The 57,671-nt window shown below is 32.4% G+C and carries 52 protein-coding genes (1 of these 52 running past the window's edge); 43 read left to right on the top strand and 9 right to left on the bottom strand.

The window, feature by feature from the left end; translation table 11 throughout:
- The 5 genes from ACXJH6_RS01615 to ACXJH6_RS01595 all read right to left on the bottom strand — a co-directional run.
- A protein-coding gene (locus ACXJH6_RS01615; RefSeq protein ID WP_456470022.1) for a ParB/RepB/Spo0J family partition protein crosses the window boundary here: on the bottom strand, nt 1-125 show its beginning. 928 nt of this gene lie to the left of the window's left edge; the window shows 125 of its 1,053 coding nt (coding positions 1-125); the start codon lies at nt 123-125; its stop codon lies beyond the left edge, outside the window.
- A 67-nt stretch (nt 126-192) separates the two neighbouring features.
- A complete protein-coding gene (locus ACXJH6_RS01610; RefSeq protein WP_456470021.1) occupies nt 193-336 on the bottom strand; it encodes a hypothetical protein in 144 nt (47 codons plus the stop codon).
- Nucleotides 337-339: 3 nt separating this feature from the next.
- Nucleotides 340-582, bottom strand: a complete 243-nt coding sequence (locus ACXJH6_RS01605) for a helix-turn-helix domain-containing protein (protein WP_456470020.1) — start codon at nt 580-582, stop codon at nt 340-342.
- A 1-nt stretch (nt 583) separates the two neighbouring features.
- Nucleotides 584-1,582 carry a P-loop NTPase family protein gene (locus ACXJH6_RS01600; RefSeq protein ID WP_456470019.1) on the bottom strand — a complete coding sequence of 333 codons (999 nt, stop codon included), beginning with the start codon at nt 1,580-1,582 and terminating at the stop codon, nt 584-586.
- An 87-nt stretch (nt 1,583-1,669) separates the two neighbouring features.
- Nucleotides 1,670-1,927 (bottom strand): hypothetical protein, encoded by a 258-nt coding sequence (locus ACXJH6_RS01595; RefSeq protein WP_456470018.1) that lies wholly within the window; start codon nt 1,925-1,927, stop codon nt 1,670-1,672.
- A gap of 117 nt (nt 1,928-2,044) precedes the next feature.
- Between ACXJH6_RS01595 and ACXJH6_RS01590 the strand changes: the two genes are divergently transcribed.
- Entirely contained in the window at nt 2,045-2,212 is a 168-nt protein-coding gene (locus ACXJH6_RS01590) for a hypothetical protein (protein ID WP_456470017.1), read from the top strand.
- A 139-nt stretch (nt 2,213-2,351) separates the two neighbouring features.
- On the opposite strand, the gene ACXJH6_RS01585 is transcribed toward ACXJH6_RS01590, so the two are convergent.
- Genes ACXJH6_RS01585 through ACXJH6_RS01570 form a run of 4 tightly spaced genes read right to left on the bottom strand, consistent with a single transcriptional unit; the run spans nt 2,352 to nt 5,131 of the window.
- Nucleotides 2,352-3,650: an ATP-binding protein gene (locus tag ACXJH6_RS01585; RefSeq protein WP_456470016.1), complete on the bottom strand. Its 1,299-nt coding sequence runs from the start codon at nt 3,648-3,650 to the stop codon at nt 2,352-2,354.
- The gene (locus ACXJH6_RS01580; protein ID WP_456470015.1) at nt 3,643-4,401 is read right to left on the bottom strand and encodes a hypothetical protein; all 759 of its coding nucleotides are present in this window, start codon (nt 4,399-4,401) and stop codon (nt 3,643-3,645) included. The genes ACXJH6_RS01585 and ACXJH6_RS01580 overlap by 8 nt, the downstream gene beginning before the upstream one ends.
- The gene (locus ACXJH6_RS01575; protein ID WP_456470014.1) at nt 4,388-4,903 is read right to left on the bottom strand and encodes a hypothetical protein; all 516 of its coding nucleotides are present in this window, start codon (nt 4,901-4,903) and stop codon (nt 4,388-4,390) included. Before ACXJH6_RS01575 ends, ACXJH6_RS01580 begins: the two co-directional genes overlap by 14 nt.
- A complete protein-coding gene (locus ACXJH6_RS01570; protein ID WP_456470013.1) occupies nt 4,904-5,131 on the bottom strand; it encodes a hypothetical protein in 228 nt (75 codons plus the stop codon).
- A 150-nt stretch (nt 5,132-5,281) separates the two neighbouring features.
- On the opposite strand from ACXJH6_RS01570, the gene ACXJH6_RS01565 reads away from it, so the two are divergent.
- From ACXJH6_RS01565 to ACXJH6_RS01360, 42 genes are all read left to right on the top strand, one after another.
- Nucleotides 5,282-5,806: a hypothetical protein gene (locus ACXJH6_RS01565; RefSeq protein ID WP_456470012.1), complete on the top strand. Its 525-nt coding sequence runs from the start codon at nt 5,282-5,284 to the stop codon at nt 5,804-5,806.
- On the top strand, nt 5,766-6,113 hold the full coding sequence (locus ACXJH6_RS01560) for a hypothetical protein (RefSeq protein ID WP_456470011.1): 348 nt from the start codon (nt 5,766-5,768) through the stop codon (nt 6,111-6,113). Before ACXJH6_RS01565 ends, ACXJH6_RS01560 begins: the two co-directional genes overlap by 41 nt.
- Before the next feature lies 1 nt (nt 6,114).
- A complete protein-coding gene (locus tag ACXJH6_RS01555) occupies nt 6,115-7,344 on the top strand; it encodes a toprim domain-containing protein (protein WP_456470010.1) in 1,230 nt (409 codons plus the stop codon).
- Nucleotides 7,345-7,402: 58 nt separating this feature from the next.
- The gene (locus tag ACXJH6_RS01550; protein ID WP_456470009.1) at nt 7,403-7,660 is read left to right on the top strand and encodes a hypothetical protein; all 258 of its coding nucleotides are present in this window, start codon (nt 7,403-7,405) and stop codon (nt 7,658-7,660) included.
- Nucleotides 7,653-8,324 (top strand): hypothetical protein, encoded by a 672-nt coding sequence (locus ACXJH6_RS01545; RefSeq protein ID WP_456470008.1) that lies wholly within the window; start codon nt 7,653-7,655, stop codon nt 8,322-8,324. The genes ACXJH6_RS01550 and ACXJH6_RS01545 overlap by 8 nt, the downstream gene beginning before the upstream one ends.
- A gap of 241 nt (nt 8,325-8,565) precedes the next feature.
- Nucleotides 8,566-10,485, top strand: coding sequence for a hypothetical protein (locus ACXJH6_RS01540; protein ID WP_456470007.1), 1,920 nt, complete (start codon nt 8,566-8,568; stop codon nt 10,483-10,485).
- A 2-nt stretch (nt 10,486-10,487) separates the two neighbouring features.
- On the top strand, nt 10,488-11,087 hold the full coding sequence (locus ACXJH6_RS01535; RefSeq protein WP_456470006.1) for a hypothetical protein: 600 nt from the start codon (nt 10,488-10,490) through the stop codon (nt 11,085-11,087).
- A gap of 183 nt (nt 11,088-11,270) precedes the next feature.
- The gene (locus ACXJH6_RS01530; RefSeq protein WP_456470005.1) at nt 11,271-11,603 is read left to right on the top strand and encodes a hypothetical protein; all 333 of its coding nucleotides are present in this window, start codon (nt 11,271-11,273) and stop codon (nt 11,601-11,603) included.
- A 12-nt stretch (nt 11,604-11,615) separates the two neighbouring features.
- Nucleotides 11,616-12,341, top strand: coding sequence for a TraE/TraK family type IV conjugative transfer system protein (locus ACXJH6_RS01525; RefSeq protein ID WP_456470004.1), 726 nt, complete (start codon nt 11,616-11,618; stop codon nt 12,339-12,341).
- Nucleotides 12,338-13,135 carry a hypothetical protein gene (locus ACXJH6_RS01520; RefSeq protein WP_456470003.1) on the top strand — a complete coding sequence of 266 codons (798 nt, stop codon included), beginning with the start codon at nt 12,338-12,340 and terminating at the stop codon, nt 13,133-13,135. Before ACXJH6_RS01525 ends, ACXJH6_RS01520 begins: the two co-directional genes overlap by 4 nt.
- An 8-nt stretch (nt 13,136-13,143) precedes the next feature.
- Nucleotides 13,144-18,477, top strand: a complete 5,334-nt coding sequence (locus tag ACXJH6_RS01515; protein WP_456470002.1) for a conjugal transfer protein TraG N-terminal domain-containing protein — start codon at nt 13,144-13,146, stop codon at nt 18,475-18,477.
- Between the two features lie 88 nt (nt 18,478-18,565).
- Entirely contained in the window at nt 18,566-19,909 is a 1,344-nt protein-coding gene (locus tag ACXJH6_RS01510; protein WP_456470001.1) for an AAA family ATPase, read from the top strand.
- A gap of 21 nt (nt 19,910-19,930) precedes the next feature.
- On the top strand, nt 19,931-20,320 hold the full coding sequence (locus ACXJH6_RS01505) for a hypothetical protein (protein WP_456470000.1): 390 nt from the start codon (nt 19,931-19,933) through the stop codon (nt 20,318-20,320).
- Nucleotides 20,321-20,329: 9 nt separating this feature from the next.
- Complete coding sequence (locus ACXJH6_RS01500; protein WP_456469999.1) at nt 20,330-23,776, top strand: EAL domain-containing protein; 3,447 nt, start codon at nt 20,330-20,332, stop codon at nt 23,774-23,776.
- 9 nt (nt 23,777-23,785) lie between these two features.
- Nucleotides 23,786-25,714, top strand: a complete 1,929-nt coding sequence (locus ACXJH6_RS01495; protein ID WP_456469998.1) for a TraM recognition domain-containing protein — start codon at nt 23,786-23,788, stop codon at nt 25,712-25,714.
- Nucleotides 25,665-26,147 carry a hypothetical protein gene (locus tag ACXJH6_RS01490; RefSeq protein ID WP_456469997.1) on the top strand — a complete coding sequence of 161 codons (483 nt, stop codon included), beginning with the start codon at nt 25,665-25,667 and terminating at the stop codon, nt 26,145-26,147. The genes ACXJH6_RS01495 and ACXJH6_RS01490 overlap by 50 nt, the downstream gene beginning before the upstream one ends.
- Before the next feature lie 42 nt (nt 26,148-26,189).
- Nucleotides 26,190-27,830: a TraB/VirB10 family protein gene (locus tag ACXJH6_RS01485; protein WP_456469996.1), complete on the top strand. Its 1,641-nt coding sequence runs from the start codon at nt 26,190-26,192 to the stop codon at nt 27,828-27,830.
- Complete coding sequence (locus ACXJH6_RS01480; protein ID WP_456469995.1) at nt 27,799-28,029, top strand: hypothetical protein; 231 nt, start codon at nt 27,799-27,801, stop codon at nt 28,027-28,029. Before ACXJH6_RS01485 ends, ACXJH6_RS01480 begins: the two co-directional genes overlap by 32 nt.
- Nucleotides 28,026-28,616 carry a hypothetical protein gene (locus ACXJH6_RS01475; protein WP_456469994.1) on the top strand — a complete coding sequence of 197 codons (591 nt, stop codon included), beginning with the start codon at nt 28,026-28,028 and terminating at the stop codon, nt 28,614-28,616. The genes ACXJH6_RS01480 and ACXJH6_RS01475 overlap by 4 nt, the downstream gene beginning before the upstream one ends.
- Entirely contained in the window at nt 28,613-29,515 is a 903-nt protein-coding gene (locus ACXJH6_RS01470) for a hypothetical protein (RefSeq protein ID WP_456469993.1), read from the top strand. The genes ACXJH6_RS01475 and ACXJH6_RS01470 overlap by 4 nt, the downstream gene beginning before the upstream one ends.
- Nucleotides 29,516-29,576: 61 nt before the next feature.
- Nucleotides 29,577-29,861 (top strand): TrbC/VirB2 family protein, encoded by a 285-nt coding sequence (locus ACXJH6_RS01465; RefSeq protein WP_456469992.1) that lies wholly within the window; start codon nt 29,577-29,579, stop codon nt 29,859-29,861.
- Between the two features lie 78 nt (nt 29,862-29,939).
- Complete coding sequence (locus ACXJH6_RS01460) at nt 29,940-31,022, top strand: hypothetical protein (protein WP_456469991.1); 1,083 nt, start codon at nt 29,940-29,942, stop codon at nt 31,020-31,022.
- A complete protein-coding gene (locus ACXJH6_RS01455) occupies nt 31,019-32,755 on the top strand; it encodes a conjugal transfer protein TraH (protein WP_456469990.1) in 1,737 nt (578 codons plus the stop codon). The genes ACXJH6_RS01460 and ACXJH6_RS01455 overlap by 4 nt, the downstream gene beginning before the upstream one ends.
- A 1-nt stretch (nt 32,756) precedes the next feature.
- A complete protein-coding gene (locus ACXJH6_RS01450) occupies nt 32,757-33,449 on the top strand; it encodes an SEL1-like repeat protein (protein ID WP_456469989.1) in 693 nt (230 codons plus the stop codon).
- A 46-nt stretch (nt 33,450-33,495) separates the two neighbouring features.
- Nucleotides 33,496-34,197, top strand: a complete 702-nt coding sequence (locus tag ACXJH6_RS01445; RefSeq protein ID WP_456469988.1) for an SH3 domain-containing protein — start codon at nt 33,496-33,498, stop codon at nt 34,195-34,197.
- A complete protein-coding gene (locus tag ACXJH6_RS01440) occupies nt 34,157-34,699 on the top strand; it encodes an SH3 domain-containing protein (RefSeq protein WP_456469987.1) in 543 nt (180 codons plus the stop codon). The genes ACXJH6_RS01445 and ACXJH6_RS01440 overlap by 41 nt, the downstream gene beginning before the upstream one ends.
- Nucleotides 34,700-34,748: 49 nt before the next feature.
- Complete coding sequence (locus tag ACXJH6_RS01435) at nt 34,749-35,372, top strand: TrbC family F-type conjugative pilus assembly protein (RefSeq protein WP_456469986.1); 624 nt, start codon at nt 34,749-34,751, stop codon at nt 35,370-35,372.
- 1 nt (nt 35,373) lies between these two features.
- Nucleotides 35,374-36,042 carry a hypothetical protein gene (locus tag ACXJH6_RS01430; protein WP_456469985.1) on the top strand — a complete coding sequence of 223 codons (669 nt, stop codon included), beginning with the start codon at nt 35,374-35,376 and terminating at the stop codon, nt 36,040-36,042.
- 11 nt (nt 36,043-36,053) lie between these two features.
- Nucleotides 36,054-37,091 carry a TraU family protein gene (locus ACXJH6_RS01425; RefSeq protein ID WP_456469984.1) on the top strand — a complete coding sequence of 346 codons (1,038 nt, stop codon included), beginning with the start codon at nt 36,054-36,056 and terminating at the stop codon, nt 37,089-37,091.
- Complete coding sequence (locus tag ACXJH6_RS01420) at nt 37,088-37,804, top strand: hypothetical protein (RefSeq protein ID WP_456469983.1); 717 nt, start codon at nt 37,088-37,090, stop codon at nt 37,802-37,804. The genes ACXJH6_RS01425 and ACXJH6_RS01420 overlap by 4 nt, the downstream gene beginning before the upstream one ends.
- Nucleotides 37,801-43,584, top strand: a complete 5,784-nt coding sequence (locus ACXJH6_RS01415) for a hypothetical protein (protein WP_456469982.1) — start codon at nt 37,801-37,803, stop codon at nt 43,582-43,584. Before ACXJH6_RS01420 ends, ACXJH6_RS01415 begins: the two co-directional genes overlap by 4 nt.
- Nucleotides 43,585-43,595: 11 nt before the next feature.
- Nucleotides 43,596-48,665 carry a conjugal transfer protein TraN gene (gene traN, locus ACXJH6_RS01410; RefSeq protein WP_456469981.1) on the top strand — a complete coding sequence of 1,690 codons (5,070 nt, stop codon included), beginning with the start codon at nt 43,596-43,598 and terminating at the stop codon, nt 48,663-48,665.
- Nucleotides 48,658-51,414 carry a DNA topoisomerase gene (locus ACXJH6_RS01405; RefSeq protein ID WP_456469980.1) on the top strand — a complete coding sequence of 919 codons (2,757 nt, stop codon included), beginning with the start codon at nt 48,658-48,660 and terminating at the stop codon, nt 51,412-51,414. The genes traN and ACXJH6_RS01405 overlap by 8 nt, the downstream gene beginning before the upstream one ends.
- Nucleotides 51,371-51,697, top strand: a complete 327-nt coding sequence (locus ACXJH6_RS01400) for a hypothetical protein (RefSeq protein WP_456469979.1) — start codon at nt 51,371-51,373, stop codon at nt 51,695-51,697. The genes ACXJH6_RS01405 and ACXJH6_RS01400 overlap by 44 nt, the downstream gene beginning before the upstream one ends.
- Nucleotides 51,694-52,485 carry a DsbC family protein gene (locus ACXJH6_RS01395; RefSeq protein WP_456469978.1) on the top strand — a complete coding sequence of 264 codons (792 nt, stop codon included), beginning with the start codon at nt 51,694-51,696 and terminating at the stop codon, nt 52,483-52,485. The genes ACXJH6_RS01400 and ACXJH6_RS01395 overlap by 4 nt, the downstream gene beginning before the upstream one ends.
- Nucleotides 52,486-52,661: 176 nt before the next feature.
- Nucleotides 52,662-53,063: a hypothetical protein gene (locus ACXJH6_RS01390; RefSeq protein WP_456469977.1), complete on the top strand. Its 402-nt coding sequence runs from the start codon at nt 52,662-52,664 to the stop codon at nt 53,061-53,063.
- Between the two features lie 44 nt (nt 53,064-53,107).
- Nucleotides 53,108-53,443, top strand: a complete 336-nt coding sequence (locus ACXJH6_RS01385) for an RRXRR domain-containing protein (protein ID WP_456469976.1) — start codon at nt 53,108-53,110, stop codon at nt 53,441-53,443.
- 9 nt (nt 53,444-53,452) lie between these two features.
- A complete protein-coding gene (locus tag ACXJH6_RS01380; protein ID WP_456469975.1) occupies nt 53,453-53,968 on the top strand; it encodes an outer membrane beta-barrel protein in 516 nt (171 codons plus the stop codon).
- A 387-nt stretch (nt 53,969-54,355) separates the two neighbouring features.
- Nucleotides 54,356-55,159: a hypothetical protein gene (locus ACXJH6_RS01375; protein ID WP_456469974.1), complete on the top strand. Its 804-nt coding sequence runs from the start codon at nt 54,356-54,358 to the stop codon at nt 55,157-55,159.
- Nucleotides 55,156-55,431: a hypothetical protein gene (locus ACXJH6_RS01370; protein WP_456469973.1), complete on the top strand. Its 276-nt coding sequence runs from the start codon at nt 55,156-55,158 to the stop codon at nt 55,429-55,431. Before ACXJH6_RS01375 ends, ACXJH6_RS01370 begins: the two co-directional genes overlap by 4 nt.
- Nucleotides 55,428-56,546, top strand: a complete 1,119-nt coding sequence (locus ACXJH6_RS01365; RefSeq protein ID WP_456469972.1) for a hypothetical protein — start codon at nt 55,428-55,430, stop codon at nt 56,544-56,546. The genes ACXJH6_RS01370 and ACXJH6_RS01365 overlap by 4 nt, the downstream gene beginning before the upstream one ends.
- A 13-nt stretch (nt 56,547-56,559) precedes the next feature.
- Nucleotides 56,560-57,525, top strand: a complete 966-nt coding sequence (locus ACXJH6_RS01360; protein WP_456469971.1) for a tyrosine-type recombinase/integrase — start codon at nt 56,560-56,562, stop codon at nt 57,523-57,525.
- Nucleotides 57,526-57,671 lie beyond the last annotated feature (146 nt).

Here is a 57,671-nt window from a genome sequence, read left to right as displayed (position 1 = left end):
TCCAAAAGCTTATTAAGAGGAATTTCCTGAATTTCCTTAAAATCCCCTCTTAGCTGCTTTTGCATAATGGTGTTAACAGTCCCCTCTTTTTTTCTTTTCTCAAGAATTTTTTTTAATTCGTTCATTTACTTCTCCTATAAAAGCATTTTTAATTTTGTATAAGCGTTTTCGCCGTTTTTAAAATCATTATACTTATTGCATTGGCTCACTTATTTTTCCGCTTGCAGCGGCTGTTTTAATAGCTCCCTCACTATACCCTATTCTCTCTCCAAGCTCTCTGTAAGTTAATCCAAGCTCTTTACACACTTTTTTTACTATGTTTTCATTTATTTCCATTATTTATCCTTTTAAGAGCTTTCTTGCTTCTTCTATATATTTAAAAGCCATTTGGATTTTTTGAAGCTTTGTTTCACACTCTTTCTTTTCTAAAAGACAATTCATAAATTTAACTGCCCATTCTGGAACATTGCCCTTACTGCTCCAAGTTCTTACAGTTACATCATTAACGCCCATTTTCTCCGACAATTCTTTCTGTGTTATCCCAAGCTTTTTACATACATTTTTTACAAAATTCTCATCCATTTTAATCCTTAAAAGCCGGTTCTAAGTCTTTGTTTAATCTTTTTATTTCATTTTTTATTACCAAATATGCTCCAAAATTTTCTTTTAGCAGCTCTTCAATATCTTTTTTCTTCATTTCTCTTGTGGCTATTGCTTCGCTTCTTTTAAAATATGTTACTGCTTTTAATCTTTTCCCCAACACTTCTTTTTTTAAGAGTTTTGCGTTTTCTTTTAAATCATCTATAAGCTCAAATTTCCCTATTCCGCTTTTTTGTAAAAATTTAGGCGATATTTCATTATATACAATTGCCCAGTTTACTTTTTTCTTATTTAATTCATCTATATACGTTTTAAGTTCCATTATAAATTCATATGAAGGTTTTTCACTTGTAGTTCCTACCTTAATAGGAATTATAACTGTATCAATATAAGGCAATACTTTCAATAAATCCTCTGTAATACCGCCTTTTGTATCAATTATAATATTTTTAAACTCCTTGCTTTGGGATAAGAGTTCCAAAAAGTCTTCAAGTTCGATATTTTCCTCTTCTTTCACCTTTCCAAAATCCACTATCTTTTTATAAGGGTAAATATCGGCGATTTCTCTTGATAAGTCTAAATTTAAGATTAAACTTTTAGGTAAATCAATTAACGTGGCAAGTGTGGTTTTCCCAACTCCTCCTTTATCGTTTGCAAGTAAAATAAATCTCTTTTTCATATCATCTTCCTTATCGTTTTGTGTAATTTTATCTATTTCCTCCATATTGTCGTAAATGTTTTCCATTTTTTCTCCTTTTTTATTTTCCTCTATCCATCTTTTTTTGTTTTGAGCTACGAAATTTTTTAATGATTGTAATGAAAGTTCTTTACCTATAGCTTCTTCTATTGCTATTTTTATCAGAGGCATTTTTGTTTTATTTAGTATCGCCTCTTTTATTTCTTCTTCTAAAACTTTATATATGTCTGAAGAATTCTTTAACTTCTTTATTATTTTTAATTTATCCTGACTAATTGTTATCATTTTTTCTCCTTTTAGGATATCATTATATGGGAATTACATAGGAAAAAATTCTTATCTTATAAGAAAAAAATATCTGTAAAAAGGACCTTAAAGTCCTTCTACATATGCCGTTATCAAAAATAACGGTATAATTAAATTTATCATATAATACTCCCAATAATAAGATGGGAGATTTTGGGATTTTTTTATATAGACATATGAGGAAATTGCTATATATCCCATAGCTACTAATGCTGTAGTAAAGCTATGGGGGAGAAAAAGCAATAGCAATATTGGAATATATGCGTGTGTTAATTGTTTAAACACATAAATTTTTTTAGATTTAGAAAAAGTTTTATTTTTCATTTTTTCTCCTTTTTTTAGGTTTTTTATTTATATAATAATAGCATTTTAAACTTAAAGAGTGCTTAAAAAGTTCGTATAAAGTATAAAAATAGTTTTAAAAACGCATAAGGAAAATAAATGACCTGGAAATTGATTTATTTTATATTGTTGATTTTGGTTCCGATAATAGTGTTTTTAGTGCATTCGGAGTATTTGTATGCTGGGATATGGTTTGGAATAGGGGGAGTAATTTTATTTTTGGAATTAAGTGAAAAGGGGAGAAAAATTATGGAGGACTTTTTTTAATATATATGTGAGCTACCCCGCCCTAAAGAGCGGAGATTTTCTGAAAATACAAAATGATTAACACGCAGGGACAAACCCTTCGTGTTTAAAGACGGCTTTTTTTTCTACGCTTCCGTCTTCTTTTTTGCTCCAAAAATAATCAAATAAGCTTAACAACTTCGTCTATAGAATTGTTTTTTACGTAAGCTATTCCGTATTCTTTTGATTTAATCTGTTCAAATATTCTGCCGTCTTTTATACCGAGCTTTTTCCTTACAACCGGCTGTTCGCTTTCGTCAGTGTTCAGCACAATCTTTGTGGCAATGTTGCTAAGCATTTCCTGAGAGTAATGTGCTATTCTTTGCGATGCAAGTATTATTCCAAGTCCGAATTTTCTTGCTTCGCTTACTATTCTATTTATGTAATGCAGATCATTGTTTCTTTCTTTGTTTGGAAGGATAAGTTTGCTTTCGTCTATTACGATGTATGTGTTGAGGTTTGAAGTTTCGTTTTGTTTGTATTCGTATCTCATTCTAAGTTTTGTAAATATTCTTTGAATAATAAGGTTTGCCACAAAGAGCATCAAATCATCTTCAAGATATTTTAAATTGAACCTGAAAACATTATATTCTTTTTTCAATACTGGGTTGTTTTTCGAAAAAATTTTGCTTTCTATCATTGAATTTATATAGATTTCGATGGATTCAAGCGAATTCAATACGTTTTTTTTTGTGTAAAATCCGAAGTCTTTAATGCCGAGTTTTTCTTCAATGCTCTTTTCCTTTTCAAGCAGTTCTTTTTTATACATTTCATAAATATCATCGGCCGCCTTTATTAGTTCCGCATCGTTTTTGTAATTCGATTTGTTTTTAAGCAGTTCTTTAAACTGGTTTACAGCTACTGAAAAGTCAGGAGAGGTTTTGTTTTTTTTCATTTCCTGCAGGATTGTTATGATGTTCCTGATAAGATTTGCCAAATCTTCCAATGTAGGAAGCTGTGAGGCGGGTTTGTTCCACGTAGATTTGTCGTCCGGATTGTATCCCTTTTGAATATATACGTCAAGAAGCAGTTTTTTTAAAAGGGCTTTTCTTAAAGGGGACATAGAATTGAAAAACGAATTTTCAAAAATTTTAATCAGTTCGTCCACCCTGTTGTAAATCCCGCCGGCTTTGGAATAATAGTCAAATTCAAATACGCCTATGCCGGCTGAGGTGGGGGAATTTTTATTGTATTCTATCGTTTGCGATTCTTTTATTTCCAAATCCCCGTGAAAATCTATAACGAAAACATTTATTCTTTTTTTTTCATTCAAAGCAAAATGTCTTAATATGTTCCTTAAAAGGAAAGTTTTACCGCTGCCCGATTTTCCTATAATCATTAAGTGAGGATTCTGTTCGGTTCGGTAATTCCATACGACCTCTTTTGAGGGAATAAAAAGATTGTGTCCTAATTTATACATTATTTTTTCTCTCCTTTGCGTTTACAATGTATCCGTATTTCTCAAAACTCTTATTAAGATAATTTAAAAGATTGGCGGAAATCGGTTTTTTTATAATCAGGTTTATTATGCCGTATCTTGATTTGATGGGTGATATGTACTTGATTTTAAAATCGTCTGCGGTATAGATTGATTTAAAAACCGATATTATTTTTTCATTTATTATGGCTTTTACCGAACTGCGCGTAATTATTTTTGCCACAGTAAAGAATTTGTTAAAGTAAATCGGCTTCTCTTTTCTGAATATTTTTGGTTTATCGGACAAATAAAGCGAAAACACATTTCCCTTTTCGACTGAAAAATTAAGCCTGACGTTTGTTTTAGGGACCTGTATCAGCAGGATGTTTTGGAGTTTTTTGTTATCATCATCTATAGGGGAAAAATAATAAAATTTTTTTCCTTCTTTTTGGAGTGTTCCGGTAATAATTTTTTTGTTTCTGAGATACATATTCAGGTAATTTTCCCATTTTTTAATCGAATAGCGCTGTATTTCGTCTTCTAAAGCGGTTCTAAATTTTCTTATTTCGCTTATGTCAAAATACTCATATAATATACCGTTTACGTATAAACCGTCATCGTCTAAAAGGATATTGTCTTCATTTAAGTGTTTGCACATTATTTCATAAAAAATCTCCTCCACCTCATCGGGTGTTATGTTGTAAACCGAACCAATTTCCTTGAATATTTTTCTTGCTTCTTCAATTTTCGCCATACACTCCCTTTGTGAACGAAAGAAATCTTTTTATTTTTTTTCTTTTCTTTTCCGGTATAGAGGAGGCTATATCTAACAATTTTTCAAAAACAACGTCAAGAAATTTCATAAAACGTTTTTTTTCTTCCTCTATTCCATCTTTATATTTTATTCTGTCTAATTTTTTAAAGAGGGTATATAAAGGCTGTATATCCGTGTCTATAATTAAATCCACCGTTGTTGAGGCATAGTGTTTAGAAGGGTAGATAAAGTTGCTTTTATCAAATGGGAGCCCGTTTACGTAGCTTTCTGTTGCGAATTTTGTAATGTTATTTGAGATTTCTTTAAGTTTGGCGATTTGGGCTTCATCCAAGTACTCTATGTTTTCTTTTATAGTTTTAAGTATAAAAGCGATTTTGACAATTTTTATATACGGGAAAAGCGAACCCGTGTTGTATATATTGTATTTGAAAGTAGGATATATTCTTATTTGCCTAAGCCAGTTTTGTTTAATAAGCGGCATTCAGCTTTCTTTATCGTTTTTGGTGCGGTTGTCGCTGACTATTATTCCAAGAATCTGTTCCAGTTTTTCTTTATCCACCCTTATTAAATGCTTTTTTCTCCATTCGGGATTTTTTACCGCAAGTTTCAATGCGTCTTCCACAGCCTGGGCTTTATTTTCCAACAATGAATAGATTAATTTAAGCTCTCCGTTTTCGTCTTTCAGGTTCAGGTTGATTCTCATTCCCATCAATATCCTTTTTTTCTGTTATTTTATCAATCATTTATAAAAAAAAGAAGCAGTTTGCGGGTAAACTTTATGCAGTTTCTGCGAAAAGTTATTGATTTTATGCAGTTTTTGCGTTATAATACATATTAGACTTCTAAAAAGGAGAATTAGATGAATGTGGCGGCGAAAGGGGAAACTTTAAATATTGAGGAACTTATAAAAAGATTTAAGGAAGACAGCCAGGAACTGATAAAAGGCTTCCAGGAGAGAATTCCCGAAGAGTTTATAAATGATAATTTAATAAAAACATATAATATAATTAAAAAACGTTTTAAAAACGTAAAAGAAATAAAAGATACAATAAGAGCCGCTGAAGCGATAATTATAACTTCAAGGGGAGAAACTTTAAAAAACGCAGCAAGACTTTATTTGAGTTCTTTATGCTGTTTTTCTCACTTAAACGAAGATGAAACACTTGTTTTATATATGCCAAGCCTTTGGATAATATCTAAAATTCACGAGAGAATACTTTCAAGAAAAAAAAGAAGACTGCCCCTTGAGGACGAAATATTTGAAGATATAAAAAGGTATGAGTTTCCGGTTATACCTGAAGAGAGGTTAAAATTACGAATCAGAGAATATTTAAGGAGAGAAAATGAGAAAACTCTTTTTGATTTTGTTAATGACGATTGTTAGTTTTGCAAGCCAGTATCTGCCTTTTATATTAAATGCGATAAAAGACAATTTAAAACCGCCGGTAAAATTAAGTTACGGAGAGATAAAAAAAGTTGAGGTGGAAGGGCAAACAACACTGGTTTTATATATACATACAACCAAGAAGGTAGAGTTTCAAAAGAAAATATGCAGGCTGCCTTTGTTTCAGGATATAATCAAAGAAGACGGAACCGTAAAATATATACTGGACGGTAAAAGCACAGGTGAGTATGTTTTTAACAAAGAGGTTTGCGGCGGTGAGAACATCAAAAAGAGCATAAAGAAATAGCGTGAAGTTTGATATAGAAGCGTTAAAACAGATACCTCTTGAAGACGTTTTGGAACTACTTGGGGCAAGAAAAGCCGCATCCTCTTCCTATTCAAAAACGGTTCCTATGCACTGCTTTTGTGGTGCGCATAAAAACGGCGACAGGCATCCATCTCTCATTGTGTGGAAGGATAAGAATATATGCAAATGTATGGTTAATCCGGAAATTAAAGGCGATGCGATTAACATTGTAAAAACGGTTTTATTTAACGGGGATTTTAAACAGGCCTGCATTTGGCTGCACGAGAATTTTGAAATTCCTTATTTGGAAGACGATGAAGAGTATAACAAGAAAACGATTAAAGAATCCCATAAAAATTTTATTCAAAAAAAAGGCTTAAAAAGAAAAGCCAAGAAATTGGAATGTATAAAGATTAAAGATTTTAAAAAAATAAATTTATCGGATTTTTTACCTAAGTATAAGGATTTAAAAACCGCACAGAAACTGAAACTTTTATATGCTTTTATATATCAGTTTGCTTTAAAAACAAATCAAAATATCAAAACGGAATACTATTACTCAAGAGGAATACGAGAGTGTGCTTTTATTGATAAAATAGGCTGTTTAAGCAAGGATGATTTGAAAGAGCTTTCTAAGATTCTTTTAGAAACTTTTCCTTATGAAGATTTGGTTGAATTTAAGATAATCAATCCTACAGACCACTACAACAGGCCGCTTGAATTTAGATACATTACCAAAGAGGCTTTTTGTGTTGTTCCGAGTTTTGAACTGAATAATAATCTTCTAAACGGACTTATTTTAAGGGCGACTAAAACTTATGACTGGCAAAATGCAAAAGAGTTTCAAATTTCTTATCCCGAAGCTTTAATACCGATACCATTTCCTTTCAGCAGAAAAGATTTGGAAAAAGAAAAAGTGATAATAACTGAAGGACATATTGACGCTATGTCCATTGCGCAGTATTTAGACGGTACATATGCTTTTCTTTCGGTTCCGGGCATTTATAATGCTAAAGAAGAATACCTTTGCCTTTTGAGAAACAAAAAAATCTATATTGCATTCGACCAAGATAAAGCAGGTATAGAAGGAGCAAAAAGACTTGTTGAAATACTTGACAAATACACTGATAATATTGTTTTACTTGAATGGAGCAGTGAATTCGGGAAAGATTTAAATGAACTTTTAAATAATGGGTATATGAAGTTTTTAATTGAAAAATTTGAGCTGTAAATTGTAAAAAATAAGTGTATAATTAGACTGAAAAAAATATTAATTAAAGGAGAGCGGTATGAATTTCGAAGAACTTCAAAAAGCACTTGAAGAAAGAGAATTTGATGTGATAAGAAGCATTAAAGTAAAAAAAAGAACAAAAAATATGCTTGACAAATTGGCAAAGGCCGGTGTGGATGTAGGAGCTATTATTGACCTTGCATTGGAAAAAATAAAACTGGAGAAACTTGTAAAAGATGTGGAAAAAAAAGCTAAGTACAACAGTGAAAATTCTCAATTAAATACTCAAGCAAACAAGGATGTATTAGATGGCTGATATTAATAAAATCAAAAAGCAAAACGCTTTTTTTATTCCTAATTTTTCTCTTTCTTTTCGTGAGTATCTTGATATTTTTGCGGTGTTTCACACAAAAGAAAGAGTTAATCTTTTTATGAAGAAAGTAATTGTTAACGCAAAAAAATTCTATGATGAAAACAGGGAAAAAGATTATCCCTGTCCTATACAAATCAATAATTCAAATCCTTATGTTTTTGGTGTCGATTACGGGTTTTTTCTTAAAAATCTGATTGATTTTCTTATAGAAGAGGGGGGTATAGAAGAAGAGGAAGAAAAGAAAAAAGTTCCAAGATTGATTTACCTTTTTTACGGTGTGGATTTTAAAAATTACAAAATGAATTTTCCGGCTCAGGTGTTAATGAAAACACTTTTTGGAACTATTTACTCTATTACTTCTTATAAAGTTACGATGCTTAAGGGTAATATTTTTTATCCGTTTTTTGTTGAAAATAAAGTCGGAGAAATTTATAAATTGAATATGTTTTTTGTAAAAAAAACTGCGCTTAAAAACGTTTTTGAAGATAAAAAAAACATTGAGTTAATAATGGATTTTTTTGAAGAAAACAGTAAAAGTTTTATTAAAAAAAAGCTTGACTATACAGTGGCAAAAGAGCTTTTTACCGTAGAGAAAAACATTGAATAACAATAAGTTTTTTTCTTTGTTTTTATGAGTGAAGCTTCTATATTTATATTATAATATAATTTTATATAATATTATATTAAATTATATTATAATGTGAAGTATAATAGTCAAATTATATTATAATATAAATTTGAAATTATATTATAGTGTAATGCGGATTAAATGTGGAGGAAAAAAAAAGATTTTTTTTAGATAAAACCGTTAAAAAATTTTGATTAGAAAAAGAAAAAAAGGTTAAATAATGAATGAAGAACTTTTGAAATATCTTTTGGTTATTTTACCTTATCTGATTGCTTTATTTGGAGGAATATTTTTGGTTTTACTTTTTTTTAAAATTTCAGAGAAAAAAAATGAGAAAATTTGGACAAACGATTTGAAAAAAATCTTGAAAGAAAAAGAGATAGAAACTGACAAAGAACTTCATGAAAAAATTTTAATAAGAGAAAGCTATATAAATTCAATAGAAAGACTTAGAAAATTTTTGATTAACATTTACAAAAAAAGAAATGAAGTTTTTCATCTTACCCCGCTTGACGCTTATATGCTTATAGAAATTTTTCCTTTTGACATACGTAAATCAAAAGACGGTAAATATTATTTGATTAATAAAAACGATTTTATAATGTTTTTAAAACTGCTTGTAAATAAAAACCATACTTTTATTTCAGATGAAAAAATTTTAGAAATAAGGGATAAAATAGTCAAAAAGCTTCTTTCATTCGATGAAAGGCAAATTGTAATAGATGCAAAATACGTTTTTGACCTGATTAGAAATACACAGATACCAAATCCAAATATCGAAGACCAAAATTTTATAAAATTAACAACCGCATTTGATGAAGATGTTTTATTTAAAATCGAGGAACCTGAAGTTTATGAAAAAGAATATAAAACTAAAAAAGAAAAAATTGATAAAAAGAATAAACATAAAGACAAAGATGTTTCGATAATAAAAGGTAAAGAACACGATTACATGATTGATTTAAAAACCGGAATACAATATGTGATAAACAAAAATAAAAATTCGGACAATAAAAAAGAAAAAAATAAAGACGTTAACGACAGATTAAGCAAACTTATTGAAAACCTTACTATTTTGATTGCGTCACAGCCACAGCAGATATCACAGTCAATTAAGGAAGTAATTGCAGAGATTAAAACTAAAAGCGATATAAACGAAGACAAATTAAAAAGCATTATAGAAAAAGATATAATTGAAAAAATGGATGAAACAGACGGTAATGAAAACATTAAAGAAATTAAAAAAAATACACAAACACTTTTAAATGAAATTTTAGGTGAAATGCCAAATATCACAGGGGCAGAAAATAAAAACGTTTTAAATGAAAATAAAACGGATAATTTAGACCAATCACTTGATGAAAGTTTGAACACTGAAAATAAAGAAAATAAAAGCAATGTACATAATATAATCGCAGACGGACAGAAAGATAAGAATGAAAAGCCAAAACAAAACCCTAAAGACGGATTAAAAGATAAAAACATTTCAAAAGAAAATGAAGCGTTAAACAAAAACGAAGCAGAAACAGTTTTGGCTGCAGAAGAAAATGTTGAAGGAAATGTTTCGGTTCCGGAAAACAATAACGTTCAAACGTCTTTAGAAAGCCTTTATGAAATGAGTGATGATAGTTTTTTAAATGACTTTGGAATTAACGGAAATGAAGATAACACATTCCAGGCACAAATGAATGAAGAACAAAAAAGCGACAGGTTGTTTTTCTTTTTTAAAGAAATTGAAAACGGAGAGCTTGAAATTGACAAAGATAAAAAAGAAAAAATAAAAACACTTCTTTTTGAAGAAGTAAATGAGATTTATTTTGCGAAATTTAACAGGGCGTATTTTATTTTGCTTGAAGATTTTATAAAAATTCTTTACGAAGTTGAAACTGATAAAATAGAAGCCAAAATCGACATTAAATTAAACGAATTTATTAAAGAAAAAAGTGATGACGAACTGTTTAGGATTTTTTCAAGATTAATTGAAAATATAGAATTTTTTAAAGGCATACTTGAAACCAACAACAGAAAATTTTATATAAAAATCTTTTTAGGTAAAGAGTTTATCAATAAATTTAAGGAAAAAAATTTAATTAAAATTATAAAATACAACGAAGTGAAGAAAGAAGAGCACAAAGGGTAAAAATGATAAGCTGGATTAAAATATTTCAGATGCATTTAATTGACGAGGTTATACTTAAAAAAAGAAAAAGATTTCAGGAAAGTTTTTCTTCAGATTTAGACGAGGGGAAAGAATTTTTAAAAGAACTTAACGACTTGATTGATAGAATTAAAAAAGAGTATTTAGAACTTAAGTTTGATAAAACGCCATCGGTGGAAGTTGATAGAATCAGATATGAAAATAATCAGAAAATTGTTCAAAGGGCAAAGCTTCTCTCAAAAATAAATCTTTATCAGCATATTATAAACGTTGAGAGATTTATAGAGGAAGACTTGAATTTAAAAAACATTAATGATTATGTGATAATAAGACTCTTAGCCGTTTTACACGATGCCGGAAAAAGTAAACTTTTGAGAAACAAATACAAAATACCGCACGATATACCGCATGAAAAAGCCTCATATATCTATGCGGCGAAAATTTTAAAGGATACGTCTTTTGAATATGTTCCCGAATATTTAATTAAGGATACGTACTACTTAACCTTTCTTCACAATGCTGATAAAATTGCAAGAGAAAAAGAGCTTTTACAATTAAAAACGCTGGAGGATAAAGATTTTTAATACCAAACAGGCGATAAAATTAAACAAGCTGGCCAAAAAAGTTGATAAAAGTTTAAAAAAAATAAATACGTCTTTATTGAGCGAAGAAGAAATCAAACTGATTGTAAAATTTAATAAAACAATAGAAAATCTTGAAATGATTTATGAAAACGTTATAAAACCCTTAGAAAAAAAGGAGAAAGAATGAGATTTAAAAGAGTTCCTTTTCCAAGATATCTTAACAGGCCAAAACTATGGCTTTTATTTGAAACGGATGAGTTAAAATTTGTAGCGATAATTGACGGCATAACCGCTTTTACCCTTTTTATGATTTCCGTCCCGCCTTATATATTTGTTTTTTTCTTAACCGTTTCATCGTATTTTTCCTTAAAACTTTACAGGGAAATAAGGAAAAAACTATCAAGCAGCAATGCAATAGATTTTTTCTTTTACGAACTTGGAATTTCACAGCCTAAAAAATTGCATAAAAAAGATGTGGAGATTCCATACGGCTTTATAAAAAAGCTAATTGACTGATAAAGGGAGAAAATGAGTGAAAAAAATAAAAAAGAATATAAAAAAAGCCAGGAAGTTGAAAAAGAGTTAAAAAAACCTATTTACAAAATTATCGGGAAAGAGTATGTTGACAGGGTGTATGCCGTCTTAACGGAAAACAGATATTTAACATTTATGAGTTTTATCTTTATAATAATAATCATTTATCTTTTAGTATCAATTTCGAAGCTTGAAGAAAAAATAAAAATTTCCGTAGAAATTCCTCCAAAAATTTATCAGACCGGGCAGATTTACATTGGTTACGAAAAAGCCAATAGCCTCTTTTACAAACTATGGGGAGAATATGTTGCAAGAGAAATCGGCAATTATTCTCCGGTGGATATAGACGAAAAAATTAAAAAGGTATTGTATCTTTTTGCGCCTGAAAGAATAATAAAGGCCCAAGCGGATTTTAACAGTTTTGCTGATAATATAAAAAACAATCTTATTACCAACACTTTCACGCCTTACAAGGTAAGAGGCAACAATAAGGGTGAAGTTGTAGTGGAAGGACTGTCACATAAAAAAGTCGGAGCGAATCTTTTAAACGAAACTTATCTCTGCTTATATAAAATGAAATTCAAAATCGTAGATTACCATCTCTTTTTAGAAAAATTTATAACTGATTGCAAAAAAATAAATAAGGAAGTGGAAAAAGCATATTTAGAAGAAATCAAAAAAGAGGAAAGAAAAAAGAAAATCCAAAAGGCTAAAAAATGATAAAAAGAATGTTTTATACGGTTGTTTTTTTACTTTTTGTATTTACACACTCTCAAGCAAAGGAAATTCCCATCAACAAAGTAGTTAATGTGGTGTTACCTATAGGCGTTCCATCCATTATCGAATTTCCTTTTGAGATAAAGGCTGTAAAAGCTACAAGTTTTGTGTATAAAGTAAAAATAAGCGAAGAATTAAATTCATTAAAACCGTTAGATGAAAAAAATTCGGAGAAGAAAAAAAACACAAAGAAAACAAATGCCCTTTTGTCAAAACATAAACCCATATTAATCAGCAGGACAAAAAAGGTTTTAACTATAACGCCTAAAAAAGAAGGAAGAATGAATTTGATTGTATGGGGGTATAAATATCCTATAGTCCTGGATATCAAGACAAAATTAATGAAAACGGACGGTTACGACAGGTATATAACGTTTTTGGATTATTCACAGGACAGACGAAAAGCGCAGAAATTTGAAAGCACTTCACACGAGAAGGTAATAACAAAACTGATAAGGTATATATATAATAATAAAATACCTCAGGGATATAAATATCAAGCAGGTACCCTTGATTATACAACAAACGGAATCAGGCTAATACAAGTCAAAAGCCTTATAGGGCATAATTATAAGGCCGAAGAGTGGATTGTTGAAAACAAAACAAAAAATAGTATAATATTATATCCGCAGATGTTTTATTCAAATGGTATATATGCCGTAAGTTTTGAAAATAATAAATTAAACCCGAACGAAAAAGTCAGAATGTTTATAGTAGCAAAAAATACCGGTAAATAGGAAAAAAAATGTTTAGGATTTTTTTACTGCTTTTCTCTTTTGCGTTAAGTGTTTTTGCAGATGACACTTTTGATTTAACCGAGAACCATTTTACAATGTATGTATATGGAAACGTAATTCCGTATTACAAAGTTTTTCAATACATTGCAATGATTACAAAAGACGGTTCATTGGATTACGTTTTAGCGTTAGGTGTTACCATAGTTGCTTATTTTGCCGCTAAAAAAGCACATGAAGGCGATTTGCTTGGGGTGTTAAAACACACTACCTGGAGTCTTGCATTAGCAGCTTTCTTGCTTGTGCCTAATTCAACGCTTTTTATTGTTGACAAGAGAGTGGATTACGGACTTATTACTTATAACAGTGATGTTCAAAACAACTACAATATTTCATACACTTCGGCGGCTGAAGTGCAGCATTTGCCTTTGGCTATAGCGATGGGGGCAAGCGCGGCATCCATTATTACTTCTTATGTAACAGAAAAAATTGATGAAACAATGTCCGATGTTGACGGTAGCGACTATATGTACACCACTTACAGCAATGTGGGATACGGTACTCCTCTTAAAGACATACTTTCCTCAACTAAAATAGGTGATTTATATACTTCCGCATTCAGTACCGACAGCAACGCTTCTAAAATAGCGAGAGAATCGCTAACTTACATAGGGGATTGTCTTATAGATAAAGGACTTACGACCAATATAAAATATGCAAAATATTTAGTAGGACCTAACGATGACTATATCAATTCGCTTAATTATAAAAATTTTGGGCTTTCAGGCGATGAAAAGGTGACTTTTGATAATGAAGAGGTAACCTGTAAGGAATTGTATGATGATATATCGGACAGTTCCAATGTAGATACATTGAAAAAATATTTTGTGGCAAGATTTAAAGCAATGACGCATCCTTTGGATATGGACGATTCGTCATTAGAAAAATATACCACTGCCGTTTTTAAAAATCTAATAGACCCGTATAATATGAGTGCAATAGGGGATTTTAAACAGTCAATGGTAAATATGGCTATAGGTTTGTCGATTCCTAAACTTTTTCAAAAATACGGAATAGGGCTTAACGGATTACAAATCACTCAGGGTGTTGCGTCTGAAAAAAGCCGAATGAATCTTATAAACGAAGGACTTGGAAGTTTTAATTGGATGATGAAAGTAATTCCACAAGCGATGAATATATTATTTGTAATTTTGATTGCATTGTATATACCGATGGCGCTTGTGGCCGTTGTTGTCGGAACAGACAGAGGATTTAAAATATTAACTAATTATTTTTTTGGGCTTATAGCTTTTAAATCTATAGATATAGGACTTGCTGTTGCGCATAATGTAGCAAATTATTATTCGGCCGACAGTATAGGTGAACTGTATTACGGAATGGGTAAAAACCTGTTTAACGTATTAAATATGCCTTATTTTGTAGGGGATGCAGCACAAGCCGCAGGTTTGGCCGGAATATTGGGTGTTGCCGCCGTATTTATTACACCTACCGTTATATTTTGGGGGGAAACTAAAGCCGCTACAGGTTTAATAGGAGCCGTAAAAGGAATGTATGCCGGTACCAATCCTGATTTGGCTACAGCTGAAACTGCTAAATTTCAGGGCAATTTAGAATATCAGGAGGAATTATCTCATAACAGAGGTATGAAATATATTGCCGATAGACTTGGAATTGACACGGCTGAAGGAGCAAAATTATACAATCAAATGCAAAGCGAAATTGACGCAATAAATAGAGGTGCCGCATTTGGGGCGATTGCAGGAAAAGGTGATTTGGGTAATTATGCAATGGGTAGCTACGCCAAAGCAACGGTTGCCGATTTCCAAACCGCAGGAGCAGGAGTTGTAACAAACGGTACGTCTATTGAAGCTATAAGAAACGGTGCTTTTTCGATAGGTGCTAAAGGAATGGCGCAAACAATCGGATACGGAAGCGAAGTGCATTTAAACGATGCGGTAATCAGCGGAATGTCCAACGGAATAATGGAAGGGGCAAAGGATAATTATATCGGTTCACATATTACCACAGCGGATGCAAGGGTGTTGGGAACTGACAGTGGAGTGCAGATGGTTGCCAAAGCGGAAGGGCTTTTAAAAGCTACGGACGGAAACGGAAATCATATATATGACAGTGACGGACATCTTAATCAAAACATTTTCGGAACCGGTGCTGGAGATAAGTATATTGAAGGGCTTGAAAAGCAGACTGCAAATTCCATCGCCAAGACAGCTGGATTTGGAAGCAGAGGAACAATGGAAGACGCCAATAAGGCAGGATTTTATCAGGGAGTTCAGCAGGCTGGTTCAATGGAAGGTATCAAGAATGCCGTTGACAATGATGTTAACGGGTTAAACGACTTATATCAAGGAGCCGAAAGAGAAGCAGGGGCGGCTACAAATAAAACTATAGGAACAGGGGAAGCTATATTAACGGATAAAAACGGCAACCGTATAAGCGAACAGGAATTTATGGGATTTATTAAAGCGGGAGCGGCAAAAGGTTTCTTGGCACAAGGGCTTGCAGGTGAAGCTGACTTGGAAAAAGCTTTTGAACCGATGGGAGCTAATGGGGAGAAGAGATTAAAAGGAGAATATGCTAATGGCATATACCAACAGGAAAGAGACAGTATTGAAAAAACTATAGGTGCAGGAAGAGCATTAAACAGTTTTACAGATGAACAATTACAAAAGGTTGCAGAAGGAGGAACTAAAGCAAATATAAAAGGAACTCTTGGAAGAATTGAAGGAGCTGGTGGAATTGATGATTTTGCAAATATGGCTTATGTATCTGGTGCAATACAATCAAGTAAACAATTAAAAGGAACTGAGGGTGAAATCAAAAAAGCATTAATGGCAAATGGAATGAATGATAAAGAAGCGGAAAAATTAGCAAAAGCAATAATTGAAGGAAGTAAACAAGGTGCGGAAGAGTTTAAAAAAGCTCTTGATAAGATTGGAGAGAAAGCCAAGACTCTAACAGAAGCAAAAGAAGGAAGTGAGTATAAAAAAATAGGACAATATGATTCTCCTGATGATTTCGTAAAAGCTCAAGAATTAAGTGCTATTCAACAAGAGGGTAAAAATGCATTAAAAACATTTATGACTGCGATTAATCCTGAAACAAGACAAAAACTTTTCGAAAACTTGCAAAAACAAGCAAAATCAATGGGAATTGATCCAGAAACAGGTAAATCTTATCTTGATGAATTTAATGAACAAGCATTAAAACTTGGAATAGCAAAGGTAGATAAAAACAACAATATAGTTGCTACTGATGATGCAGAGGCTTGGGTTAAAGGAAGAGCATTAGCGGCAAACTCAAGTATAGATAAAATGTTTATCGGTGGTATGAGAATGGCACAACAATATAACTCTTTAGGTGAGAGTATTGTTAACGCCGATGCTTCAATAAAAGGTGAAAAAGGAAGGGATTTTAAAGCCAATTTAGGAAATCCACAAAATATGGATGAAGCGATTACAAAAGAAGCAATAGAAAATGGAATTGACCCAAGAAAATGGTTACCAAAAATTTTTTCAAAGGGAGTTGAAGCTACAAGCAATTTTTTACAATCACTTGGATTTTCAAAAGAACAAGCACAAGAAATAGCACCTTATTTGGTTGCTACAGCAGGTGGAACAGCTGGAGTTGAAGCTGTTTCAAGATTTAAAAATTTATTAGATGGAAAGATGATAGCAAAAGAAGATTTGCCATTTAAAACTTTGGATGGAAAAGAAATTAAAGCAGGACAATCTTTTAACTTAAAAGACATTCCTAAAGAACATAGATTTGAAGCATTTAAAATGTCAAAAATAGAACCTGGAAGTGTTGGTAAGTTTATGAATTGGGCGAAAACAAATTTAGATAAATTTGGTGAGAATTTTGAAAATAAATTAGAAAATAAATCAAATCCATCCTCTATTTCTCAAGAAAGCTCTAATAAATCCTTTCAAAAATCCATAAATTCCAGCAATACCGCCCAAAATCAACATTCCGATAAATCCCCAGAAAGCAAGTCCAATAATTATACTCATTCTCAGCCTCCTTCAAATCAATCTGATTTAAGTATAAACGAAAATGAAAAAAATGTCAATAGACTTGAAAGTTTATTTAATGACAATGCACTTAATCAAATTAGACTAAATGAATTAAAAGACGAAATAAGTGCTAAAAGGCCAAGAAAATCCGAAAATATTGAAGCTAAAAATAAAATACTTGATGCTATTGAAAATGATAAACCTATTAATGAAGAATGGTTAAAGAAATTAGGTTATTCGAAAAAAGAAATAAAAAACAGATTTGAAGATTTAATAGAGAGTGGAAACATTATGACGGGGGATAAGTTTGAAGAATTTAATGGAGCTGTTAAAACATTAGAGAGAGAAGGTATAAAAGGTGAAGCGTTAAAAATAGGTAAAAAATTACTAAAATACGCAGGATTGGCAGGAGCAGCTTATAGTTTGTATGATGCTGGTTCTACATATAAATCATATATTGATAAAGGATTATCTCCTGTTGATGCTGCTGAAAAAACTGCTTATGATATTACAAACGGTGCAACTTTTGGTGCTGTAGATGGAATGGTAAATCAATATCACAAAGCGGTAAATGATTTTGCAAAAGGCGATTATATTCAAGGATTTAAAGACAGCGTAAAAATACCGGTTACCGGTATAAATGCAGCATATAATAATATGGTTCAATTAGCTGATGCAGCAATTAAATATATGTTTTCTTCAAATAATGATGTTCCAATGTATAATGATACAAAAACAACTATACCAATCTCCCCTGTAACAGCAAACGCCATACAACAGCCTTCGTCAGGGCAGGATTATCACACTGCGGTAGTTAATCAGATATTCCAGGCTCAGGCAACCAAAAATATTGCCGAAGCGATGAATCAGTTCAGGGATTTATATAATCCGGTAGCGCCGGTAAACGGAATAACTATTCCTACAATGGGCGGAGAGTTAAGTATAGGAAACAACAATGGTTATCTGCAACTGGGCGATTATACTACAAGAGTGCCGATGAGCGATTTCAGAAATTATGTTGCCCAACATCCTGAAGTGGCTCAAACCCTTCCTCAAGTTCTTGCCACAAGCGGATTTAACAACGAAAACGTTTACGATAAATTCGGAAGAGGCTACGAAAAAATGGATAACGGACAGGTGGAATCACTGCTTGCCAATATGAATTATATACAACAAACTTCTACAAAAGACTCTCAAATTGGGCTTGGTACTATTATGGATTATCAGGAAAAAATGGTTGAAATTTTAGAAGAAAATCTCGCGTCAAAAGAAGAAAAAGAAATTAAATAACTTTCTTTTTTTCTTACGGACAAATAGACATTTTTTTAAATATTCAGTAACATAATCAAAATTTCAAAAATGCAGAAAAGGAATAAAATTGCAAGAAAAATTTATCCCAAAAACTCAAGAAGAATATTATCAGTTGACTATTCAAATAATTAAAGAACTTGAAAATAAGGCAATAGAGAGAGAAGAGCTTATCAGAATACTGGTATTGGCAATATTTAGCAGAACAAATATGTTTTTAATAGGACCTCCGGGAGTTGGAAAAACTTATATATTAAATATTTTAATAAATTCAATACCGGAAGCAAAAAGTTTTGAGTATTTAGTTATGGCACATACCAAACCCGAAGAGCTTTTCGGTACTTCTTATGTTGATGAAAACGGTAAGATGCAATATGACATTACCAATTCTATTTTGGATTCCCATTTTCCGTTCTTAGATGAAATATTTAAGGGGAGTTCACAAATCTTAAATACTTTGCTTGGTATAACTCACCCGTCAAGAAAATTCTTTATGAGAGGTGTCGGTGAATTTAGGGTGCCTATGGTTTGTATGTTGGCAGCTTCAAATGAATTTCCACAGGATGAAAGTCTTGATGCGTTAGACGACAGGTTTTTATTCAGATATGAAGTGCTTCCTATTCAAAAAATGGAAAATTATGAAAGATATGTTGCGGGAGATTTTGACAGTACACCTTATTTAAGTGTTCAGGTAACTTTAGATGATTTGAATTATGTTTATAATAAAGCCAGGGAAACGGTTAAAATACCCCCTCTTGTCAGAAGAGCATACATAAGTATTAGGGAAAAGATGATACAGTTGAGAGTAAAAGTATCAGACAGAAAAATAAATCTTTCATTGGATATTTTTAAAGTCAGTGCCTGGTTAAACAATAGAAATGAAATTGATTTTAGCGATTTATTTTTACTTAATCATATTATGTGGAGAAATTTTTTAGAAAGAGATAATGTTAGGGAAGCGTTAAAGGAAATCATTTTTGGAAACAGAAATGAGATAGATAAAATACTGTTTGATATTGAGAGGGAATTAGAAAAAAACATAGGATTTATAAAACAGGAATTAAATAGTTTTATAAATAAAACCGAAAGTTTTTCAGGAGCCGAGTTAGAAAAATTTTTCAATAAAAAAATTCAAGAATTTAATACAGTTCTTGAAAACTTTAGAGTTTTAGAAAATGCAATTAATAACATAGTAAATAGAAAAAAATTTGTGGATGAGGTTATGGAGCAATGTAAAAACAATATATTTATTTATGAAATCAGTCAAGAAGTGTTTGACAATAAGAACATTGTGGTGATGAATAATTTAAGAATGCAAATACGCCAAAATCTTAAAAAACTTGAGAAATTTAACGAACTGGTTACAAACGTTTATGATTATATGAATTATAATCCGGCAATGTTAAATCAGTAGAAAAAAATAAAAGGAGAAATGATGAAAAAATTATTAACTGTTTTTATAGGAGGAACAATGTTGTCGTCAATGTTGTACGCAGGACCGGTAAATTATGTTGGATTAAGCGATATAAAAGATGCTCTTTATTATCTTATTAAAGATTACAAAAAGCTGTTGGCAAAAAGCAATAACAATGAGAAAAAAATTTTAAAAATAGAAAAAGAATTCGATGCAGAAGTTAACCAAATAAAAAAAGTAATTAAAACAAGAAACTTTAAAGTTGACAATGAGCTGAAAGAAATATTTAAAATAATTTCTTCGCTAAAAAGAAGAGCGTTATTAATAAAAGAAAAAGAAGACGGCTATGATAGATATATTACGCAGTATGTAAAAGAAAATAAAAAAGTATTAAAAAAAATAAAAAGATAAAGGCGATTAATGGTAATTGATTTTTTAATGAAAGCCGGTGAAAAAACCATTAATTTTATAGAAAATGTTTTTGAGAAAGCCGGTAGCGTTGACGGACTGTCGGAAAAAAACTTAAGGGCTTTTTTGCAGGACAGAGGAGTCAGCGACCTATTGATGTATAGATATTACGAAGAACAAGATGACATCGGCATTTATACTATGGCTGACGGCAGAAAAGGATTCGTGTTAAGGTATTTCGCTCCTGTTTTTGTTACCGAAGAAACTGAAATAAAACTTATGACTTTGATTGAAAGCTTAAATATAAACAAAACACAGCTTCAGTTCGTAACTTTTTCATCGCAAAACCTTACAAAACATATAGAAGCTTTTATCAACTCCCATCCCTGCGAAGTAAATGTAACAAACAGAGAGATATTAAAAGAGGTTATCGAAAAAAGAGCGAAATATCTGCAAAAATGGGCGAAAGAGCCAATGTTTAAAGGATATAAATTCAGACTTAGGGATTTTGTGAATCTAATAGCAATAACGTATCCGCCAAATACTGATATAGAAACAATCAAAATGGAATATGAGTCAGTCAAAGGAATAATGAGAGATTACAATGCCGTAAATTTTAGTGCGGATGAATTGGTTACCCTGCTTAGGGAGTTTTTTCATTTTGATAAGGACTCAGAGTTTTGGAACAGTAAATATGACAGTATAAAAGCGTTAAATCATCAAGTAGTGAGCGGGGGAGTGAAAGTCGAACTCTCAAAAGAGAAATTTAAAAAAGGGTTCGTAATAAACGACAGCAATTATGTTACCACGCTTGTAACGAAAGAATTTCCTTTACAGATATCGGCCGAAGAATTTGTGGATTTCTTCTACAATAAATATGACAGTAATGACGTTAACGTTCCTATAGACGGACCTTTTATTGCATCGCTGAATATTTTAATAGAAGATGTGGACAGAATTAAAGAACAGACGCTATCTAAACTGTCCCACGATTTAGGGGAAATCAGAAAATTTGATTTAAGAACGATTGAAAGATACCCTGAAATGAAAGAACGGTTAAATGAAGTAAAAGGGCAGATAAAAGCTATTAAAGTTGATAATGAGTATCCGCTAAAATCAATGTGGAGTTTAACCCTTTTTAACACTGATAGAAAAAATTTGTTAAATGCAACCGCTTCTATCAAAGAAAAATTTAGACGAAAAGGATGGTATTTAACGGAAGAAACTTTTCCGCATATAGGGCTTTTTACAACTCTTTTCTCGCTGCCGCTTCAATATTCGGATACAGTTGCCAATTTTTTAAAAAGATTTGATTTGCTTTTTAAAAGCAATAATACCGCTATTGTTCCTATAATAGGCGATTTTAGGGGATTTGGTTTTGGGCATATTCCGTTTTTTGGAAGAAGTGGGCAAATAATATGGTGGGACCCGTATGCAGAAGGCACGGAGAACTATAACGTTGTTGCCACAGGGCGTTCGGGTTCGGGTAAATCATTTACGTTTAACGATGTTATTACGATGTCCCTTGCGAAAAATGCAAAGGTTAGGGTAATTGACAGTTTGCCTTCTTATCAGAGATTAACCGAACTTATCGGAGGGCAATATGTAAATTTTGATGAAAAATCAAATATCTGTTTGAATTTTTTTACAAACATCCTAACAAAGAGAAATGAGGAAACGGGTGAAGAAATTTTAGTTAAAGGAGAAGACGGTAAAGAATATCCGGTAATAATGGAAGAGGATATGGCCACAATAGTACCCTTAATGGCGATGATGGCAAGGGTTGACAGAGTGGTAGTGTCCACTTCAAGTGAAATTTCAAGTGTTAACGACAGTGTCGATGCTTCATTTTTGGCATCGGTATTTGAAGAAGCGGTAACCGTTGCTTTTAGAAGCAAAGGTAGAAATGCGGGAATGTATGATGTAAGAAAATATCTTTTGGAAAAAAGGGATTATTACAAACAAAGCGGGTATCAGCATTATGCCGAGCTATTGCACGGTGTTTGCGAAGGATTAAGACCTTTTTCAGAACCTGACGGAATGTATTATAAGTATTTCAACGGCGTTGCAAATCTTGATTTGGAAAAAGATTTGGTTGTAGTAGAGCTTTCAGCATTAGAACAAAAAGGGGTTATTTATCCCGTTGTTTTGATGGCATTGGCCAATATGATTGTAAACGAATTTTTTGGTGACGATGTAAGACAGAAAATATTAATAATGGACGAGTTTTGGAAATTTAAAGATAATCTTATAGTTTCTACATTTACGGAAGAGCTTGCAAGAAAAGTTAGAAAAATGAGAGGTTCATTAATGACTATTACGCAGGGACAAAAAGATTATAAGGCAAATGTAAGAATGGAGGCTCTGTTTGCAAACTCAAGCTGGAAATTTCAAATCGGTAGGGAAACCGATGCTACAACCGGACTTGGGGCTTTTGCCGATAAACTGTTAAGAACGGTGGCGCCGCATTTCCCTCTTTTTGGTGAAAACACTATATTTACCTCAACATCAATGTCAATTAACAGGTTAAGAGTTGACCCTTTATGTAAGTGGCTTTATGAAACAAGCGACAGAGGTAAGGCAACGATAAACGCAATATGCAACAAATTTAATCTTTCACAGGTGGATGCCGTAAGGTTTTTGGCTGTAAAAGAAGAAAATCCTGCTTTTTCAGACGAAGAAGTTTTGAAAGAAATCGGGATTTTAGATGAAAGAGAACTTAGCGAAAAACAGAGAAGGGAAAAAGAAAGAAGAAAGAAAATTGAAGAACTGATAAAACAGGCATTGGAATTTAACGAATTAAACCTGTCACTGATACCTATAGTTGACGAAAAGAAAAATATACACGCTTATGAAACAACGGCAGCAATAAAAAACGGCGATGAAACTATAAATTACGGAGAATTTTATAATATTTTGAAGGAAATGGACAAAATAGTGGAATTTGACAGAATCGTGGCATTTAAAGCCATTCAGTATGCGGCATACAATCAGGTAAAAATGAGTATCAATCTTAATTTAGAGACCTTTAAAAATAAAAAAATTTTAAAAGATTTAATTTCATTGATTGAAGAATTAAAAGCAAATGATTATGTAATATTCGAACTGCCTTTAAGAAATACTAATAAAGAGGATTTTGAAATAATTGTAAACCATATTAATGAATTAAAGAAAATAAACGTGGAAATTGCAAACGACAATATAACATTAGATTCAAGTTTTTTAGAAATCATAAATTATCCTATTGATTATCTTAAAATAGACAAAGAAGTGGTTCAGGCAATAGAAAAAGACAGACATACGAAAATGTTTTTGGAGTTTGCGCTTCAATTGTCGGACAGGCTTGGAATTGAGGTGGTGTTTATCCATATAGACAGAGAGTCATTGTTTGAAGAATGTGTGACGATAGGCGGTAAATACTTTGAAGGATTTTTGTTTGGCAGACCAGTAATAGTTTAAAGGAAAAAAATGATAGGGTATTTAAAATATTTTATTGAAGCTTTTTTAAGCTCAAATAAAAGCGAATCGCACGATACGGAACTTGACGAAAAACTAAATCTTTTAAAAAGTCGTAATAACACACCTCTTGATGAAAACATAAAACAGCTTTTAAGTGTAAAAAAGAAGATAAACAGATTAAAAAAAAGATTAAAGACAGAAAAAGACGTTGATGAAAAAAGAAAAATAAAAAAAGATTTGGAAAAACTGTGGGAAATTTATGAATATATAGAGGACAAATTAAAAAAACCTGAACTTGGACTGTATATGGGGGTAGGGGTTGATTTGTTGGCGGAAGAAGAGAGAAAAATAGCACCCGTTTGGTTTGAATGGAAATCGTTAAATTCGCACATGGGGGTTCAGGGCACAACGAGAACCGGTAAAACCGTATTATTATTAAACATTGCTAAACAGATTATAAGAAAACAAGACAACTTAATCGTGATTGACCCTAAAGGTAGCGAGGGGCAGGAAGTGTTGGCTACTATTTTGGAAGAAGCCGTCAATACAGGAAGGCACAAGGATTTTGTATATTTATCTCCCGCATATACTTCCATTTCGGACAGATATAACGTTATATTTGATATGAGCAACGAGGCAATAGCTTCTATGCTTTCAAAAATAGTGGAAGGGGAGCAATTTTTTAGGGATGTTGTATATAAGGTTACGTTTGCGGTATGCAAGGCATTTGAAGTGTTAGAGGAATTACAGGCGCATTTTATACCGAATTTTAAAGAAAGACTGTTAAAAAAAGAAATAGAAAAATACAATAAATACGTTAAACACAAAGGGTATGAGCCTATTCCGATTAATGAAGAAGAAGAATTATACCGTCCCGATGATATAGATTTAATGGATAAAAGCATTAACAAGCTTGAGGAAGAAAGGCTTTTTAAAGATAAAAACGACATAAGCAGTTTTTTGTTTTCAAGAACGTTGATGACATTAAAAGACATTGCATATTTCAGCAGACACGACACCCTTGTGGAGTTAAAAGACATCTTAGAAAACAATTTTTTACAAGATGGAAAAATCAGAAAAGACATTCCCGAATGGCTGCAAAACGAAGCGATACAGGCGATAAACACGGTTAATGACGTAGCAAAACAGGAAAAAAGCTTTTTTGAAAAAACATCCACGAGCCTCAGTACTATTTTAACACAGCTTGTAACCGGTAAAATGGGAGAAATACTTACATCTATAAAAATAAATCCGTTAATTGCAAGGCTTGAAAGAGGGGAGGGGGTTATATGCGTTATTCAATCATATCCTATGCTTTTTAAAAACATATCGGATATGATGGTAAAAAGCTTTTTGTATATGATTGAGTATTTAATGGGTAAATACGGCGCAAGAGGTATTGCGCCTAAAAAGAGGCTGCACATTATGATAGATGAAGCGGCAAGCGTTGTTTATCCCGATATAGACAATTTGTTTAACAAAGCCGGAGGGCTTGGAGCGAGTTTATACGTATTTACACAGTCATTTGCGGACTGGCAAAAAACGCTTGGCGAGTATGAGGCCAAAACGGTAATGGATAATATGAACACTCAGATAAGACTAAGAATGAACGACCCTCTTTCTTGCGAAATAGTTTCCAAAGAATTCGGAACCGTTACTAAAACCGAGCAAAACGTAATATTTGAAGGTGGAGAAACTGGTAATATCAGATTTATGAGTGCTCAAAAGGAAGAATGGCTTATATCTCCGCACGAAGTTAGAAGACTGCCGGTTGGAAGAGCTTTGGCTAAAAACGATGAAAATATATATTTACTGGATTTGCCTTATTATTCGGGGGCGAAAATCAAATTAAGAATGCCGGATTTGTTTGACAAAAAAGGATTTGATTTTGAAGCGTTTTCATCAGAAGATAAACAGTATGACAGATTTTTTAACTAAATATATAAAAATTACAAGGAAAGATATTTATTTTGGCATATTTATAATTCTTTTGGCAGTTTTTTTGAATAAAATTACCAATGCTTTAAACGGGTATTTGACTATTAAAATTCCTTTAGACAGCAACGCATTTTATTATAAAAAAAATTTTGACGGGAAGGATGTCATATTATTTTACGATAACGGCGAATTAAGCAAAAAGATTTATTACGTAATTGCAAAAAAAGGAGAAGGGATAAAAAGCGGAAGCTGTGTTATACCAACAGACTATTATAATGACAGGCTTACCCTTTCAATAAGCAACGGAAATGTTAAATGCTTAATAAAATACGACAGATTAAATGAAAAAATAAAGAAACAATATTTGGAGAAAATGAAAAAAATTTTAGAAGAATATAAAATAACTGATACGGGGATGATGAAAAATTTCTAAAAATTCAATACAATGACAAAAATTCATAAAGGTAGGTAAATAATGGGTTTTTTTGACAAGCATTTGGAAAAACTGGATGATGATTTGGATTTTGAAGAATTTGATACAGAAGAAAACGAATCAGACGATAAATTTGAGGAACATAATTCAGAATCCAAAGAAAAAAATAAAAAAGGCCTTTTTAAAAATCTGTTTAAGAAAAAGAAAAAACCTGAGTATCTGACGCAGGATGATATTGCCCAAAACAAGAAAAAAATAGTAAATAAGCTTGTAGTGTTAATATCGGTATTCGGATTTTTTATTATTCTTTTAATGGCGCTATATATTTACCTTACAAAAGTCCAAGCACACAGGGCGTATATAAAAAGCCATTCGCCTAAAAAAGAAATAAATATTAAATTGACTGAGAATACAGACAATTTGTGGAAACTGCAAGTTGATAACCAAATAAAATATTTGAAGAAAAAAGTAGATGACAAATTTGAAGAAATCAAAAAAGTTGTTAAAGAAGAAAACAATCAGACAATTCAGGCGGTTAACAATCTCCTTGAAGAAAAAGTAACCAGCAAAATAGAAAACCTGCAAAATCAAATTGACGAAATCAAGGAACAAAACAATAATATAAATTCCATTATAAAAGAAAAGACGGAAGAAGTTTTACAGGCGGCAAAAACTTACACCCTGCAAAAAAGTTTAGAACTTGAAAGCAAATTATCAAAACTTAAACCCGTATCCGTTTCCATAAAACCCAATGTTAAGAATACGGATAAAAAAAGCAACGGTAAAGATTTAAAAGAGCAGAAAAAGGCGGATATTAAAAAAGAATATAAAAAACGTGTAATTGAGGTGGAAAAAGAAGTTTCAAATTTAAGCATTCAAAATATCCCGATTGATAATGAAGTTCAATCTCAATTAAAAAAAGAAAAAAAGGCTAAAGAAGAGAAATTGTCTTATCATTTAATGACCGGTTTTACCAAAGCGACTTTAATTACAGGTGTTTCGGCGCCCACTTTTTCGGCGGGTGTTATTAATCCAAAACCTGTTTTACTCTCTGTTAACGGAAATGCGATTATTGCAAACGACCAGCAGGAAAACATTTCAGACTGTATGCTTATAGGTAAAGCTACCGGTAATATGAATACAAGCAGGGCGGAGATTTTAATTACGAGAATAAGCTGTTCTATTCCCACTTCACAGCCCGGTGTTTATAAAAAAATTGAGGCAATCGGCAATCCTGTTGGATGGGTAATCGGAGAAGACGGTAAATACGGTTTAAGGGGAAGACTTGTTGACAGTGCCGGAAAACTTATAACAAGACAGATAATGGTTGGTTTTTTGCAGGGAGTTTCACAGGCTTTTGCGCCAAGCAATGCACTGCCGGTAACATTGCAGTCGCCTGATGAGAATTCGGTAACAAAAAAAACGGCATCTGCGTTTTCACAGGGTACTGCCAGCGGGGTTAGCAACGCTTTTTCTTCACTTGCCGAATATTATAAAAAAATGCTTGACGGGATGTATCCTTACGTTGACGTTATGGCCGGCAGAAAAGTAACCGTTTTGCTTAAAGGGTTTCAGGATATAAAAATTACCAAGTATAAAAAAGTTGACATATCCGAACGTGACGGTGAGAATGGAAACGAGGAGGTAGATTATGAAGTTCAAATTGATTATAATGATTTTTAGTTTTATACTATTGTTAATGGCCTTTACGGGATGTTCTAAAATAATAAGTATCGGTTATGAGCATCCATATTGCGAAGAAAACGGTAAAAATTATCAGGATGCCGGCGTATGCGGTGACCCTATGCTTATTTACAAATACAGATATTATATAGACGAAAATAATATAGCTTACCAAAAAGGAAAGAGTAAATGCGAATGAAATTGCCAAGTTTAATTTTAATTGCAGCAGGAACGCTTTTTTTTACAGGTTGTGCCACTAAAACCGTAAACAATGAAAAAACATATTTAAAAAGCATTGATTACATAGTAAAACAGCAAAAGCAAAAAAGAATAGAAGAAGAAACAGACACGAAATCATACCATTTTATGGTTAAACCTATAATAAGCAGCGAGCAGGATGATTCCAAAGTTGTAGTTGATATGGGGAAAATACTTAAAATATGGATAGCGCCCTATGTCGTAAAAGGTACTCTTATTGCAGGGCATAGTATTTATACGTGGGTAGAACCGCCTAAATTTATAGCGGGGGAAAGCGTAGGAAGAGGCAGCTATTCGGATGCTTCACTGATAACCCCAAACGGAAATTATCCTTTAATTTACAGACCGGATGAGGTATATACTAAGAAAGCAAAATTTTCAAATGAAGAGTTAAGAAATTATGTTAATAAAAAATACGAAACAGAAAAACATCCTGCAAAGGTTATAAGAAAAATTGAAAAAAACAATGTAAAATATGATGAAGAAATAAAAAAATATCTTCAAATGAAAAAAAGGACTAAAAAATGAATAACGACCCGTACAGCAATCAAGGAGCGCCATATTCAAACAATTCCTATAATTCGAGGTTAGGAAGGGATAATGTATTTGCTAACGACCCGTACAGGCAACACGACCCTTATAAACACAACGACCCGTACAGACATCACGACCCTTATAAACATCACGACCCGTACCAGGAAAGTTCAATGGGTTATTCCGATACCGTTGAAGGGGAAAAAGAGAGATTTTCATTCTTTTGGTTTTGGCTTAAAAGGGAAATCCAAATGCTTTTTAATGCTGAAGCCGGCTCTCAAGAACAGGATTTAATATATCCTATTGAAGAAGATTTTATGAAACTGAGAATCGCAACAAAATTTTTTGTTAGAAATATGATTTCTTTTTTTCTTACAATAACCGGTTTTTGGATTCCTTTTATATTGCTTTCACAAATAAGTGACAAATACGGAAATATAATTTTTTTAAGTGGTATAATTTATTTTTTTCTTTTGGCGTATTTGTTGTATCTACCCACACATCAAATCGTAAGCAGTTTTGAATATACGGTTTTTAAGAATGTAAAAAATTTTTATAAAAGAATAGCATCGCTGTTTTCAAGTTACAGAAACAGTATTATTGTTGCGATAATTATTAATATCGCCGTAGGAGCGATTTTTGTATATAAACCGGATTTACTGTATTTTGTTGTTAAAAAAGAGAGTTTTACATTTGAATTTTTTAAAAAGGAAAACGTAAAGGCGGCTTTTAACGTTTTGGCAATTTCAAGTGTTTTCAGTTTGATTCTATATGTATTTTTTTATAAAATTGTTTTTAGTGTTGCTCAAAAAAACAGAAAAGAACATATTAAGGCGTTTAAAAGAAAAAAATCGGAATTTTACAAACATTCTTCAGTTCTTGATGAAGATTAATCTTCACTACCCCTTAAGGGAGATGGCTTGAAAAAGCCGAAAAAAACATCAAGGAGTTATTATGAGAAGAGTGTTGTTTTTGTTACTGTTTTCAACAGTGTTTGTTTTTGCGGCGGATGACCCTGCATCGGTGAATACTTTTGTGGACGTCCTTTTAGGATTGCTTCAAGGTAGAGTCGGGTACATCTTTATTGCTATTGTTCTTGGATTCAGTGCTTTTTTTGCATGGAGAAACGGAAATATTACACCGTTGATTTGGGGTGTTGTAGCGGCACTGATACTTGGTGCGGCGCCATACATAGGACCACATATCGTAAGCTGGGGTAATTCTACGTTTGGAAGTTAATTTAAAAAAGGAGTTTTCTCCTTTTTTCTTCACACTTATTGACTTTTTAACGATAATTAAAAACAAAAGGAAATAATTGTGAAGAAAAAAAGTTTAATTTTGCTTTTACCTTTGGCGTTAATGGCGGCAGACTTAAATAACAGCAGCGCTGCAAAAAAACCCGAACAGGGCTGGAGATTCGGAGATAATCCGGTTTCTAAGACCAAAGGGTTAAAAGAGGACAAGAGAACCATTAAACAGATATTGGCCGAAATGTTAAAAGTGCAGAAAAAACAGTTAAAAACGCAGAAGAAAATCCTTGCTATTTTAGAAGAGCAGTTTAATCCCAAACCGAAAGTCATTACACTTCCTAACGGGAAGAAATGTATTGCAAATTCATCGGCCGAATGTTTTCAGATGCCTCTGACTCCGGTTGCCAAAAGAATACCGGTGTTAAAAAACTGGCTTTTAAAAAGGGATGAAAAGAGTGCGGCCGAATACATAAAATGGCAAAGCAAGTATCTTCAGGAAATCAGTAAAGCGGCATACGCATACGATTTTGCGGTAACCGAATACGGCAATAAAGTCGCCAAAGTAGATTATTCACAGCCCGGTTTTGAAGAAACGTTTGGATATACCTCAGTTGTAAGAAACAAGTACAACAATATGCTGTTAGACAAATATAAAAACAAATTTAAAATATATTTGTTTATGGGGATGAACCCGGATTTAGACGTTTATTCGTTTACTTCAATAGCAAAATTCATAAACAGCCATCCAAAACTACACTATGTAATAGTGTTTAAAAACGAAAAAGAAAAAAAAGCGTTTCTTGACGCCGCTAAAATATTCCCTGCTGTAAAAAAAGCCGTTGAAAACAAAAACGTTCAGATAAGCGTAGCCGGAAGCGTATTTAAAAAATTAAATATTTATACAACACCTACGGTATCGGTAAAATTGAATAATACTAATACCGTAAATAAAATTATGGTTGGACGATTAAACGGAGTACTGACTCAAAAAATACTGAATTTCTTAAAATTTAAAGGCGTAATAAAAGAAGGAGAAAATCCTACGTATAAAGCTTGGCAAAAAGCGGGGGATTATTCGTCTAAATATTATGACCATTATTATGATGTTAACATTAATCCCATATTAAAACTTTACAAAGGTGAAAAATGAAAAAGAGAGTATTGAGTGCGGTTTTGGCAACGAGTCTATTTTTAACTCAGGCACAGGCAGTATCTTTGAAGGATATGTTTAACACTAACGCATCTTCTCCTATAGGCGCATCCATTAACGGAACGCATTATTATTTCGGAGGAAATTATGAATTAAGGTTTAAAAAGAATACTTACGCATTTAAGCCCTGGATAAACGGGGCGGCTCCGAGATTTCATACAGGATGTAACGGAATTTCGATATCGGGCGGATTTATTTCGCTTCTTGGGCTTGATGATATTAAAAACCAACTTGACAATGCTTCTACAGCTTTTGCGTGGGGACTTTTAATGGGGATAAAAGCATCCCTCCCAATCGTTTCTCAAGTGTTTGAAGCAATACAGAAGTGGGCAAGGGCGATACAAAAACTTTTACAAAACGCCTGTCAGATGGGACAGGCACTTTCCAAAAAATCCAAATTTACACAGGGCGTAAACAATTTCTTTCAGGAAAAGTTTGGAGAGGAAGGATTTCCTAAGTTAAAAGAAAATCTTGATAATTTTAGTACTTATGCTGACGATGTTAATAAATTTATTGATGATAATATAAATACCGGTAAAGTAAAAACACCGCTTGGCAAACTGTTGGCTGGAAAAGTAAAAGGCAAAACGGTATCCCTTGCAACGTTGTATTTCGGAAAATATCTTCCTAAAATAAACGACAAATCAAGGGTTGGGGCAACTGGCGATTTGGCCGGGCTTTATAACAAAAAAATAGGGGATTTGAGCTTAAACGTTGACAACAGCAGTGAATTTGAAAGAGCCGTTTTATTCCACAAGCTTGCGGTGTTGTGTTTCGGCGAGCTTGGAATATCAAAAGCCGATTTTCAAGAAATAACGCAACTGATTGACGGTAACGGGAAATTAAACAAAGACAAAGCAAAAGGCGCCGTATTGCAAGCGTTAACGGGAATGTTCGGCAGTAAATCTTCATTAGGGATTACTGATATTCCGGCTAAAATTGATGTTAACAACGTTTATAGATTTTTAATGAACGGGGCGGCTTCTATAAGCGACACAACAAATGTCTGCGATTCAAACGGAAAATGTAGAATTCCTGATTACAACTTATTGTATATAGACACGCAGACAAGCTCATCCGTAGGCAATGCAAATGGCGATAATTCAAATAAATCCAAAGAACCGTTAAGAGCGTTTACGCTGGTTGATTCCGAAAGCTCCAGCAATATTTCGTTAGAATGGAAAGGATTTTATCAAGAAAGTTTGGATGCTATAAGAAATTTGGTTAAATCAAACGCAGGATTAAATAGTTATGCATTTGTAGGAGAAGCTCCGGCAAATACTGACACTAAAACATTTGTATTAAAAGGAATGGGTAAATATATTAATATCCTTTCACTTCTTGCAAAAAAAAGAGGGGGAGAAACGGATTATATTTATTATCTTGAAAAACTGCTTGCAAAAAGAAACGCACAGGCTCAAACGTTTTTGTTCGTTAACAATATAGCCTCATATATTCAAGCACTTTCAAAAGACCCTAATATGCAAATCTCTCCAACTGCACGAGCTGCTTTGGAAAGCTATTTTAACAGGGTTAAAAGCATTCAAGAAGCAATGGAAAAATACATTACAGGAACTATTAAAGTTGACGACAGTATAAGAAAAATGGATGAAATGTTTAATGAAATTTATAAATCCATTAAAAAAGAAAATATGAAAAACGTAGGATTTTAAAATGGCTAAAAAACTTATAATATTTTTTCTTTGTTTTTCTTTTTTAACGGCCAATGCCATAAACAATGCAAACGGTTCGGAAATTTCAACGTACCGTGATTATCTGAAATTTAAAAAAGAGATAGAAAAAACCGCAGTATTTGAACCTGCAAGGGCTTACTTTATATTAGGAACCCTGTATATGAAACCGTTTAAATTCAAAGAAAAAACAATAACACCGGATTTAAACAAAGCTTTGATGTATTTCTATAAAAGTCTTGAAAACGGAAACAAATTGGCAGCGTATTATATTGCTCTGCTGGAATATCGAAGAGGTAATGTATATAAGGCGCTTTTAGTTCTTGAAAAAACGCTTAATTCCATAAGAAATTATAAAAGTTCGGCATATACCCTGCTTTCTACGGAATATGCCTCAATCATTTTAGATACGCAAAGGGAAGATAAAACGGCTTTAAAAAAAGCCATCAGTTACATTGAAAAAGTGGATGCCAAAAATAAAACGGCGGCTTATTTGTACGCAAACCTGCTTTATTTTTTAGGACCTGAATATACGAAAAAAGCCTCTGAAGTTTTAAATTATGTATGTTCTACAACAAATGATAAAGAATTAAAGAAAAAATGCGAAACAAACCCGTATATTAAAGGAAATAAGGCAGAAGTTCAATGTCCATTATTAAAACAACGAGGAGAATGACTTTTTTTTATAACTTTTTTATAATTTTAGAAAAAAAGGTTTGTATATGAAAAAAAACATAATTACAGTGTTAAGCGTTTCTTTATTCGGACTGGTGTTTTTAGGATGTGCCGGCAATAAACCCGTACCCAAACCTCAACCACCGGCAAAACCTCAAAAAATAATATACACACCGTCTGAAGATGTGAAAAAGGCAGTGGCTATTTTGATTTACAAGCAAAAAGAGCTTGAAAAAAGAGTTGAAAATTTAGAAAACGGCGTTCCAAAACAAAATAAAAATACGAAAAAGAAGCAAACTCAGCAAGCAAAAGTCTGTAACTTCTCAAATCAGAAAAAAGCCGTAAAAACTGTTAGCGTAGATACAAACGCTTATTATGTAGCAAAAACAAATGTAAACATAAGAAGATGTGCAACGGTAAAGTCACCAATTACCGGAATTGTAAAAAAGGGTGAAAAGGTAAAATTTTTATATTGTAATGTATATAACTGGTGTTTTTTAAAAGATAAGAGAGGATATGTAAGCAGAGTCTTATTTGATAAAGCGGACAGTGTTAAGCCTTACTTAAATAACGCTTCAAATAAAAACGTTATTAAGACAGAAAAGCATAAAAATAAAATAAGAATAAATAAAAAACCGGCAAATGAAAAAGAAACAAATAATTCCGCAATAAATATTAACAACAAAACTAACAATAAAAAGGTTTTAAATGCTGATGAGGTTATTAAAAAGTATATTAATAGCAAGTAGTATAATAATAGCGAATGTTCAGGCAAGCGACATTAACAATTCCAAAAAAACCGAAGCGGATAAAACTAAAATAAAAACCATATCTTTTGTGGATAAAAGCACGGAAAAAAATGCAAAGACAATAAACATTATGATAAATACCGCTGTGGAAAACCAATTTAATAAAATAAATAAAAAACTAAACAAATTAACTGACAATATTTTACTCTCAAAAAAAGAACTTGCAAAAAAAACTGAAAAGCTGGAAAAAGAAAACGGACTTTTAAAAAGAGCAATAGCAAAGATGATATTAGATATAGAGAAAATAAAAAAAACACAAAACAGACTGTATATTGTTAACGGAAACATAATAAACGTAAGGAAATGCCCAAACGTTAACTGCCCTGTTGTAAGAAAAAGATTATACGGGGATATTGTAATTGTCGAAGGGAAAGAAGGCGATTGGTATAAGACCGCCGCAGGAAATTATATTTACAGTAAATTGTTAATGAAGGTTTATTGAAAAAATGTTTAATAAATCATTATTTTTTTTAATGGTTACAAGTTTTTTTATGAATGCCTATGCCTTTGATATGAATTCTTATCTACAGCAGTTAAAGAAAAAAAGCGAAGAATCGGCTAAAAAATATTATTCCAAAAAGGAAGGGTATATATTAAAAAAAAGAGAGGAGAATGTAAATTACAATGCAAGTTTAAATTTATACAGAAAATATTTTTCAAATGATACATATACAATAGAAAATTATCCAAAAACCCTAAATACAAAATATCTTTTTAAAAGAAGAATGGTATTGTTTTATCTTTTTACTACAAATATGCCAAAAGAAACATATTTAAACGTATTTAAACAAGCAGAAATAATAAAGGATAAACTTCCGGTAATAGGTGTGTTAAGAGGTATGGACTTATCTACAAAAAGAAGGCTTGATAACGCTTTTAAAAACGTAAAAGTTTATTTTAACGGAAGGGTTAATCCTTTTATTTTTAGAGATTTAGGTATTAAGAAGGCACCGGTGTTTATTGTGGCCAACTGTCAGGTAAAACCGTATTTAAAATACAAAAGCTGTAAATTTTTATACAGATTTGACGGGGATGTTACCTTATCTTACGCACTTTCAAAAATAGGAGATTATGATGACAAGATTAAGCGTATTTCTTTTGATTTTTATAAGTAGTTTGTATTCGTCAAGCATTACGAGTATATCGAGCGATAAAACTTCATATAAAAAAGGAGATACAGCGTATATAACCTATACTGTAAACGATAATAACAAGTATAAATTAAAGTTTCAGGCGTATGACCCAAATAATAATATTATATCGCCTAACAATTTTTCGGCGGTGGAATTTGGGAAAACAGCATTTGTTATTCCTAACAATTATAAGTATGGTTATGTGAAGGTAAAATTAGTACTTGAAGATAACATTGATAATACGATAAAAGATAAAAAAGAAATATATTTACAAATAAAAAACAATCAAGTTAATTCGCCATCAGATTGTCCTCAGTGGGCCACTTATTACAATCATCGCTGTTGGGCTTGGGCATCGCCGTGTTCAGGGGGATGTTCTACCATTACGTTTAGTCACGTTGCATCGGGGTGGAGATTTGTTAAATCAGAAAGTGAATGGAACTTAAGACCAGATAAATCAATGATACAACATTGTGCTGCTCCATATTTTGATAACAAATGGACACATTGTGATAGTGGTAATACACCTGTATGGAAATATGATGGCAGTTATAACGAATTATGGGTTGTTTGCGATAAAAACTGTAAAACTAATACTGTTGCAGACACTCTTCAATATCCTGATTATTGGAGTTGTTGTCACTTTAAATAAAGGATTTAAAAATGATGAATATAATTCAAATTTTATTTTTGTTGATAGTTTTTTTTAATACAAAAAGCCTTTACGCTCTTGGCAACCGTCCCTGTCTTGACCCTTTTTCAACAGTTGACTGGGGGTTCTTTTTTGATGAGTTTTTAATAGGAACATACGGATACGGCAACAGTAAGAATCCGTATTGCCAATGTGTAGTCGATAACGGAGGGGGACAGCCCGATGTCGGAATTAAAATGAGAATAGTCGATATGACGGGATTTGCCGAAGTAACAGATACACCGTTTTATTTTCCCTGTTTTATGGAAGACAAACCTAACAAGGTTAATATTAAAAAAAGGGGAAACAAATTTGCCGATTCGAATGACGATACCGGTACATATATGAACGGACATTATATTTCATATCCTGTGTTTGCTTTGCTGAATTTATTTGTAAACCAGGCCTGTATCTCCCAATCAAAAGTCGATTTGCCTTTTATAGGGGAGGTAGAGCCTGAGTGGTATAATGAGTTTGTAGCGGCATATACTCATCCTGAGAATAACCTTGTTTCAAATCCTATTGCACAGCTTGCCTGTCTGTCCGATTGTGTGTCTTCTTCTTTTAAGGAGCCTGACGAAGCTTTGTTTTGGTGCAGAGGCTGTTGGCATTCTCAGAGAGCCGGAGATGGCAGGGTGGAAGGAAAGACGGGACCTCTTGATGCAGCAGAATTAAGCGTAAATATGCTTGATTTTATGGCAATGACATTCAGAAGCGCACAGTCTATTCCGATAACGGCACTTCCTGCAGGATTGAAAGTTCAAACTGCTTCAACAAACGCAATAGCCTGCGGAACGAAAAAATATTTTCCAAGAATTATAAAACCCGCTTATTTTTTGCAAATGGCTTATCCTGTTGCGGATGATGCGATACCTATTGGATATCCGACTCTTTTATGGACAAATTTTAAAACTGTACCCGGTTATACCTCAACTATATTTGCAACGTGGAAGCGCAAAGTATGTTGTTTTGGAATATTACACGCCGCTCACATGGAGAGTGCTGAATGAAAAAACTTTTGTTAATTTTATTATTTATAAACAAAATGTTTGCTTTCAATGTTACATACGGAGGACTGTCCAACCCCCAAAAACCAGTTTTTTGCGGGAGGGAAGGACATTTATATGATATATCGGAACCTGATATGTGGGAAGAAATTGTTAAAAAATCAAAAGAAGTCAACGAAACTTATTTTTATAACCTTTTACGTAAAGCTTTAAATAAAGCATTCACAGTCGATTACGATTTGCCTGTGTGCGGTTCTTTGCAGATTGTTAAATTCCAGCCCGTTTATACTCTTCAAAGAGATATATATGCAAACGGTGCACTTTTATATAAAAAAGGATACCGTTTTAACGTTTTGGAAAGACTTAACAAACTTATGCCGTCCCAAAAACCTATAATAATTTTCGGCTCACTTGACAACAACTTATCAAAAAAAATAGGTTTATCCTTAATAAAAAAATACAAAAACGCTATATTTGCCGTAACTAAGGGTAATATTAAAAAGTTAGCGTATGAATATCCGTATAAAGTGGCCAAAGCAAATAAAGTTTTATTGGATAAATTTAATGTTAAATGCGATACCACTATATCTGTTTTAGGGAAAAGATATGTATATAATATTCAAATACCCGTAAATAAATTAAAAAAAGAAGAATTTGAATATATACTGAAAAAAATTCACGAAATGTATAAAAAATATTATAGGGGCAGAAAATGAAAAGATTAATTTTAGCTTTTTTCATATTAAATAATTTTTATTACGCTAAGGACCTGGTTTCTAAAATAGAAGTCCAAAACAAACCTCCTTATGTAAACAATAAAAATTTGGTGGTTGCCTCTTATCCTGATTCCAAGATAACTGTCACTTTAAATGCGGTTGACCCGGAAGGAAAAGGCGTATATACGATATTAAAGAATAAAAATATAGGTGACGGCATTGAGTGTGAGGTAAAAAACGCCATTCAAATAATATGTAAAATACCGGCGATGAAGCTGACCAAAAACGATAAATGCAGCGTAAATACGGTAAACGGAAAAGATGAAATCTCATATTGCAAACCGTATAAAATACTTTACTATTTGAAAGACGGAGGGTATAACGACCTTCCTCCCGAAACTTCCGAAACATATACAATTACGTTAAGGGTGGCAAATGAAATAAACGCCACTACCAAAATGGATTACAGAGGATACGGTACAAGTCTTATAGGAAATTTTGCGGTATCAAACTATAATAAAAACAATATAGCGAACATACTGCCTAAAAATATGAAAGAACAGTATAAACTTGCGTTAAACACTAAAGATAAAGCAAAGTTGAAAAACGACAAGATTTTAAGCGTTCAGGGAGCGCAAGGCGCATTAAAACAAGCGGTTTCAGGAACGGACTCAGATTATATTTTGGATAAGGCGGATTCAATAACTACAGGAACGGCTGTATCGTCCGCACCCGTTTACTGTACGATAAAAAGAGCAGGAACTTTCGATACTACGGCATATGTATGTTCTCTTGACGGTATGCTTGAAGTCAATCCGGTGTTGGCTACTACATACAGTTACGACCCGGCCGATTCCGGTTCGGAAAAAGAAGCGCTTTCCCAATGTCAGGAATCGTGTAAAGAACCGGTACAGTGCAACGATATTTCAGGCGATGTTTTTTATAATTTTGTTAAAGATAAAAACTATATAACAAGCGATATAGCAAACAGCAATGCTTCGGAGGACTGCAGTGAGATTAAAAAAATAGTTATTGAAAAGAAAAATGCACAGGGAGAACTGCTATCTACTGAGGAAATACCTGTTGATTCCAATGTGCAGTTAAAAGACTTTTACTGGAACACGGATAAATTAAAAACACAACATTATATTCAGGATAATCTTGAATTGGACTGTGATTTTAGGAACAAACTGGATATTAAAACTTATACCAAAGGCCAGGCGTTTTATGTCGAACCGGTAAGCACCTGTTATTTAAAATACGGAGGCAATGAATATCCGAAAGTAAACGACAGCAATCTGTATTCTTTTAAGCTTCTATATTATCAGCCTAAATTTACCTGTCCTATAAGTAACGATACAATGGTTTATAACGATAAAAATATATGCGAACAAAACTGTTATAACGAAGGAAAGTGTATATCAATCAATTCCGCTTTAAACAACTTTAATGAACATATAATAAACAACTGTCAAGATGTAATACTTACAAACGGGGAGAAATTAAGTGAAGCCGTAGCCGCAAAACAGTGCAAACTTGTGGATGAGGTTAGTTTAGACGATGAAGGAAACGTAAAGAAATATTTCGTAAAAAACACTGCGGTTGTTGACCCTTTAAGAGATGATTTGGGATTTAGTTCAGACAGCAGCATTCTAAAAAAAGAAAACGCCATAGAGATGCTTGGCAGTTTTGTAGATATGAAACTTAAAGGCAAAGACGAAAAAAGAATTTCTAAGATAGTTTATCCTGATAAACTGATAGGGTTTGATGGGAAAGAAAAAAACAGGGGGTTTGATTATTTAACTTCCATATACAAAGCAAAAGACAGCAACGCAAGTGTAGCCCTTTTAATAAAAACAAGTCCCGAAATTTTGAATGAATTGCGAGATAGGAAATATGAAGACGCAGATTATGGAATCTTACCGGTTGTTATGCTTCTTAATGTGCAAAAATACGGGGAGAAAGAAACAAGCCTAAAAACGTATTATCTGCTTAATTTGGATGATTACAATAAATCTGCAGTATCTAACAGTACTGTTACACAGAAAAAAGCCGGTAAATATAAAGTAGTGTTGGGGAAAATAGGTAGCAATTATTGGACAGGATATTGTAAAATATACAACCTTACTACAAAATTTTATATTAAGAATTTGGATGATGTAGAATATTTTACATTAAAAAGGATGAAATGGGACGATTGGATTAAATTGACTATAAACGGGCATCTTATAAAAATTGCCCCGCGTGATGGGGACAGACTTGAAATTGTAAATAAAAGAGTTCAGTATGCACCGGGTAAATACGGAGATTGTGAGTTATCTACAAGCTGGGATAGGAAATATAACATTGAAGCAAAACAGTTTTTAAAAGAAGGGCTTAATGAAGTAAATATTACTGTGGAAGTTGCAGGAAAAGGGGAAGGTTATGCGGAATTTGAAACATTTGTACATGATACGGAAACGTTTGAATGTAAAGCAGACTACTGCTCAAAAGAAACAATAAGTATAAATACCGAAAACGCAAGTAAAAATATAAATATATCCTTATCGGCTCCAAGAGTCATAAATCAGTTTTATTATTTGAGAAAAGAGGCTGTTATACAAAGCGGCGGGGAAAATATAAACCCGGACAATTTACTATTCAAACTTTCAGACAGCAGCTGGGGGGTAACTCCTGTCGGGGCCATTGAAAACGAAGATTTTTTAAAAGAGTCGGGGTTACGATATGTAATAGTAAATAACGATATGTATCTGAACCATTATGCAAAAAAAGGAAACGAGCATTACATTATTATTCCGTTTGATAAAAGCGTAATCGGTGTTACAACATTTGATAAGATGAAACAGTCTTATGAAAATTATAAAGCCGATAAAGAAAATTATTTTGAAAAAGATGCCGATTTCAACAAATATTCCATTTCAATGGACACTTCCTTTAAAGTGGTTAATTCGTATGAATCCACCGCAAATCTTTTCCTTGACAATAATATAAAATATAACGGACATCACGTAATATTAGAACAGAATTATTTATTCTTAGATGAAAACTATGACGGGATTCCTGATACCGTAGGAAGCTGTCCGGCCGATTTTACAAAAAAAGGTGATTACTGCTATACCGAGTTAAACAGCGTAACGTACGGTAAAGCTTCCGGACTTGTTCCGGTATATCAGGTTGCTGGAAAAGGATACAATCCTGATAATTTAAAAATTACGGATGCATTTGACAAATGGGCAATTAGCACATCAAAGCTTGATTTGTCGAGTTATCCTAAAATTGTGAATTTATGGAGAAGTGCCGGAATGGACGGCGTTTTTTCGCAGTGGCTTGCAAAAATTGATTTCAATTCTTTTGACGATGGCAAACTGTTTGTAATTATTGATAAAAAGAAAAATTTACAAAAACTTATAAATGACGTAAAAGACAAAGGCATTAATTATTTGGTAAATCTTTTGGAAAACGATTATGTTGACAATAAAAAATATTTGGCATGGGAAATGAATAAAAGATACAGCAACTCCATTATTTATAACGGTAACGGGCTATATAAAGGATTTGAAAGTTCTAAAGTAAACAGATTTATTAAACTATTTGGAATGCATACTTATGATACGATATGCCCTGAATATTTTGTTTTTGACGGATTGTTGTGTGTAAGTCATAAAAATCAGAATGTAATAACTGCCGCAGGATTTTCAAACTATTTTACAAATATGTTAGAGAAAAAAGACGGGCCTTTATATGCTTCATTTAATAAAGGAGCGCTCTTTTTAAGAATGGTGCCTGAAAACGGATTACAACCTCAGCAAACCAATTTAGTGTGTCCTGACGGATACGATTTTGATAAGAATTTAAAACAATGTATTAAGTATGCGGATTTAGACGAGTGTGATGCACCAAATGGAAGTTATAATTTCGAATTACAAGCCTGTACGGCTTCGGCCACCTGTTCCAACGGGGGTGTTTTTGACGGTTCTACGGGCAAATGCGTTAAACTGACTCCGTCAAACTTTACAGGTAAAAACGGGTATTATTTTATTTTTGAAGACAGTAAAGATAAATACAGTTTTTATACTCCTTTAACAACGCCTCAGAAATATCAGTGCATTTTCCAGCAGTATAAATGCCCGTTAAACGGAATTGTTTATAACAGCAAATCAAAATGCGATTTGTTATGTTATGAATATGATAACACGGGTAAGAAAAATTATCAGAAGTGTACTTTTGTAAAAAAAGAAGAAAAAGATTATTATAACGATGAAGAAACTTGCAGATACAAATGTAAAACCGAAGATAAAGGATATAAGGGATATTTTAAATTAAAAATATTTAGCAAAGCTCCTTTTAATAAATTTTCTAATATTTCGGTATATCATAACGGTAACTTAGTAAAAAATATAAATGCAAACAGCGACAATTCTACGTTGGGTGTTGTTATCGACAACGCAAAATCCGGAGATGAGGTTAAAATTAAAATTTCAAGCGTTTGGAAAGACGGACAATACGTTACAGGAATTGGCTATTGGAATGATTTGGTGGGGGATAAAACAGAGGCTGTGGGTGATAAAAAATGTTACCTTTTTGAAAAATATTACGATACTCAGAATAAAATCACAATAGGTATAGATATAGACGATGACGGCAATTTAGATTCGTATTTGAAAATTCCAACGTTCTACTGTGTATCCGAAACACCGTTTGAAAAAACAATAGATATAAAACTTACCGATTCCAAAATTCAAACTGATTATTACACATACAATCTGCAGTATAAACAGGAATCTTCTAAAATTGAATTTAATAATGAAGGATTATGTGTTACCGCCGAAGATAAAGACAACAAATCAATAGTGCCGTTATATTCCACTATTGTAAACAAAGAATTTACGTCCAATGCCAAAGTCGGTTATATAAGCCCTGTGTTTGCTGACAATTCATATTACGGGGTTAAAGGCGATGTAGATAAAGGCGTAGTACTTGAATTTAAAAAACACTTGTGTCATTATCCTTTACAGGACGAATATGAGGGGGCAAAATATACGGACAGTTTACAAAACCTTTTTTATTTATATAAGTATTTTGACCAGTGTCCTGGTTACCTTGAAGACGGGGTTAAATTTTTAAGATTGAACACAAATGAAGAAAAAAAGGGCGCTTATAAACTTGGAATTGAGAAAATAAACAAAGGAGAATTTAATTTTGATAGTTATTCGCCTAAAGAAATATATGACGCCTTAAATAAAAAGCATTTAATTCCGTTTCCGTCCGGTAAAGGTATTTACATGGAAGACAATTACTATATAAAAATTCCGAATGTAGGAAAAAGACCGATTACAATCGGCTATGGCTATTCCCCATTTGAAGATTGTAAAAGTATAAACGGAACAAGCGTTAAAAGCGAGATAGCATATGCACCTAAAACCGACTGTTCGTATCCGGGACAATGGACATACGATTCAAAAATAAATAAATGCGTAGCAAACGCAAGCGACGAATTTGGCTGTATAATAGGTTCATATTCAAACGGAAAATGTTATCTTGAACCTAAATGTCCGAGCGGATACGCCCCTTCTTTAGAAGGAAAATGTAAAAAAATAATTATTACAAAATATCAGTCTGACAAGAAAATATGCAAGCCCTGGTGGACATTAAGAAGAAAATACATATGTGACAATATAGAAGGATTAATTGACGGTTATACGTTCGGACTGCCGAGATGGATAACCATCAAGCAGCTTCCGGTTTATAAATATCAAGATTATAATTTCAATAAAGAGTAAAAGGTTTTGTAATGAATGTGGAAATAAAAAAAATCATCAGTTTCTTTATTTCTCTCAGTCTGATTTTTAATAACTTTTTATACGCTCTTAACTATTCAGACGTAAACGGTAGCAACGAGGGATATTATGATATTAACAATACAATGCCAAAAACCCCAAATGCCGAATGTTATTTTATTTTTGACAAATTTGTATCTTCCAAATGCCTTGAATTATATAATAAGTATAGCGGAAAAATAAATGAAATGATGAAGGAAGATACGTTTTATAAGTGTCTTATAAGCAACTGCGGGCTTTATAAGACGGATTCTTCAAATATTGAAGAAAGCTATCAGTATAAAATGGAGGTTGAAAAAAAATGTCAGCTTGTTGATGAGAATACGCTTAATTTTAACGAATTGCAAAAAAGCGACTGGTTTGTAAATTTAAACCTCAACTTGGATAAAGAAGCAAACGTTTCAAAAAAAGAAACCCAAACAAGATTTCTTCCTTTTAAAGTTTTAAAATATAAATGCCCTAAGTTTTTAAAAATAGACTATCAAAAAAAAGAAAGGGTATTGCAATATCCGGTTTTATGCTTTAAAACGGACAGTTCTTTAAATAACACAATAATCAAGTGCCTTGAAGATAAGGATATGTCGGCCTGTAAGGAGGTTAATGAAAAAATCGGCGGCAATTTGAAAGAGTATATTCAGTATTTGTATTGCGACACCGATAGTGACGGTGACGGCTTTCCTGAAAGCCTATCCTCCGCATTGCAGCAGCAGTGTCACAGAGCCGATGCCGCATCTTTGAGATGTGAAAAAAACTCTTTATGTTCTACAAGCGTAAAATGTGTAAAACCTGGCGAAAAGACAGTCGATTCTTTTAAATATAAAAAATGCAAAAACCTTAAAAGAGATTATGAAGACCACGTGGTATATACACAGTGCGGCGATGTTGAAGATATTTATCAAAACAATCCAAACTGCGTGAGAATAAACAGCATAACGGATGCAAGAGAAAGCGGAGTGGAATATTTTGAAGGGAATTCCACTACAAACAACTTGAATGAAAACTTTAGGATTATAGAAGTTAAAAACCATCCCAACAGTAAAGATTTTCTAAATTCGTATCACGAGTATATTTTATATCAGAAAAAAAACGGAAACGTAAATAAAAGGTTTGTTGCCCTTATTTATCCAAGAGCTATTTATAAAGAGACAAAAGGACTGACCTTTTTAGGGAAAATATTAAACGTAGTAACGGGAGGATTTGTAGCATATTCACAAGGGTTGTCGTCTTCCATGTTCGGGCCTCTGGCAATAGGAGCGGGATTTGTAACGAAAACTGATAAAATCCCCCCAACGGTGATAGACGATGTTTTAAGAAACGCAATCAAAGGAAAATACAAAGTTACCACAAACAAAGACGTTGAAGGCATTACTTACAAAGTTAAAGAAGACAAAGGAACGCTTTCGACCACTTATAAAATGTATATGATGAAAGCGTGGTGGGACCCAACAGTAGTATATTCCACCAATCTTGCAAAAGACCCGGTTGCGGATGACTGGATTTGGATTGGGCATGACAGAAGAAACATACATTATGATTTTAAATTTAAAATATTGCCAAGCGATGTGCTTGTAATGTATAATATTAACGCTAAGTACGATACGGTGGCAACTCCGGAAGTTTATTACAAACAATACGGTAATTTAAAATGTAGCGATACCGTTGAACCGGTTCAGGCGGAATGGAAAAAATTTATAAATGCAACAGAATACAAATACTCATCTCCAACCATTCAGAATATGAGCATTTTTTTAACATACCCTTCATTGTATAAATTCGATTTTTACAACGGAGCTTTTTTGGTGGGAAGTTTTTATAAAAATTTTTCCTACAACAAAGGGCAGTATCCGTTAATAGGAATGGGACTTGACGGAAATGTAAGCGGTGAAGATTTCAGCAGTGTTATGAATAATTTATACAGCAATAAATATAAACAGCTTATTATTGACGATACCGTAGAAGATTATATGTCCTTAGCCGAAACAAAAACACTTATTAACAATTTAACGGATTCTCTTTTGAATACATATGTAAAAAGAAATATTGATGAAATCTTAAAGAAAGAAAAAACGTTATACGAATATCCCGAATCAAAAGCAATTTTTGATTTTTACTCCCTTGATTACGCACTGGATTATTATATTTCAAACGACTTAAAAGACAATGTGTGTTTTAAATCATATATGGGAGATATTCCTAAACAGGAAGGAAGCGCTGACCTTTCGGATGACAACACCCTTGCAAACTTAAACGAGGACCTTAAATTATACCAGCAGTGTCTTTTATCAAACGAAAATGAAAAAAATAAAATTATTAATAAATTTAACAATGACGACAACCTTTTGGATTTGGACAAAAAAAGACTTAACGAGTTAATGAAAAACACAAAACTTGTTTATTACGATTTAACGCAAAAAGAAAAAAATAATATAAATTCTTATTTGAACAAGTCATCGACAAGGTATCACCTTTCAAACGATATGGGCAGCTGGAGTATGAGTTTCAAATCTGCATGCGGTGATTATAATAACGCCAAAAACAACGCATACAGTAATTATATGTCGGGATTTAACACAATTACAAAAAATTATTTTGGGAGTGAAGCAAATTCCATTGCAAACGGATTAATAAATTTAATTGATTCACACATGGACAATGTGACTTTAAGATACAGATATTCTATTTACAGCAGGACAGGTACAACAAAATGGGACACTTATCATTCAGCCGTAGCGGGAAGCTACAGTTGTACATATGAGAGCAGCTGTTACAGCTCATGTGCAAGTACATATTCGTGTAATTGTTCTACAGATAAAGACGGAAACGAAGTGTGCGGTACGTGTTGTTCACCTGGCTACGTCCCTTGTACAAAAAGCGAAAGCGGAAGCTGTTACACTTATGGAAGTGCCGGATATAGATGTAGCGGACAGTGCAACGGCTATGTAAATGCGCATTGGGGAAGCCAACCCAACCCTTGCGGGGACAGTGAATGCGATGTTTCAAATGACTGGGATATGCAATGCAGTGCCAATTATACTTATTACAGAACAAATGACAACGGAGGAAACGGAAGCGGATTGGCAACGGAATACGGAAACCATAAGTTTAGCAGTTACGGAAGCTACAGTTGTGACGACATAACATTAAGCCCTACCGGAAGCCCTTACAAATACTGTCAGACAAGCGGCCACGATTTAAAACACTTTAATTACAAAAACACGTTTACGGGATACGGATATTGGAACTCAACAGCTAAGAAACTTAATGTTTCTACAAGTAAAATCGAAGAACTTGAAGATAAATGGTTAAGAAACAACAATTACAAAGACAACAGCTATACAGACAGTTTATGGGCTACTGAAAACGGCTACAATTCAATCAGGATTAAATTATCTACAAGTACAACAAACGGAATATATATAGAAACCAACAAATATATTAAACCACTTATTAAAAATTATGTAACAAATCTTGTAAAAAGTTTTTATAAAAAGAAAATCAAATATGAATTGGATGCGGGAGTAAACGGAGATACCAAACTGGAAACCAATAAAGACAAATACATGAAACAAATGTATAACGAAGCCATAGCAACCCTTAATAAATCCTATAAATTCCAGCCGTTTAACAGAGTCGAAATACATGACCTGCTTGCAGACCCGGATTCTCCTTATGCGATAAATTATTCGATAAAAACACCGTCTGATCTACTTATAACAGACCCTGAAGCCTTAAATATTATTATGCTTTCATTTCCTGAAGTAAGAAAATACAGATGTTATAAAGATTTCGAAAAATGCCATTTGGCCGATGATAAAAATTGTAAGCTTGAAAGTTATTTTAATCATAATTTTGTAAACGATTTTACAGGCAAAAGGGTGCCTACATTAAGAGATGAAACGTATAAATGTAAAAGCCAGACTAAATTAAAAACTTGCGAAAAGTACGAGGTTGAAAAAAAATGCTATAACATAAATATCGGAAATACGTTTGTTGAGTTTGACGATAAAGACTTTTCAAAAGATTTTGGGAAAGCCGTAGGAGAAAGTCTTGCGTTTGATGAGGCCATACATATATTCGGAGCTAAAAAATACAGATGCGAAAAAGGACTGTTTACCGACTTCAGCTGGCTGACCGACCCATCGTATTTGATGCAGATAGCATCGTTAATAGGAGGATATATTGCGGACAATACTTCGGCTGGAAAAGCATTAAAAAGCTGGCTTAAAGGAGAGGAATCTACATCCGATACCTGCTCAAACGCTTGGCTTGATTGTATGAGCAAGTCAGGCTCGTCTGTTACTGCAGTGCTTCAAAAAGGAACAAGCGCCGCAATAGAATGCGATTCTACCGTTAAAGGAGTTTGGGGCTGTCAAGGTTTTGGAGGCGTTTCTAATTTATCCAAAGCTTTGTATGCAGTCCAAAACAACCCTTTAATGAATAATCCTGTGGCACAAGCATTGCAGGACCCATTAACAAAATTATTGGTACAAACGGCGTTTAATTTAGCATTTAACACGTTTGACAACTGTAATCAGTGTATAGACAGGGAATGCGCACAAAGCCACAAACCTGAAGAAGCAGTGACATTAATTAAAATGACTGACGCCAAAGCAAAAAAAATAACAGGTGCCGAATACGGGCTGGGAAAAGATTTTATCGCATTTGGTCAGTGCTTTTTTAAAAGCGAAAGCTGTGTAGAGGAATTTGGGGGGCATTGTTTAAGGGATAAAGAAGAATACTGCTGTTACAATACTAAAATCGCAAGGATATTGGCCGGACAGATTTATGAACAGCTTGGACTAACTTATCAAAAAGACGGCTGTGAGGCTATTAAAATAACAGATTTGCCAAAAATCGACTTTTCTCCGTGTCCTGATGGAGTTATACCAAGTCCAAGCAACAAATGTATAAACTATAAAGAGCTTGAAGATTATATAAATTCAAAAATCAACTGGAACCTTAAAGGCAGTATAGATATGAATAAAATAATTCAAGCCGTAATGGATGAGGGAGCAGATGAGTAATCTTTTAATAGTGGAGAGTCCCAATAAAGTTAAAACTATAAAAAAAATACTCAATAAACATTTTCCCGGCAAATTTATAGTTAAAGCCACAAAAGGACATATTCTAAACCTGCCTCCTCACGAGCTTGGAGTAAAAGTCGATTTAAAAAAAAGGGAATTATATATAAAATGGATTACTGAAAAAGGGAAAAAGCAGATAATTGACGAGATAAAAAGACTGGCGGCCGAAGCAGATGAGGTTTATATTGCAACGGATGACGACAGAGAGGGTGAAAAAATAGCTTACGACATAGTAAATAAATGTAATATAAAAAACTATAAAAGAGTTGTTTTTTTAGAGATTACCGAGAGGGAAATACTAAGAAAACTGTTCAATGGAAGAGAGATTGACACCAATATAGTAAATGCGGCCACAGCAAGAAGGGTAATTGACAGAATTATAGGTTATCCTATATCCACTATTATAAAAGAAAGTTTTTACGTAAACAAAAAAAATTACATTCCAAGAGGGGTGGGGAGGGTAATATCGCCTTCGCTTCACATTTTAGTTGATTTAGAAAGAAAAATAGAGAGTTTTGTAGTAGAAGAACATAAAAGGGTAAAAATAAAATATATAAAAGACGGAATAGTGTTTGAAGTAAATTCACCGCTTTCTTTTTCGCCGGTACAAAAAAAAGAGCTTGACGAATACCTGTTTGTGCTTAATTCGAACCCCCATGTCGTCAGCTTCTATAAACAAAAAACGGAAGACCGCAATCCTCCAAAACCTCTTACAACCTCAACCTTGCAATACGGAGCATGGTATTTGTTTAGATTTAAGCCGAAAAAAACTATGAAACTTGCACAGGAACTTTTTGAAAAAGGACTTATCACATATCACAGAACCGACAGTGTTAGGATAAGCAACGAAGCCATTACGGAAATAATGGATTATATTTATAAAAATTACGGCGAAGAATTTGTGGTATCTCAGCCGAGATTTTATAAAAACAGCGACACATCGCAAAATGCCCACGAAGCCATAAGACCTACAAACTTTAAAGAAGAATATGCCCCTGAAAATATAGAAAAAACGGAAAAATTGAACGATGATTTGAAAAAACTTTACGAGTTTATATGGTTCAGGACGATAATTACACAAATGAAACCGTCCGTTTATGATGTTTCGGTTGTAGAAATAAATGTAGGAGGCAATCAGTTTAAAGCACAGGCAAACGAAAGGATATTTGACGGATGGGAAAAAATTAAAGGGGATTTTATAAAAACATCCATTAAAGGGGATGAAGAAGAATGGAGGGACAAGTTAATAAAACTGCCGGAGTTTGAAATCGGAGAAGAATTGACGCCTATGGACATCATTACATACGATTACATACCGCATAGGCCGAGAAGATTCGGAGTGGGACGTTTTATTACTTACCTTTCAAACCACAATATTGCAAGGCCTTCCACGCTTGATATGATAATAGAAAACCTTGAAAAGAAAGATTATCTTTCCATTCAAAAAGGAATGCTTTTTCCAAGACCGCTGGGATTTGAAGTTGATAAGTGGCTTGAAGAAAACGTGGAGTGGCTTGTAGATATAGAACTGGCTAAAAAATTCGAAGAAGAACTGGATTTAATTGAAAAAGGAGAAAGCGACTATAAAGACCTTGTATTTGCATATACCGATTTAATTAAAGAACTTGAGAGAAAATTCAATATATCTTCAATGCAGGAAAGTCCTACAACGGCACAGATAGAACTTATAAAGAAAATAGCGGAAGAAAAAAACATTAAGGTAAACGAAGCCGTATATAAGAATAAAAAACTTGCACAGACTTTTATAAATACGCATCTTGAAAAGATAACGTTTGGCAAATGTCCAATATGCAAAAAAGGGGAAGTTTTAAAAAAAGAAAACAGATTGTACTGCAATAATAGAAATTGTGATTTTGTACTGTTCAATTTCGAGAATTTTTTCAAGACTTTTAAGATAGAGCATAACGATAAGTTTATAGAGCTGTTTTTTAAAAGCCTTTTGAAAAGAAAAAAAGTATATCTCCCTTATTTGATAAACAAAGAAGGAAAAGAATTTGAAGCGTTTGTAAAAATAGAAAAAAAAGGTAAATATTATAATTTGGTTTTTGATTTTAAAAAACCTACAGAAAAAGATATGGAAATTATTAAAAATATTTACGAACAAAGCGGGTTTGATTTTGAAAAAATTAGCTTAAAAAAACAGATCAAAGAATTAAAGGAGGAAAGAAGACTTTTAAAGGATAGACAATTAAAAGACGGATTAACGAGGGCATACAACAGGGGTGCGTTAATAGCAGATATTGAAAAATTTAAAAAACTGCCTGCGGAAATAGCGCTTGATATAGCGTTTATTGATGCGGACCATTTTAAAAAAGTCAACGATACTTACGGACACAAGATGGGTGATGAGGTATTAAAAAAAATTACAGACGTTATATATGAAAATATAAGAAAATACAACATAAACGGCAGACTTTACAGATACGGGGGCGAAGAATTTTTGGTTATGGCAAGAAGCAGTGACTCTTTTGCAGATTTTTTGGAAAACATACGGGAAACTTTACAAAAGTATAAATTTAATTATAATAACACAGAATTTAGTGTAACGGTGTCAATAGGATACGTTAAAAACTGGAGCAGTAAAAACATAGAGGCTGGAATAGAAGCAGCGGATAAGGGCGTATATGAATCAAAAGAAAACGGCAGAAATAGAATCACACTTGTGTGACAAACTTAAAAGACTGCCTTTTAAAAACCGTAAGCAAATGGATAAAGTGTTTAAATTCGCTTCTTTGGTTATAAGGAACAAAGAAACCGGTTTTTATGTGATTGATGACAGCGTAAAAGGGCATTTTTGCGACAAAGCTTTAAAGTGTGCCAATGCACTTGAAAAAATCAAAACCTCATCTTCTTTTGAAGATATAGAAAAAATAAGAGAAATAGCATTAATGCAAAAAGAAATAGAAACAAAGATGGAAGACTTGATTAAAAAAACAAAGGAGATTAAATGAAAAAAACAGCATTTTCTTTAGTACTTGCAATGTTATTCAGTACAACGCTTTATGCTAAAAACGCTCATCAGACAGAAACTAAATTTAATAATACTATTCAAGAAAAAACTAAATATTTACCTGAAAAAAAAGTAATAGAACTGTTAAAGCTAATGCCTGACTCAAGCAAGATTATTAACGATTACAAAAATAAAAAAGTTAATATTTATGTTGAAGAAAAAGACGGTTTTTACGTTATTATGATAAAGGGTGAGAGAAGAGGGCAATTTTATATTACAAAAGACAAAAAATACGCTATTTTCGGAACAGTGGTTGATTTAAAGAAAAAAGCACCCGTTATGGGAACAGCACCTATTAATAAAAAAGTAATTGAAGATGGAGTTGCATTCAGCTATGGAAGCGGAAGAGAAACAATTTATTTGGTAACAGACCCTCAATGTCCTTACTGCAGAATGCTTGAAAATAAAAAAGGCGATAAACTGCTTGAGAAATACAAAATTAAAGTAATATTATACCCGCTTCCGTTTCATCAGTATGCAAAGCCTATGACTGAATATATTTTAGCCGGGAAAAATGATGCCGACAAAGCCGCAAGGCTGAGAAGAATACTGCAAGGTTCTAATGAATGGAAAAACTTTAAACCTACAGACAGACAAAAAAAAGAGATTAACAAAAAGCTTGAAAAAATGCAAAAAGCCGTAAATGAACTTGGGGCAAGGGGAACACCTACCATTTATACGGATAAATTTAAACAAATTCCATTAAGAAAAATCTATGAAGAAAAATAATGTCTGTTTTTATACAGGAAAATTTTTTCTTTTTATTCCTTCTTCTTTTTAGCTTTTTTTCTTATATTAGATACACATTTGCTTCAAGAAATCTTTTTTTAATGTCCCTTTTCTTTTTTCCGGCCACTTTTTTGCACGAGTTGTCGCATTTTATAACCGGGTTGATAACGTTTGCAATGCCTACAAGTTTTAACATTTGGCCTAAAAAGGAAAACGGGGAATATATATTGGGAAACGTAACTTTTAAAAATATAGTCTTTTTTAATGCGCTTATTGTGGGAATCGCACCTGTATTGCTTATCGTGCTGCTTTATTTTATAGATAAAAATAATTTTGAGATTTACTTAAAAACCGTTGATTTATTGTTTGGAACCGGCAAGAATTTTAATATTGCGAGTTTTTGCCTGTTTGTATATATAAACTATATTTTAGTCTATAGCGGAATTCCGTCAACACAGGATTTTAAAGTTATTTTATCCCATAAATTCGGACTTTTGTTTTGGTTATTGATTTTTTTTTGCTGTTTTTTTTTCTTTTTAAATGACGGGCAGATTGCAATAAAGAATTTTTTTAAATAAAATTATTTTGTATTAAATTAATCAGAAAATAAAAAGGCAGAGTTTTGAAGGTTGCAGTTTATTCAAAAGACGGAGTGTGGATGTCTTATACTCACCCTGCAAGAGCAAGAAAGTTGTTAAAAAAAAATAAAGCAACGATTTACAGGTATATACCGTTTGCAATAAAAATAAATAAAAAAGGAGTTAAAATGTTTGTGTCTTTAGGAAATTCTACTGTTAATTTGGATAAAGTTGAAAGAATCGAATTAAAAGAAAACAGAATAATGTTCTTCCTGGAAAGTATGACCGCAAGAGAAAACTGGAAGTTTGATGATGAACAAAAAGCAAAAGAGGTATATGACGAATTAAGAACATTAATCAGTGCTAAAATATTCAAATAAGGAGAAAGAATGAAAAAATTTTTACTTGGTATTGTGACGGCATTAACAATGGCAAGTGCATCTCAAATTGGGCACTGCAGCTATACATATGCAGGTATTGCCGTAACGCCTCAGGAAAAATTTTCTGTTGGGAGTGAAGATGTTAAAACAAAGCCTCTTTTAGGATTTACAACAGGTTTTATGAAAGTGTTTAGCAATAATATTATTGCAGGCGCAGGTTTGGAAGTGGCCTTTGGAAAATTAAAAGACTATTCGGACAGAGTAAGTTCAGGAAGCGTAAAATTAAATCTTGGGTACAGATTTGATACAGATTCTTTCCCTATAGACGTTTACGGAATTGCGGGATATAGATTTTCAAGAATAGGAGATACAGATGCACACGGAGCGGGATACGGTGCAGGAGTGAGTGTGATAATAAACGGATGGATGCCTACTGTGGAATATACTCACTATAAACTAAAAGACAGTGGGGTTGATATTGACGATGACAGAGCTACATTCAGTATAAATTTCGTTTCGTTTTAATCTATTCTTCTTTTTCTTCTTTCTTTGGAGCAGAAAGAACGAAAAATATAAAAATATACAAGAAGTAACAGCCAGTGAACTGCCTTGTCCCTTTAATCATTCTAATTTAGAGGGAAAATTCTTTGGAGATTTGGTTAAATTTTTTTGCTATAATTATTTCATTACTATATAGTAATGAAATAACATTTCAAAATTGTAAAAGATTATAATAACTTATTGTTTAGAAGAAAAAATATAAGATACCTTAGCTTTTATATAAAGTCCTTAAAAACTTTTTTTGATATATTTTATATCTAAAATATATAATATACCTTGTAGGTATATTATATTTGTTTTGTTATAATAAGATTTAGATAATTTATTTAAAAAATAAAGGAGAAAGGAAAAATGAACGATTTAAAGCTTTCCAAAAAAGAACAAAAAAAATTTGAAAAAAGTTTTAAAAATTATAAAAAGAGAGTCAATAAAGCATATAATACTTGCCTGTATTTAACTGAACTTAATTTAATAGATGAGAATTATTTAGTTGAGCTTGAAAATTTAAACAAAAGTGATTTGCTTTTGGAAGATTATATACAAAAGATGGCTTATCTTTTAAACAGAATCAGTTACATACAAATGGAAATGGGAAAAATCTTATCAGAACATTTAAAGTTAAAAATATTAGAAAGTTTAAAAAGTTTTTATTCAGATGAATTATTATTTGACTTCCAGGATTGGGAATTAACGGGAAATTATAAAATAATAAAAGAAAGAATATCAAAAGGCAACTATAGGGAAGAAGACTTTAATAAACATCTGCCAATATATTGCCCGGTTTGCGGAGATTTTAACTTATCTATTTATTCGGATTATCTTTATAATGCGTTTAGGGATAATTACTTTGCTTATGTGGCGGCTGTATTGGTAACCCATTACAGACACGAACATATAAACTATTACGATAGAAGCTGGAAATATCCAAAATATAGAGAAAAAAATAAAGAATACAAAAGCTATGAAGAATTTAAAGTAATGGTAAATAATAGGGCAAAAAGACAAATTTTAAGAAAAATTAAAAAAGACGTAAATATGAAAAAAGATTTTAAGGTTTTGCTGGTAAAAGCATTTAAAAAATTGCAATTTAACGATGAAAAAACAAACGAACTTATTGAGAAAATTTTAAAAGAGTTAACAAAGGAGAAAAAATGAGCGAAAAAATGATTGAGGTTAAATATTATCCTACTATAGAAGCGTATATGGAATATATCAATTCACTTGGTAAAGATGACTTTTTTAAACATCCGTTGTTTGATGAGGTTAAAAACAGTGCAAAAAGATTAATTAATGCGGATAATTCGTTGATTTTTGAGTTTAAAAGCAAGGAAGAAGCAAACAGATATAAAATTCTTTTAAATAATAGGCTTAATATTAAAGCGACAATAGATGACAAAAAGCTAGTTATTAATAAGGAGAAAAAATGAATAAAGTTTTACCTGAAAAAAGTAAAAAGAGTTTTAATGTTCATAAACCTCCTTGTAAAGAGTGTATAAAGACCGATTTGCACTGTTGCAACAGATTTCCGTTATTTAATAATGAGGAATTAGCGGAATTAATTGATAGCGGATATTTAGATAAAATAAATAAACCTGTGAGAATAATAAGATACAAAAACGAAATATATACTACAATAGATATTGATAAAGACGAAATAAAAGAGGTTAAGTTATTGCAAGAGGGTAAAGCAAATTGTATGTTTTTTGATAAGGAAAAAGGATGTATGCTGGGTGAGGAATATATGCCTCAGTATTGTAAGGAGATTAGAAATTGTCATTCTATTATAAGATGTGGGTTTTGCGGAATAAGCGAAGAAGAATTTCCTAAGTTAAATAAAGAGGAATTAAAAATTATTAAGGAAAAAAATAGAGTTGATTTTTTAAATTATGAAATAGCTTTTGCAAAGATATTTGAAACTTCCTTGTCCAGAGTTTTAAACATTCCGATAAAAAAGAAAAAGAATAAAAAAAGAAAAGATTTAAAAATAACAAAAGACGAATTAATATTTTTATTTGTTTTTCATGCGATTTTTGAGAATATGGATTATTTAAAAAGAAAAGGAATAATGAAAATTGAAACCAAAAAAAGATTGTTTATTGAAGAAAACGGTACAATCGTAATAAAAAAAGAACTGCATTTTATTCCTTTAAACGATGAACCTCTTTTGAAAAGTTTTCTCTTAAAATTGACAAATCTCTCAAGAATAACGATAAGTCTTTATAGTCCCGAAAAGCAAGATATTTTAGAGAGAAAATTAAACGGTATTTTAAAGGGATTGCATAATTATGGGAAAATTAAAGATGAAGACTTAAAAATTTACGGTTTGCTTTTTTCTATAGTCCTGATGTATTATTATAAGGACAAATTTAAAATAAAAGATAAAAGATTTAAGGGAATATTCCAATTTAAGGAATTTAACGAACTGGGAGATAACGTTTTGGATTTATTATATGAAGACGGATACGATGAAATTGAAATTATGAGAGAAATTACCGGATTCGTGGATAGTTTTTTTAAAAGAATCTTAAAAGAAAAACTGTAAGGAAAGTAATCTGATGGAGATAAAAGTAAGTCCGTATAAGAAAATAGAAGAGGATGTGGAGTTTTGGAAAAAACTTTTTATAAAAGAAAAGAAATCTCAAAACGCCTCTTTTAATACTGTTAAGCTTTATAACAATATTCTTGAAATTTTTAAAGAGTTTGCTTATTTGGAAAGAGTTAATAATGATATTTCATTGAGTTTAGATACGGTAAATAAGTATTTTATAACGGCATACATTACTTATTTAAAAGATGAAAAAAAATATAGCGACAGTACTATACAAAAACACTTAAAGGTTATAAAAACGTTTTTTAAATTTATAAGTGAAAACAATGAAGAAGCAATTGATTTGTTAATGAGAATTGAGAAGATGAGTTACAAGGTAAAGAAAAAAGAAGCGGTAAAATATACGGACGATGAGGTTAAAAGAATAATTGATTTTATTGATAAAGATAGCAAGTTTAATGATAATTTTTTTAAAATTAGAGATTATTTGATGATTAAGTTGCTTATTTTAACTGGAATAAGAGCAGAGGAACTTTTAAATTTAAGAGTGGATAGTATTCAAGAGGAGGGTGAATATTACATAATATTGATAGAAGGAAAAGGGGGCAAAGAGAGGATTAATTATGTTAAGAAAATCAAAATCAAAGAACTTTTTAAAAAATATTTAGAACTAAAAGAGAATTTAGCAATAGTAAGTCAATACTTTTTTACAACAAAAAAAGGAGAAAAAATAAAGTATGGCAACTTGTATCTTTACAATAAAAATTTGTTAGAAAAATTAGGGATTAGGAATAAAGCTTTGCATGCTTACAGACATTATTTCGCCATAAAAGCCGTAGAGGAAGGAATAAACTTGCAAACATTAGCGGAGTGGTTAGGGCATAGCAGTATTACGATTACATCAGAGTATTATGCAAGATCAAGCATAAAAGCTAAAAAGAAAATGGCTGAAATAGTCGGAAAAATATTGTAATTGGTTTATCAAAAAAAGTTTAGCAACTCCCGCCGAAACCATCGTCCTTAAGGGCGGTGATGGTCTATAGACCCCGTAACGAAGTGAGGACAAAGGCGGAATTAATCGGGAACTTTTTGATTTTCAATATATTCTTTTAAAATTTC

It is taken from the genome of Caminibacter sp., from assembly GCF_053999135.1.
This window is presented reverse-complemented; position numbering and strand designations above follow the sequence as displayed.

What these genes read in the sequence shown, in the direction of transcription:
- ACXJH6_RS01610 (WP_456470021.1), bottom strand. Translation starts at nt 336, where the DNA reads ATGGAAATAAATGAAAACATAGTAAAAAAAGTGTGTAAAGAGCTTGGA.
- ACXJH6_RS01605 (WP_456470020.1), bottom strand. Translation starts at nt 582, where the DNA reads ATGGATGAGAATTTTGTAAAAAATGTATGTAAAAAGCTTGGGATAACA.
- ACXJH6_RS01600 (WP_456470019.1), bottom strand. Translation starts at nt 1,582, where the DNA reads ATGATAACAATTAGTCAGGATAAATTAAAAATAATAAAGAAGTTAAAG.
- ACXJH6_RS01595 (WP_456470018.1), bottom strand. Translation starts at nt 1,927, where the DNA reads ATGAAAAATAAAACTTTTTCTAAATCTAAAAAAATTTATGTGTTTAAA.
- ACXJH6_RS01590 (WP_456470017.1), top strand. Translation starts at nt 2,045, where the DNA reads ATGACCTGGAAATTGATTTATTTTATATTGTTGATTTTGGTTCCGATA.
- ACXJH6_RS01585 (WP_456470016.1), bottom strand. Translation starts at nt 3,650, where the DNA reads ATGTATAAATTAGGACACAATCTTTTTATTCCCTCAAAAGAGGTCGTA.
- ACXJH6_RS01580 (WP_456470015.1), bottom strand. Translation starts at nt 4,401, where the DNA reads ATGGCGAAAATTGAAGAAGCAAGAAAAATATTCAAGGAAATTGGTTCG.
- ACXJH6_RS01575 (WP_456470014.1), bottom strand. Translation starts at nt 4,903, where the DNA reads ATGCCGCTTATTAAACAAAACTGGCTTAGGCAAATAAGAATATATCCT.
- ACXJH6_RS01570 (WP_456470013.1), bottom strand. Translation starts at nt 5,131, where the DNA reads ATGGGAATGAGAATCAACCTGAACCTGAAAGACGAAAACGGAGAGCTT.
- ACXJH6_RS01565 (WP_456470012.1), top strand. Translation starts at nt 5,282, where the DNA reads ATGAATGTGGCGGCGAAAGGGGAAACTTTAAATATTGAGGAACTTATA.
- ACXJH6_RS01560 (WP_456470011.1), top strand. Translation starts at nt 5,766, where the DNA reads ATGAGAAAACTCTTTTTGATTTTGTTAATGACGATTGTTAGTTTTGCA.
- ACXJH6_RS01550 (WP_456470009.1), top strand. Translation starts at nt 7,403, where the DNA reads ATGAATTTCGAAGAACTTCAAAAAGCACTTGAAGAAAGAGAATTTGAT.
- ACXJH6_RS01545 (WP_456470008.1), top strand. Translation starts at nt 7,653, where the DNA reads ATGGCTGATATTAATAAAATCAAAAAGCAAAACGCTTTTTTTATTCCT.
- ACXJH6_RS01540 (WP_456470007.1), top strand. Translation starts at nt 8,566, where the DNA reads ATGAATGAAGAACTTTTGAAATATCTTTTGGTTATTTTACCTTATCTG.
- ACXJH6_RS01535 (WP_456470006.1), top strand. Translation starts at nt 10,488, where the DNA reads ATGATAAGCTGGATTAAAATATTTCAGATGCATTTAATTGACGAGGTT.
- ACXJH6_RS01530 (WP_456470005.1), top strand. Translation starts at nt 11,271, where the DNA reads ATGAGATTTAAAAGAGTTCCTTTTCCAAGATATCTTAACAGGCCAAAA.
- ACXJH6_RS01525 (WP_456470004.1), top strand. Translation starts at nt 11,616, where the DNA reads ATGAGTGAAAAAAATAAAAAAGAATATAAAAAAAGCCAGGAAGTTGAA.
- ACXJH6_RS01520 (WP_456470003.1), top strand. Translation starts at nt 12,338, where the DNA reads ATGATAAAAAGAATGTTTTATACGGTTGTTTTTTTACTTTTTGTATTT.
- ACXJH6_RS01515 (WP_456470002.1), top strand. Translation starts at nt 13,144, where the DNA reads ATGTTTAGGATTTTTTTACTGCTTTTCTCTTTTGCGTTAAGTGTTTTT.
- ACXJH6_RS01505 (WP_456470000.1), top strand. Translation starts at nt 19,931, where the DNA reads ATGAAAAAATTATTAACTGTTTTTATAGGAGGAACAATGTTGTCGTCA.
- ACXJH6_RS01500 (WP_456469999.1), top strand. Translation starts at nt 20,330, where the DNA reads ATGGTAATTGATTTTTTAATGAAAGCCGGTGAAAAAACCATTAATTTT.
- ACXJH6_RS01495 (WP_456469998.1), top strand. Translation starts at nt 23,786, where the DNA reads ATGATAGGGTATTTAAAATATTTTATTGAAGCTTTTTTAAGCTCAAAT.
- ACXJH6_RS01485 (WP_456469996.1), top strand. Translation starts at nt 26,190, where the DNA reads ATGGGTTTTTTTGACAAGCATTTGGAAAAACTGGATGATGATTTGGAT.
- ACXJH6_RS01480 (WP_456469995.1), top strand. Translation starts at nt 27,799, where the DNA reads ATGAAGTTCAAATTGATTATAATGATTTTTAGTTTTATACTATTGTTA.
- ACXJH6_RS01475 (WP_456469994.1), top strand. Translation starts at nt 28,026, where the DNA reads ATGAAATTGCCAAGTTTAATTTTAATTGCAGCAGGAACGCTTTTTTTT.
- ACXJH6_RS01470 (WP_456469993.1), top strand. Translation starts at nt 28,613, where the DNA reads ATGAATAACGACCCGTACAGCAATCAAGGAGCGCCATATTCAAACAAT.
- ACXJH6_RS01465 (WP_456469992.1), top strand. Translation starts at nt 29,577, where the DNA reads ATGAGAAGAGTGTTGTTTTTGTTACTGTTTTCAACAGTGTTTGTTTTT.
- ACXJH6_RS01455 (WP_456469990.1), top strand. Translation starts at nt 31,019, where the DNA reads ATGAAAAAGAGAGTATTGAGTGCGGTTTTGGCAACGAGTCTATTTTTA.
- ACXJH6_RS01450 (WP_456469989.1), top strand. Translation starts at nt 32,757, where the DNA reads ATGGCTAAAAAACTTATAATATTTTTTCTTTGTTTTTCTTTTTTAACG.
- ACXJH6_RS01445 (WP_456469988.1), top strand. Translation starts at nt 33,496, where the DNA reads ATGAAAAAAAACATAATTACAGTGTTAAGCGTTTCTTTATTCGGACTG.
- ACXJH6_RS01440 (WP_456469987.1), top strand. Translation starts at nt 34,157, where the DNA reads ATGCTGATGAGGTTATTAAAAAGTATATTAATAGCAAGTAGTATAATA.
- ACXJH6_RS01435 (WP_456469986.1), top strand. Translation starts at nt 34,749, where the DNA reads ATGAATGCCTATGCCTTTGATATGAATTCTTATCTACAGCAGTTAAAG.
- ACXJH6_RS01425 (WP_456469984.1), top strand. Translation starts at nt 36,054, where the DNA reads ATGATGAATATAATTCAAATTTTATTTTTGTTGATAGTTTTTTTTAAT.
- ACXJH6_RS01420 (WP_456469983.1), top strand. Translation starts at nt 37,088, where the DNA reads ATGAAAAAACTTTTGTTAATTTTATTATTTATAAACAAAATGTTTGCT.
- ACXJH6_RS01415 (WP_456469982.1), top strand. Translation starts at nt 37,801, where the DNA reads ATGAAAAGATTAATTTTAGCTTTTTTCATATTAAATAATTTTTATTAC.
- traN (WP_456469981.1), top strand. Translation starts at nt 43,596, where the DNA reads ATGAATGTGGAAATAAAAAAAATCATCAGTTTCTTTATTTCTCTCAGT.
- ACXJH6_RS01405 (WP_456469980.1), top strand. Translation starts at nt 48,658, where the DNA reads ATGAGTAATCTTTTAATAGTGGAGAGTCCCAATAAAGTTAAAACTATA.
- ACXJH6_RS01400 (WP_456469979.1), top strand. Translation starts at nt 51,371, where the DNA reads ATGAATCAAAAGAAAACGGCAGAAATAGAATCACACTTGTGTGACAAA.
- ACXJH6_RS01395 (WP_456469978.1), top strand. Translation starts at nt 51,694, where the DNA reads ATGAAAAAAACAGCATTTTCTTTAGTACTTGCAATGTTATTCAGTACA.
- ACXJH6_RS01390 (WP_456469977.1), top strand. Translation starts at nt 52,662, where the DNA reads ATGCCTACAAGTTTTAACATTTGGCCTAAAAAGGAAAACGGGGAATAT.
- ACXJH6_RS01380 (WP_456469975.1), top strand. Translation starts at nt 53,453, where the DNA reads ATGAAAAAATTTTTACTTGGTATTGTGACGGCATTAACAATGGCAAGT.
- ACXJH6_RS01375 (WP_456469974.1), top strand. Translation starts at nt 54,356, where the DNA reads ATGAACGATTTAAAGCTTTCCAAAAAAGAACAAAAAAAATTTGAAAAA.
- ACXJH6_RS01370 (WP_456469973.1), top strand. Translation starts at nt 55,156, where the DNA reads ATGAGCGAAAAAATGATTGAGGTTAAATATTATCCTACTATAGAAGCG.
- ACXJH6_RS01365 (WP_456469972.1), top strand. Translation starts at nt 55,428, where the DNA reads ATGAATAAAGTTTTACCTGAAAAAAGTAAAAAGAGTTTTAATGTTCAT.
- ACXJH6_RS01360 (WP_456469971.1), top strand. Translation starts at nt 56,560, where the DNA reads ATGGAGATAAAAGTAAGTCCGTATAAGAAAATAGAAGAGGATGTGGAG.